The sequence below is a fragment of the Blastococcus capsensis genome (assembly GCF_030165005.1).
GTDB lineage: Bacteria > Actinomycetota > Actinomycetes > Mycobacteriales > Geodermatophilaceae > Blastococcus > Blastococcus capsensis.
Genome location: NZ_JASNNW010000015.1, coordinates 112,769 through 158,303, shown reverse-complemented (window position 1 = coordinate 158,303; position 45,535 = coordinate 112,769). Strand labels below are relative to the sequence as shown.

At 73.7% G+C, this 45,535-nt stretch carries 53 protein-coding genes (1 of these 53 only partly in view); 21 read left to right on the top strand and 32 right to left on the bottom strand.

Annotated elements, in window-relative coordinates; genetic code table 11:
* Positions 1-502: hypothetical protein (locus tag QOZ86_RS21035; RefSeq protein WP_348637977.1), on the bottom strand; the 502-nt coding region annotated here is incomplete at its 3' end.
* Between the two features lie 259 nt (positions 503-761).
* On the opposite strand from QOZ86_RS21035, the gene QOZ86_RS21030 reads away from it, so the two are divergent.
* Entirely contained in the window at positions 762-905 is a 144-nt protein-coding gene (locus QOZ86_RS21030) for a hypothetical protein (RefSeq protein ID WP_348637976.1), read from the top strand.
* 8 nt (positions 906-913) lie between these two features.
* On the opposite strand, the gene QOZ86_RS21025 is transcribed toward QOZ86_RS21030, so the two are convergent.
* The 5 genes from QOZ86_RS21025 to QOZ86_RS21235 all read right to left on the bottom strand — a co-directional run bounded on the left by QOZ86_RS21025 (position 914) and on the right by QOZ86_RS21235 (position 3,397).
* Positions 914-1,087, bottom strand: a complete 174-nt coding sequence (locus QOZ86_RS21025; protein WP_348637978.1) for a hypothetical protein — start codon at positions 1,085-1,087, stop codon at positions 914-916.
* Positions 1,088-1,175: 88 nt separating this feature from the next.
* Positions 1,176-1,835 (bottom strand): histidine phosphatase family protein, encoded by a 660-nt coding sequence (locus tag QOZ86_RS14295; RefSeq protein WP_284492647.1) that lies wholly within the window; start codon positions 1,833-1,835, stop codon positions 1,176-1,178.
* A complete protein-coding gene (locus QOZ86_RS14290) occupies positions 1,826-2,893 on the bottom strand; it encodes a phosphotransferase family protein (protein WP_284492646.1) in 1,068 nt (355 codons plus the stop codon). The genes QOZ86_RS14295 and QOZ86_RS14290 overlap by 10 nt, the downstream gene beginning before the upstream one ends.
* Before the next feature lie 13 nt (positions 2,894-2,906).
* Positions 2,907-3,170: an AMP-binding protein gene (locus QOZ86_RS14285; RefSeq protein ID WP_284492645.1), complete on the bottom strand. Its 264-nt coding sequence runs from the start codon at positions 3,168-3,170 to the stop codon at positions 2,907-2,909.
* Positions 3,167-3,397, bottom strand: a complete 231-nt coding sequence (locus QOZ86_RS21235) for an AMP-binding protein (RefSeq protein WP_431521224.1) — start codon at positions 3,395-3,397, stop codon at positions 3,167-3,169. The genes QOZ86_RS14285 and QOZ86_RS21235 overlap by 4 nt, the downstream gene beginning before the upstream one ends.
* 280 nt (positions 3,398-3,677) lie before the next feature.
* Between QOZ86_RS21235 and QOZ86_RS14275 the strand changes: the two genes are divergently transcribed.
* The gene (locus QOZ86_RS14275) at positions 3,678-4,172 is read left to right on the top strand and encodes an STAS domain-containing protein (protein ID WP_284492643.1); all 495 of its coding nucleotides are present in this window, start codon (positions 3,678-3,680) and stop codon (positions 4,170-4,172) included.
* Between the two features lie 12 nt (positions 4,173-4,184).
* On the opposite strand, the gene QOZ86_RS14270 is transcribed toward QOZ86_RS14275, so the two are convergent.
* From QOZ86_RS14270 to QOZ86_RS14255, 4 genes are all read right to left on the bottom strand, one after another.
* A complete protein-coding gene (locus tag QOZ86_RS14270; protein ID WP_284492642.1) occupies positions 4,185-4,418 on the bottom strand; it encodes a hypothetical protein in 234 nt (77 codons plus the stop codon).
* A gap of 41 nt (positions 4,419-4,459) precedes the next feature.
* A complete protein-coding gene (locus QOZ86_RS14265) occupies positions 4,460-5,755 on the bottom strand; it encodes a S8 family serine peptidase (RefSeq protein ID WP_284492641.1) in 1,296 nt (431 codons plus the stop codon).
* 116 nt (positions 5,756-5,871) lie between these two features.
* Positions 5,872-6,267, bottom strand: coding sequence for a VOC family protein (locus QOZ86_RS14260; protein WP_284492640.1), 396 nt, complete (start codon positions 6,265-6,267; stop codon positions 5,872-5,874).
* 236 nt (positions 6,268-6,503) lie between these two features.
* A complete protein-coding gene (locus tag QOZ86_RS14255) occupies positions 6,504-7,001 on the bottom strand; it encodes a hypothetical protein (RefSeq protein ID WP_284492639.1) in 498 nt (165 codons plus the stop codon).
* Positions 7,002-7,366: 365 nt separating this feature from the next.
* Between QOZ86_RS14255 and QOZ86_RS14250 the strand changes: the two genes are divergently transcribed.
* Positions 7,367-8,083, top strand: coding sequence for a hypothetical protein (locus tag QOZ86_RS14250; protein ID WP_284492638.1), 717 nt, complete (start codon positions 7,367-7,369; stop codon positions 8,081-8,083).
* Between the two features lie 288 nt (positions 8,084-8,371).
* Positions 8,372-9,250, top strand: a complete 879-nt coding sequence (locus QOZ86_RS14245) for a metallophosphoesterase (protein WP_284492637.1) — start codon at positions 8,372-8,374, stop codon at positions 9,248-9,250.
* Positions 9,251-9,268: 18 nt separating this feature from the next.
* Here the strand turns inward: QOZ86_RS14245 and QOZ86_RS14240 are convergent, their stop codons facing one another.
* On the bottom strand, positions 9,269-10,255 hold the full coding sequence (locus tag QOZ86_RS14240; protein ID WP_284492636.1) for a mechanosensitive ion channel family protein: 987 nt from the start codon (positions 10,253-10,255) through the stop codon (positions 9,269-9,271).
* Complete coding sequence (locus QOZ86_RS14235) at positions 10,237-11,250, bottom strand: potassium channel family protein (protein ID WP_284492635.1); 1,014 nt, start codon at positions 11,248-11,250, stop codon at positions 10,237-10,239. Before QOZ86_RS14235 ends, QOZ86_RS14240 begins: the two co-directional genes overlap by 19 nt.
* A gap of 312 nt (positions 11,251-11,562) precedes the next feature.
* Between QOZ86_RS14235 and QOZ86_RS14230 the strand changes: the two genes are divergently transcribed.
* From QOZ86_RS14230 to QOZ86_RS14210, 5 genes are read left to right on the top strand one after another with little or no spacing between them, the layout of a single operon-like run.
* On the top strand, positions 11,563-12,240 hold the full coding sequence (locus QOZ86_RS14230) for a response regulator transcription factor (RefSeq protein WP_284492634.1): 678 nt from the start codon (positions 11,563-11,565) through the stop codon (positions 12,238-12,240).
* Positions 12,237-13,748 carry a HAMP domain-containing sensor histidine kinase gene (locus QOZ86_RS14225; protein WP_284492633.1) on the top strand — a complete coding sequence of 504 codons (1,512 nt, stop codon included), beginning with the start codon at positions 12,237-12,239 and terminating at the stop codon, positions 13,746-13,748. Before QOZ86_RS14230 ends, QOZ86_RS14225 begins: the two co-directional genes overlap by 4 nt.
* Positions 13,745-14,311, top strand: a complete 567-nt coding sequence (locus tag QOZ86_RS14220; protein ID WP_284492632.1) for a GerMN domain-containing protein — start codon at positions 13,745-13,747, stop codon at positions 14,309-14,311. The genes QOZ86_RS14225 and QOZ86_RS14220 overlap by 4 nt, the downstream gene beginning before the upstream one ends.
* Positions 14,308-15,498: an AI-2E family transporter gene (locus tag QOZ86_RS14215; protein ID WP_284492631.1), complete on the top strand. Its 1,191-nt coding sequence runs from the start codon at positions 14,308-14,310 to the stop codon at positions 15,496-15,498. The genes QOZ86_RS14220 and QOZ86_RS14215 overlap by 4 nt, the downstream gene beginning before the upstream one ends.
* Positions 15,495-16,865: a DUF2254 domain-containing protein gene (locus tag QOZ86_RS14210; protein WP_284492630.1), complete on the top strand. Its 1,371-nt coding sequence runs from the start codon at positions 15,495-15,497 to the stop codon at positions 16,863-16,865. The genes QOZ86_RS14215 and QOZ86_RS14210 overlap by 4 nt, the downstream gene beginning before the upstream one ends.
* 27 nt (positions 16,866-16,892) lie before the next feature.
* On the opposite strand, the gene QOZ86_RS14205 is transcribed toward QOZ86_RS14210, so the two are convergent.
* The 3 genes from QOZ86_RS14205 to QOZ86_RS14195 form a co-directional block, all read right to left on the bottom strand.
* Positions 16,893-17,501 carry an acetate uptake transporter family protein gene (locus QOZ86_RS14205; RefSeq protein ID WP_348637975.1) on the bottom strand — a complete coding sequence of 203 codons (609 nt, stop codon included), beginning with the start codon at positions 17,499-17,501 and terminating at the stop codon, positions 16,893-16,895.
* A gap of 65 nt (positions 17,502-17,566) precedes the next feature.
* Complete coding sequence (locus tag QOZ86_RS14200; protein ID WP_284492628.1) at positions 17,567-18,049, bottom strand: hypothetical protein; 483 nt, start codon at positions 18,047-18,049, stop codon at positions 17,567-17,569.
* Positions 18,046-20,427: a molybdopterin oxidoreductase family protein gene (locus QOZ86_RS14195; protein ID WP_284492627.1), complete on the bottom strand. Its 2,382-nt coding sequence runs from the start codon at positions 20,425-20,427 to the stop codon at positions 18,046-18,048. Before QOZ86_RS14195 ends, QOZ86_RS14200 begins: the two co-directional genes overlap by 4 nt.
* Before the next feature lie 383 nt (positions 20,428-20,810).
* On the opposite strand from QOZ86_RS14195, the gene QOZ86_RS14190 reads away from it, so the two are divergent.
* Positions 20,811-21,164, top strand: a complete 354-nt coding sequence (locus QOZ86_RS14190) for an STAS domain-containing protein (protein ID WP_284492626.1) — start codon at positions 20,811-20,813, stop codon at positions 21,162-21,164.
* A gap of 9 nt (positions 21,165-21,173) precedes the next feature.
* On the opposite strand, the gene QOZ86_RS14185 is transcribed toward QOZ86_RS14190, so the two are convergent.
* The 8 genes from QOZ86_RS14185 to QOZ86_RS14150 all read right to left on the bottom strand — a co-directional run bounded on the left by QOZ86_RS14185 (position 21,174) and on the right by QOZ86_RS14150 (position 28,443).
* A complete protein-coding gene (locus QOZ86_RS14185) occupies positions 21,174-21,689 on the bottom strand; it encodes a DUF421 domain-containing protein (protein WP_284492625.1) in 516 nt (171 codons plus the stop codon).
* A gap of 9 nt (positions 21,690-21,698) precedes the next feature.
* On the bottom strand, positions 21,699-22,952 hold the full coding sequence (locus QOZ86_RS14180; RefSeq protein ID WP_284492624.1) for a cation:proton antiporter: 1,254 nt from the start codon (positions 22,950-22,952) through the stop codon (positions 21,699-21,701).
* Positions 22,953-23,004: 52 nt separating this feature from the next.
* Positions 23,005-23,412, bottom strand: a complete 408-nt coding sequence (locus QOZ86_RS14175; RefSeq protein WP_284492623.1) for a four-helix bundle copper-binding protein — start codon at positions 23,410-23,412, stop codon at positions 23,005-23,007.
* Positions 23,413-23,540: 128 nt separating this feature from the next.
* Entirely contained in the window at positions 23,541-24,392 is an 852-nt protein-coding gene (locus tag QOZ86_RS14170) for a formate/nitrite transporter family protein (protein WP_284492622.1), read from the bottom strand.
* A gap of 94 nt (positions 24,393-24,486) precedes the next feature.
* Positions 24,487-25,350 carry a dioxygenase family protein gene (locus QOZ86_RS14165; RefSeq protein WP_284492621.1) on the bottom strand — a complete coding sequence of 288 codons (864 nt, stop codon included), beginning with the start codon at positions 25,348-25,350 and terminating at the stop codon, positions 24,487-24,489.
* Between the two features lie 80 nt (positions 25,351-25,430).
* Positions 25,431-26,402 (bottom strand): zinc-binding dehydrogenase, encoded by a 972-nt coding sequence (locus QOZ86_RS14160; protein WP_284492620.1) that lies wholly within the window; start codon positions 26,400-26,402, stop codon positions 25,431-25,433.
* Between the two features lie 11 nt (positions 26,403-26,413).
* The gene (locus QOZ86_RS14155; protein ID WP_284492619.1) at positions 26,414-27,244 is read right to left on the bottom strand and encodes a citryl-CoA lyase; all 831 of its coding nucleotides are present in this window, start codon (positions 27,242-27,244) and stop codon (positions 26,414-26,416) included.
* Positions 27,241-28,443: a CaiB/BaiF CoA transferase family protein gene (locus QOZ86_RS14150; RefSeq protein WP_284492618.1), complete on the bottom strand. Its 1,203-nt coding sequence runs from the start codon at positions 28,441-28,443 to the stop codon at positions 27,241-27,243. The genes QOZ86_RS14155 and QOZ86_RS14150 overlap by 4 nt, the downstream gene beginning before the upstream one ends.
* Before the next feature lie 228 nt (positions 28,444-28,671).
* On the opposite strand from QOZ86_RS14150, the gene QOZ86_RS14145 reads away from it, so the two are divergent.
* The 3 genes from QOZ86_RS14145 (at position 28,672) to pdxY (ending at position 31,994) form a co-directional block, all read left to right on the top strand.
* A complete protein-coding gene (locus tag QOZ86_RS14145; protein ID WP_284492617.1) occupies positions 28,672-30,192 on the top strand; it encodes an amidohydrolase family protein in 1,521 nt (506 codons plus the stop codon).
* A gap of 89 nt (positions 30,193-30,281) precedes the next feature.
* Complete coding sequence (locus QOZ86_RS14140) at positions 30,282-31,112, top strand: IclR family transcriptional regulator domain-containing protein (protein ID WP_284492616.1); 831 nt, start codon at positions 30,282-30,284, stop codon at positions 31,110-31,112.
* Between the two features lie 30 nt (positions 31,113-31,142).
* On the top strand, positions 31,143-31,994 hold the full coding sequence (gene pdxY / locus QOZ86_RS14135; RefSeq protein ID WP_284492615.1) for a pyridoxal kinase PdxY: 852 nt from the start codon (positions 31,143-31,145) through the stop codon (positions 31,992-31,994).
* Between the two features lie 20 nt (positions 31,995-32,014).
* Here pdxY and QOZ86_RS14130 read toward each other — a convergent pair whose 3' ends face one another.
* Positions 32,015-32,170, bottom strand: coding sequence for a hypothetical protein (locus tag QOZ86_RS14130; RefSeq protein WP_284492614.1), 156 nt, complete (start codon positions 32,168-32,170; stop codon positions 32,015-32,017).
* On the bottom strand, positions 32,167-33,027 hold the full coding sequence (locus QOZ86_RS14125; protein WP_284492613.1) for a hypothetical protein: 861 nt from the start codon (positions 33,025-33,027) through the stop codon (positions 32,167-32,169). Before QOZ86_RS14125 ends, QOZ86_RS14130 begins: the two co-directional genes overlap by 4 nt.
* A gap of 147 nt (positions 33,028-33,174) precedes the next feature.
* Between QOZ86_RS14125 and QOZ86_RS14120 the strand changes: the two genes are divergently transcribed.
* Positions 33,175-34,164: a sensor histidine kinase gene (locus QOZ86_RS14120; protein ID WP_284492612.1), complete on the top strand. Its 990-nt coding sequence runs from the start codon at positions 33,175-33,177 to the stop codon at positions 34,162-34,164.
* A gap of 15 nt (positions 34,165-34,179) precedes the next feature.
* On the opposite strand, the gene QOZ86_RS14115 is transcribed toward QOZ86_RS14120, so the two are convergent.
* Positions 34,180-34,338: a TFIIB-type zinc ribbon-containing protein gene (locus QOZ86_RS14115; RefSeq protein ID WP_284492611.1), complete on the bottom strand. Its 159-nt coding sequence runs from the start codon at positions 34,336-34,338 to the stop codon at positions 34,180-34,182.
* A 174-nt stretch (positions 34,339-34,512) separates the two neighbouring features.
* On the opposite strand from QOZ86_RS14115, the gene QOZ86_RS14110 reads away from it, so the two are divergent.
* Positions 34,513-35,331 (top strand): CoA transferase subunit A, encoded by an 819-nt coding sequence (locus tag QOZ86_RS14110; RefSeq protein ID WP_284492610.1) that lies wholly within the window; start codon positions 34,513-34,515, stop codon positions 35,329-35,331.
* Positions 35,331-35,999, top strand: a complete 669-nt coding sequence (locus tag QOZ86_RS14105) for a CoA transferase subunit B (protein WP_284492609.1) — start codon at positions 35,331-35,333, stop codon at positions 35,997-35,999. Before QOZ86_RS14110 ends, QOZ86_RS14105 begins: the two co-directional genes overlap by 1 nt.
* A gap of 62 nt (positions 36,000-36,061) precedes the next feature.
* Here the strand turns inward: QOZ86_RS14105 and QOZ86_RS14100 are convergent, their stop codons facing one another.
* The 6 genes from QOZ86_RS14100 to pcaH all read right to left on the bottom strand — a co-directional run bounded on the left by QOZ86_RS14100 (position 36,062) and on the right by pcaH (position 40,976).
* Positions 36,062-36,940 (bottom strand): hypothetical protein, encoded by an 879-nt coding sequence (locus QOZ86_RS14100; RefSeq protein ID WP_284492608.1) that lies wholly within the window; start codon positions 36,938-36,940, stop codon positions 36,062-36,064.
* A gap of 120 nt (positions 36,941-37,060) precedes the next feature.
* Positions 37,061-37,456 (bottom strand): 4-carboxymuconolactone decarboxylase, encoded by a 396-nt coding sequence (gene pcaC, locus QOZ86_RS14095; RefSeq protein WP_284492607.1) that lies wholly within the window; start codon positions 37,454-37,456, stop codon positions 37,061-37,063.
* Positions 37,453-38,232 carry an alpha/beta fold hydrolase gene (locus tag QOZ86_RS14090; protein WP_284492606.1) on the bottom strand — a complete coding sequence of 260 codons (780 nt, stop codon included), beginning with the start codon at positions 38,230-38,232 and terminating at the stop codon, positions 37,453-37,455. The genes pcaC and QOZ86_RS14090 overlap by 4 nt, the downstream gene beginning before the upstream one ends.
* Complete coding sequence (gene pcaB / locus QOZ86_RS14085) at positions 38,229-39,551, bottom strand: 3-carboxy-cis,cis-muconate cycloisomerase (RefSeq protein ID WP_284492605.1); 1,323 nt, start codon at positions 39,549-39,551, stop codon at positions 38,229-38,231. The genes QOZ86_RS14090 and pcaB overlap by 4 nt, the downstream gene beginning before the upstream one ends.
* Positions 39,552-39,588: 37 nt before the next feature.
* A complete protein-coding gene (gene pcaG, locus QOZ86_RS14080) occupies positions 39,589-40,233 on the bottom strand; it encodes a protocatechuate 3,4-dioxygenase subunit alpha (protein ID WP_284492604.1) in 645 nt (214 codons plus the stop codon).
* Complete coding sequence (pcaH, locus tag QOZ86_RS14075) at positions 40,230-40,976, bottom strand: protocatechuate 3,4-dioxygenase subunit beta (protein ID WP_284492603.1); 747 nt, start codon at positions 40,974-40,976, stop codon at positions 40,230-40,232. Before pcaH ends, pcaG begins: the two co-directional genes overlap by 4 nt.
* Positions 40,977-41,046: 70 nt before the next feature.
* On the opposite strand from pcaH, the gene QOZ86_RS14070 reads away from it, so the two are divergent.
* The 5 genes from QOZ86_RS14070 to QOZ86_RS14050 form a co-directional block, all read left to right on the top strand.
* Positions 41,047-41,823 (top strand): IclR family transcriptional regulator, encoded by a 777-nt coding sequence (locus QOZ86_RS14070; RefSeq protein WP_284492602.1) that lies wholly within the window; start codon positions 41,047-41,049, stop codon positions 41,821-41,823.
* Positions 41,824-41,872: 49 nt separating this feature from the next.
* Complete coding sequence (locus QOZ86_RS14065) at positions 41,873-43,042, top strand: 4-hydroxybenzoate 3-monooxygenase (protein ID WP_284492601.1); 1,170 nt, start codon at positions 41,873-41,875, stop codon at positions 43,040-43,042.
* Between the two features lie 59 nt (positions 43,043-43,101).
* Positions 43,102-43,377, top strand: a complete 276-nt coding sequence (locus QOZ86_RS14060; RefSeq protein WP_284492600.1) for a hypothetical protein — start codon at positions 43,102-43,104, stop codon at positions 43,375-43,377.
* 211 nt (positions 43,378-43,588) lie between these two features.
* Entirely contained in the window at positions 43,589-44,764 is a 1,176-nt protein-coding gene (locus tag QOZ86_RS14055) for an acyl-CoA dehydrogenase family protein (RefSeq protein WP_284492599.1), read from the top strand.
* A 6-nt stretch (positions 44,765-44,770) separates the two neighbouring features.
* Positions 44,771-45,535, top strand: the 5' portion of a protein-coding gene (locus tag QOZ86_RS14050; protein ID WP_284492598.1) for an acyl-CoA dehydrogenase family protein. It continues 393 nt past the right edge of the window; 765 of the gene's 1,158 nt are visible here — the first part of the coding sequence; its start codon is at positions 44,771-44,773; its stop codon lies off the right edge, out of view.

The following is a 45,535-nucleotide window of genomic DNA, read 5'->3' as shown; positions in this document are numbered from 1 at the left end:
GATGAGCGAGCTGCGCGCCTTGATGCCTCACCCTGAGGCGCGGGCCTGCCGGGACGCGGTCGACGCCCACGCCCGCGCCGCCAAGGCCCCCGGTGACGACCGGCCGATCGGGATGCTGCGGGCCGGCGCCGCCGCAGACCTGATCCTGCGCCCCTGGCAGGACCGGCCGGCGGTGACCGCGCACCTGACCGTGCTCACCCCGCTCGACGCGCTCACCCCCGCCCGGTTCCTGGCCTCCGGCGCCCCGAGACCGGCCGCCTTCACCCCACCTGGCACCCCGCCCGGAACGCCCGCGCCGGTCGGCGAGGTCGACGGAGAGCCGATCACCGCCGCCCACCTGCGCGAACTGCTCACCCAGCTCGACGCATCCTGCCCCGGCGGCCTGCAGGCACCGGCCGGCGGCAGCCTGGACATCGCCATCACCGATGCCACCGGGGCGCTGCTGGCCGTCACCGGCCGCACCGAGCTGGCGCGCCTCGTCCGACGGGGCTGCCCCGACCACCCCGACACCGCATGCGGCTGCCCGCTGCTCGGCCCACCCGCGGCGGTGGACCGCTACCGCCCCTCGGCCGCCCAGTACCGCTTCCTGGAGGTCCGCGACCGCACCTGCCGCCACCCCGGCTGCAGCGTGCGCGCCGGCTGGGCCGACCTGGACCACGTCATCGCCCACGCCGCCGGCGGCGCCACCGCCTGCCAGAACCTGCTGCCTGTGCCGCCGGCACCACCGGCTCAAGACCTTCGCCCGGGGCTGGCAGCACACCATGACCCCCGACGGCGTGCTCACCGTCATCACACCCTCCGGCGTGACCCGGATCAGCCGTCCGCCCGGCTTCCGCGTGCTCACCGGACCACCGGAACCACCGCCGCCGCCACCGGACCCGGCGGACGACCCGCCACCCTTCTGACCCGGCCGTCAGGCCGGGAGCACCTCGGCCAGCCAGGACGCGGCGGCCGCGCCGACGACATCGGGGTTCTTCTTGAGCGAGTGGTCACCGGGCACCGCGTACACCGACGCGCTCGGGCGGCCGGTGAGCACGGCGGCGACGTCGGCGGGTGCCCCGAATGCGTCCCGCTCGCCCTGGACCACCACCACCGGCAGCCCGACGCCGGTCAGCTCGCCGGCGCGGCTCTTCTCCGGCCTGCCCGGGTGGAGGTCGGTGGCATCGTGGCGACGCCTAGCGGTAGCTGAGCAGGTGCCGCCGGTCGCCCGTGACGTGCGCGTGGTCGTTGAAGGCGAGCAGGGACAGCCCGCCTGCGCCGGCCAGCACGGAGGTGATCCCGGCGTTCACCGCGGCCCGGTTGAGCGCGACGACACCCTCGGCCGGCGCGGCGAGCAGCGCAGCCGTCACTGCCGCGATGACCCCGGCGGAGGTGGCGACGACGGCGTCCCGGCCGCGCGGCAGCCCGGCCACCAGGTCGGCGACGGCGGCGACGGCGCCGGAGGAGAACGCCGGCCAGCCGTCTGGCTCACCGGCGGCGATCCACGAGCGCAGCGCTGCGTCGAGCAGCCGCTGCACCTGGCGCGACCCGGACTCGCCGACCGGCTGGTTCCCGGGATCGGTGGGATACCGCTTCAGCAGGTCGAGGTGGTCGTACTCGTCGAGCCGCGGATCGATCTCCGCGGACACCGGCCAGCCGGCTGCCTCGGCCAGCAGTGCCGCGGTGTCGCGCTGGCGGCGCAGGGTGCCGGAGACGATCAGCGGGTCGCGGAGGTCGCGCCGTCGCAGCTCCTCCCCCAGGCAGGTCGCCTGCCGCCGGCCGAGCTCGCTGAGGACGTCGTAGTCGTCGGCGCCGAAGGATGCCTGGCCGTGCCGGACGAGGCAGATCAGCGGCATCCGGCCAGCTTCTCGGCGCGCTGGAGCAGGACGGCGGTCGCGAACCCGAAGTTCGCGAACCTCGGGTTCGTGCTGTGCCCGGAGCGGTACCGGGCCCAGATCTGCTGCAGGATGACGGCGAGCCGGAACAGGCCGAAGACCTCGTAGAACATCCAGTTCGGCGTCTGCAGCCCGGTCCGGGCCAGGTAGCGCTCGACGAGCTGCTCGCGGGTCGGCATCCCCGGCAGGATGCTCGGCTGGTTCGAGACCATCCCGAACTCCTCGTCGTCGTCGGCGGTCACCCAGTAGGCCAGCGAGGCGCCGAGGTCCATGAGCGGGTCGCCCACGGTGGCCATCTCCCAGTCGAGGACGCCGGTGATCCGCGGCGTGCCCGACAGGTCGAGGACCAGGTTGTCCAGCTTCCAGTCCCCGTGCAGCAGGCTCGCGCGCACGTCCTGCGGCTGGTGCTCGGCCAGCCAGCTCATGAGCTCCTCGGCCGGCGGCACGTCGTCGGTGAGCGCGTCGCGGAAGCGCCGCGACCAACCCTCCACCTGGCGGCGGACGTAGCCGGGGCCCCTGCCCAGGTCGGCGAGGCCGGCCGCGTCGACGTCGATGGAGTGCAGGTCGGCCAGCGTGTCATAGGTCGTCTCGCCCAGCGCCCGCGCCTGCTCCGGCGAGAGCTCCACGCCCTCGGGCAGCGTCCGGGTGAGGATGGTGCCGCGCAGCCGCTCCATCACGTAGAAGTCGCTGCCGATGACCGAGGAGTCCTCGCAGAAGCCGTGGATCTGCGCGACGACGTCCAGGTGCGGTCGCAGCCGCTGCTGCACCCGCACCTCCCGGCCCATGTCGTGCGCCGAGGCCGCCTTGTGCCCGTGCGGCGGCCGGCGCAGCACCAGCTCGAGGTGGTCGTAGTCCAGCAGATAGGTGAGGTTGCTGGCCCCGCCGGAGAACTGCCGCACCTGGGGGGCGGGCCTCCCCTCGAGCGCCGGCACGCGCGGCGCCAGCCACGCGTGCACGGCCTCCACGTCGAAGGCGTCCCCGGGTCGGACCTCGCGCAGTCGGCTCACGTCGTCGCTCATCAGCCCCATCCCATCACGGCTCCGCCCGGAGCTCAGTGCGGCGCCTGGCGCGCAGCTCCTTCTCGAGAATCTTCCCGGTGGGGCCCTTGGGCAGTTCGGCCACCAGCCGCACCTCCCGCGGGTAGACGTTGTAGCCGCCGCGGATGACCAGGTCCTTCTTCCGGTCGACGACGAGCAGGTAGCCGTCCTCGTCCCGGTGGACGAGGTCGACGGGGTGGAACCAGCCGCCGCGCATCGCCTCCGCCGTCGCCTCCGGGTTCTCGTAGCAGCCCTTCATCGCGTCGTGCCCGCGGACGAACTCGCCGACGTGCTCCTCACCCGGGAAAGGTCCTCGCCCTCGTCGTCGACGACACGGACCTCCGCACCGCAGATCGGCCTGCCGATCGAGCGGACCTTCCGCTCCTTCGCGCTGGCGTCGAACGTCGTCGTGCTCGCCGTCTCCGGCACCCCGTAGCCCTCGAGGACGACGACGCCGGGGAACCTCTCCTCGAAGGCGCGGATCACCTCCCCCGGGATCGCGGCACCGCCGGACACCCCCACCCGCAGCGAGGACAGGCGCGTGTCGGTCGGCGTCGGTGTGGCGGGCCGTGCCGTCGTCGGCTGCCGCGCGGAACCCGGCTTCGGAGGACGCGGTCCGGGGCGGCGACAGGACGCCGGGACACGCGCGTCCGGCAGTGCTAGCGTCGCCAGCGGGTCGAAGCTCCGGCCCGAGCCGCGTCAGGGGCAACGCGTGCTACCGGAGCCCCCGCTCCGGGCAGTCCGTGCCCCAGGTGGGAGATCCGCCATGGATCTGCACGAGTACGCCCGTCACTCCGCCGACTCCGCGGTCGCTCCGTTCCTCGTCTCGGTCGACCTGCGCTCGGCGCAGGTGCGTGTGGCCGGGGAGCTCGACCAGGAACACGCCCACCACGTGCTCGACGCGCTCGCCGCGTTGTCCGGCACCGACCACGCGGTCTGGACGCTGGAGGCACGGCAGGTCACCTTCTGCGACGCCGCGGGTCTGCGATCGCTGGTGACCGCGCACCGCCTGGCCCGCGGCCACGGCCGGGATCTCTCGGTGCTGCCCAGCCCGTGCATGCACCGGCTGGTGCTGCTGGTCGGGCTCGACGAGCTGCTCCACACCCCACCGGCGCCGCCGGGGGTGGTGACCGACGTCGCGGAGAGCCGGCGCGTCCACAGGTCCCTGGCGGCCGTCCGCGAGATCCGCCATCCGGCCGCGACGCCGGCGCCGGCGCCGACGCCGGCGGACTCCGCCCCGGTGGAGTCCGCGGCCGGCTGACGCCCGGGCGGCCTACTGGACGGGCGCGTCCGGCGGCGCGAGCCGGTGGCGCAGCTGCTCGTCGACCGACAGCACGCCGGCGACCCCGGACAGCGCGCCCAGGGTGCCGGGCGGGACCGATCCGGTGATGATGCCCAGCCCGTCCAGCACCTGTTCCACCTGCATGCCACGGGCCCGCAATCCCTGCACCACGCCGTCGAGGGCGGACAGGTGCCCGTCGTCGACGGTGACGCTGATGTGGGTCATGCCCGGCGACGCTACGCGGACCCGCGCGCCCGGGGAACCGCTCACCGCGGGGCCATCACCAGCCCGCTGCCGGCGTCGAGCGACGGCTGGAGCAGCCGCTCGCTCTCCTGGCAGAGCGTCGCCCACAGCTCCAGCCCGCGTCGGCCGGTGGCCTCCGCCCACAGCGCGGCCAGGCCGGCCACGTGCGGAGTGGCCATGCTGGTGCCGCTGATCGTCCGGTAGCGGTCCGGCATCGGCCAGGCCGAGAGCACCTCCCAGCCCGGTGCGGCGACGTCGACCTGCCCACCGCGCTCCGGCAGGCTCCGGGCCGAGAAGTACGCCATCTCCAGCCCCTGGTCCAGGGCACCGACGGCCATGATCTCCACGCTGTTGGCCGGAGCACCGACGAGGCCGTCGTCGCCCGTACGCCGATCGGCATTGTTGCCGGCGGCAGCGATGATCAGCGAGCCGCGCTGCAGTGCCCGGCGCCCGGCGGCCGAGTACGGCGGGTGCGCCTCCACCACGTCGGCGCCGAGGGACATGGAGATGACCGGGCAGCCGCTGGTCACCGCCCAGTTGATCCCGGCCAGGATGCCGGCGTCGGTGCCGCTGCCCTCGTTGCCGAGCACCTTGCCGGCGAAGATCTCCGCGTCGGAGGCGACGCCGTACCGCGGCCCGGCAGGAGGGACCGCGGGTCCGCAGGCGGTGCCGATGCAGTGGGTGCCGTGGCCGTGACCGTCCTGGGCGTCCTCCCCGGCGACGAAGGAGCGGGCCGTCACGGCCCGGGCCACGAAGTCGGCATGGGCCAGGTCGAAGCCGGTGTCCAGCACGGCGACCCTGATGCCACGGCCGGAGAAGCCGGAGGCATCGGCGCGGACGGCCTGCACCCCCCAGGTCGCCTCCTCGGTGTCCCGGAACCGCGCCGGACGTGCCGCCCCGGGGGCGGGCCACTCCGCGGACGTCAGCCGCCCGGCCAGATCGGCGACGCCGTCCCGGTACCCGCGCGCGTAGGTGCCGATGTCGGCCGGGAGGACGTGGTGCACGAGTTCCGGCGAGACCGACAGCACCGGCCGGGCCGATCCCGCCCGCAGTTCGCGCAGCTGCCCCTCGTCGGCCGCGACGACGGCGATCCCCAGGGCCGCGAACACCGTGGCGCCTGCTCCCCGGAGCGTCTCCGGCGGGACGTCGCCGTCGGCGAAGTCCCGCGAGTCCGCGACGTCGCGCACCCCGGCGCGGGCCCAGTCGACCGGCTCCTCGCTGTCGGCGTCGGCGAAGACGACCACCCGGCGGCCGGTGGTCCGCGGCCGGAGACCCGAGGTCTCCCTCTCCGGGACGGCTGGACGGCGCGGATCCTTCATCGTTCCCCCTCGGGCGGTGCTGGGCGGCCGGGCGGCGCCACCTACAGCTGGTCGTGGCGCCGTCCCGCTCCGTCAGCGTCGCGGTGTGGCCGCGGAGGGGCAAGCCGGGACCACGGTCAGCCCTGCAGCGCCGCCGGGTCCATCCACATGACCTCCCAGACGTTGCCGTCGGGGTCGGCGAAGCTGCTGCCGTACATGGAACCGTGGTCCTGCGCCGGCATCCACGGCTTCCCGCCGGCGGTGACGGCGGTGCTCACCAGCCGGTCCACCTCCTCCCGGCTGTCCGCCGACAGGCAATTCAGGACCGAAGTGGCCTGCGCGGGGTCTCCCACCGCACCGCTGACGAAGTCGGCGAACCGCTCGCGGGTCAGCAGCATCACGTGGATGTTCTCCTCGACGACGTAGGAGACGCCCCTCTCGTCGGAGAACTGGTCGTTGCGCCGGAAACCCAGCGCGCCGTAGAAGGCGTCGGCCCGGTCGCGGTCGGTGACGGGCAGATTGACGAAGATCATGCGCACGGGAACTCCTCGGGTCGGTCCGACCGCCACCCGCGGGTACGGGAGGCACGGTCGGAGAGGAGACCGGCCGACCGCGCGGAACTCATCGGTGCCCACCGACGATCGCCGGGAGCGACCGCGGCCAGGGCCCCTCTGCCGGGGATACCGGCCGCTCCCCGCGCCCTGGCGTCGGCCGCGACGCTGGAGTCGGCGCGCGAGCACGCCGCTTCCGGCGCGCGCCGCCGGCGGGCTCAGTCCCTCGGCTCCACGATCGAGGCGTCGAGGAAGGGCTCCCCCTCCCAGTCCGCGTAGGCCTCGTCGGGGAGGTCGCTGCCGATGGCCCGCTCGACCTCCGCCAGCTCGAACTCCTCCCCCGGCACGGCGGCCACGGCGACGGCCTGACCCGGAGCCAGCTCGCCGAGCTCCTCGTACATGACCACGAGGATCGGCTCGACGTCGTCCTCACCGCCGAGGGTGAAGGCGATCGGCGAGACGATGCGCTGCACCTCTCCGAGCAGCGAGACCTCCAGACCCTGGTAGCCCTCGATGTCGTCGCGGAAAGCCTCGGTGTAGAGCCCGTCGTAGGGGTCCTCGAGGTCCTCCACCGGCCGGACGTCGACGTCCACCGGGGTGGTCGGCGTGCTGTCGTCCTCCCCGCACCCGGCGAGGACGGTGACGCCGAGGGCCGCCGCCAGGAGGACGCCGGCCTCGGCTGGGCGCCGGCGCCGCGTGGCGCGGGGTGACGCCATCGGGCTCACCCGTTCCGCCGCACGCGGTCGCTGGCGGCGGGCGGGGAAATCGGTCGCCGGCTGGTCGTCATGGCCGTCGTTCCTTCCGTGCTGAGGATTCCGTCCGCGGAGTCCCCGGAGCGGTTGGTGGCGTGGTCCTCGCCCGTGCCCGGGAAGAGGCCCCGGCAAGGCCCGCCCGGTCGTTTCGTCATCGCTTCGCAACAGGAGGGTGGCACCGCCAGTCGGCGCGCGTTGCGAAGCCGTGACAGCGCCTGCGCACCCGTATCCCCCGCCACCCGCCGGGCATCCCCGAGCAGCGGACGGCCGCGCCTCCGCACCCGGTGTGCGTCATCCGACCGCCGGCCGCCGAGTCGAGGAGGACCGACATGTCCAGCGCCGTGCCACCCGTCCAACCCCTGGAGCAGCAGGCCCGCACCGTCGACCTGGTGCGCTGGGGACCCGTGATCGCCGGCGCGGTCATCGGCCTGGCGGTCTACGCCCTCTTCAACGCGCTCTGGCTCGCTCTCGCCTCGAGCACCGGCAACGGCTGGGTGAGCGACAACCTGGGCTGGTTCGTCGGCGGCACGGCCGCCGGCGCCCTGCTGCTCGCCGGCTTCCTCGCCGGGCTGCTGGCCGGCGCGCGTGGGGCCATGGCGGGGCTGGTCAACGGGCTCACCGCCTGGGGGCTGCTCTTCCTGCTCACCCTCACCGCGGTCGTGCCCGGCGCCCTGGACCTCAGCGGCAACCTCGCGGCCGGACTCGAAGGCGGCACCCAGGAGATCGGCAGTGGCCTCGGCTCGGCCGGTGGCGGCTTCACCGTCGAGACCGCGCTCTGGACCGGCTTCTGGTCGCTGCTGGCGGGCCTGGTGCTGGCCGTCCTGGGCGGGATCCTCGGCGGCAAGGTCCGCCGGCCCGTGAAGGTCGCGGCCGCCCGTACGCGGAACGACGCGCCGGTGGCCGCGCCCACCGAGCCGACGTCGACCGGCCCGGCGACCGCGCCGACGGCCGTGGTCACGGGGAACCACGTGGTGGACCGTGCGCCCGGCCGTGAGGAGACCCTGGTGGGCCGATCGGTCACCCGCGAGGAGCACATCGACCGGTGAGCCCGGCGCCACGCGTGCCGGAGGGCGCCAGCGGCGCCCGTCACCGTGGTCGACGCCCGGGTCGGTGCCCGCGGTCCGACGGACCGCGGGCCGGCCCGGGGCGCCCGCGTGCCGGCTTCCTCCGCCCGGACGCCGGAGCACGCGTGGGCACCGGAAACCGGCCGTACCGGGTGACCCCCGCGCCCCCTCGACGACACGCCGCCCGTTCCATCAGCCCCTGCGGGGGTAGCACCCGTCCGGCGCTTCCGGATCGGCGCACACCCACTCCCCACCCGGAGGCCCTTCCCCATGAGGCACTGGATCCGCCGCACCGCCGCCGTCCTCGGCGGCCTGCTCGTGCTGCTGCTCCTCTACGGCGTCCTGATCGAGCCACGGCTGATCCTGGACGTGGAGCGCGAGGACGTCACGCTGCCCCAGCTGCCGGAGACGGCCGCCGGCACGGAGGTCGCGCTCATCGCCGACATGCAGATCGGCATGTGGTGGGCCAACGAGGGCATGGTGGAACGCGCCGTCGAGGAGATCGTCGAGGACGAGCCCGACGTCGCGCTGCTCGGCGGTGACTTCGTCTACAGCAGCAGCCCGAGCATCGACGAGCAGGTCGACAAGGTGCTCGAACTGCTGGACCCCCTGCTGCAGTCGGGCATCCCCACGTTCGCCGTCCTGGGCAACCACGACTACGCCGTGGGAGCGGCCGAGGAGGTCACCACCGCCCTGGAGGCCGCGGGCGTCACCGTCCTGCGCAACGAGGCGGCGCCGGTGCCCGGCACCGGCACCGGCACCGAGGCCCTGCACGTGGTCGGTGTCGGGCCGGTGGTGCCCGGCGAGCTCGACGTCGACGCCGCACTGGCCGACGTGCCGGACGGCGCCCCGCGCATCGTGCTGTCGCACAACCCCACGGCGTTCGACGAGTTCCCCGCCGGCACCGCCCCGCTCGCCCTGGCCGGGCACACCCACTGCGGCCAGATCACGCTGCCGGGCACGCCGGACTGGGCCTACCTCGCGCTGACCGAGGAGGAGAAGATCGTCGCCGAAGGCTGGGCGCCGGAGAGCTACGGCGCGGAAGGCAACCGGCTGTTCGTCACCTGCGGCACCGGCTTCAGCGTCGTGCCGGTGCGGATCAACGCCGCGCCGGAGATCGCCTTCTTCACGCTGCGGGCCGAGGGCTGAGCCGCCGACCTGCGCCGGTCACCCGGCCGGTGCCGGTCCCTCCCGCCCGGCGATCCGGAGCGGGGGGAACCCGACGATGTCGAACGTCGCCGAGGCCAGCCCGATGCCGGCGGCGTCCAGCTCGGCCAGCACCTCGCGGGCCATCCGGTCCTTGACGTCGCGGACGCCGTACACACCGGTCAGGAACCGCACGGTCAGGTCGAGCCAGTTGTCGGTCAGCCGCCAGTACACCTGCGGCTCCAGGTCGGCGCCGCGGACGAAGTACTTCTCGCGCATCTGCCGCAGCGACTCGGCCGGCAGCTGCTCACCGGCGACCGAGTTCCGGTGCGCCGCGGCCAGCAGGATCTGCTCCACCCGACCCCGGTCGTCCTGGTAGCGGATCGGCACGGTGAACTCCTCCCACAGGTAGGGGAAGTCGCGGGTGTAGTTGTAGACCGCCTCGTCGAACACCTTGTCGTTGGTCACCGTGACGACGCGGCCGGTGTACTGACGGCTGCGCACCCACTGCGCCGGATCCGCGCCCTGCACCGCGGGCGGCTGCCCCATCTCCATGATCGTGGTGCGGACGAAGCCGAGCGCGATCACGTCGCCCCGCACCCCGCCCATCGTGATCCGGTCGCCGACATCGAAGGTGCCGCCCCGCAGGATCACCAGGTAGCCGGCGAGTGCGGTGATGACCTTCTGGAGGGCGAACGCCAGCCCCGCCGTCACCAGGCCGATCCCCGTGGCGAGCCGCGACGGGTCGTCGAACCAGACCGACAGCACGCCGAGGAACAGCAGGATCGTGACGGTCAGGTTGATGATCTGCCGCGCCCAGAAGCGGGGGCCGTCCCGGTCGATGCCGCGCATCAGCATCCGGACGGCTGCGCGGGCCGCCCAGCGCAGCAGCAGCAGGCCGACCACCAGGACGGCGGTGAGAAGCAGCTTGATGCCGTTCTCCTCGCTGACGAACAGCAGCCGGATCTCCTGGCCGAACAGCTCGATGATCACCCGTCCCACTCCCATCCGGCGTCCTCGACCAGCTGCCGCAATCCTGCCCGGCGCCCGGCGACCGCCCCGACCGCTCCCTGCCGCTCGGTCTCCGGCGCCAGCGGCAGGCCTGCGGCGACCAGCCGATCCACGGCCGGCGCCGGCGGCGGGTCGGCCTCGTGCACCTTCGCCCGGTCGACGCCGGCCGTCCCCACGTACCGCTCCACCACCCGTCGGACCGGTTGCACGGCCGAGGCCGGTGGCCGCACCGGCTGCGCGACCCCCGCCTCCAGCAGGTGCAGCGCGTCGTAGAGCCGGGCCATGGCCAGCGGGGCCGCCGCGCTCGCCGTCCGGCTGCGGAAGTAGTGCAGCACCGGGTAGGCCTCGTGCTGCTCGGCCACCGTGGCCAGCTGACCGGGCAGCTGCACCAGCTGCTGGACGAAGGCTGGTTCGAACCCCTTCCCGTCCCATCCACCGAGCACGATGCCCTGCGCGCTGTCCCCCAGCGCGTGCAGCTGCGTGGCCACCGCCCGGCGGCTCACCACCGCGGACGTCACCGACAGCAGATAGGTGATGGCCAACGTCATCAACGCCAGGCCGCTGAAGCCGGCCACCGCCGAGGCGATCCGCCACCCGGCCGTGCTGGCGACGAAGTCCCCCACCCCGAGGGTGGACAGGGTCATCCCGGCGAAGTAGACGACGTCCGTCAGTGACGCCGGCACGGCGGTGTCCGCGTCGGCCACCGCACCGCTGCCCAGGAAGATCAGCGACCACCCAGCCCAGAACAGCACGATCCAGATGACGGCGGTGAGCCCCAGCAGCAGCGCCCCGGCGGTGCCGAGCAGTCGCGGCCACCCCGCCCGTCGCCGGTGGAGCCGCAACAGCGCCCGCCAGGTGGCCGCGAGCGACCGGTTGGTGAGCGGTCCGGCCGTACCGCCCACCGTGAGCGTCGTCGCGACGACGTCCCACACCACCAGGCCGACGATGAAGGCGCCGGTGACGACGCAGAGTACGGAGACGACCGCGCTCACCTCGTGCCACCGGTCACGGCGCGCGGGGCACGACGGATGCCCCGTCGCCCCATGACGGGTGGGACGGGCGGAACTCTCCGGCTCACGAGCGGGGCTTCCTTCCTCTCGGCCGGGCGGACGCCGGCCAGGTCTCCCGGCCCCGTAGCCACCAGCGGCCGGCGGGATCCGCCGGTCACGAACTTGTCACACAGCGCCCCGGCATGCTGTGACGTGCCGACGCGGCGAGGGCTCGCGCAGCGGCCCCCCGGCGCCGGTGCGCCCCATCGGGTACCTGGCCTGCGCGTCCCGCCGGAGGTCGGCAGACTGAGGGGCATGTCGCGGTCTGTGCTGATCATCGAGGACGACCCGCGGATCCGGCGCATGCTCCAGATGACCCTGCAGCGCGAGGGACTGGAGGTCACCGAGGCGGGGAGCGGCGAGGAGGCCCTCGAGCACCTGGCCGAGCACACCTTCGACGTGATCCTGCTCGACCTCATGCTGCCGGGCAAGGACGGTTTCGAGGTGTGCCGGGAGATCCGCAAGACGTCCAGCACCCCGGTGATCATGGTGACCGCGCGCTCGGACAGCCACGACGTCGTCGCCGGGCTGGAGGCCGGCGCAGACGACTACGTGTCCAAGCCGTTCGTGGTCAAGGAGCTCTCCGCCCGCATCCGTGCGCTGGCGCGGCGCACCCGCGCACCGGAACCCCGCGTCCGGCTCACCGTGGGCGACCTGGAGGTCTCACCGACCGAGGGCACCGTCACCCGGGGCGGCGAGATGCTGAACCTGACCCGCACCGAGTTCCGGCTGCTCACCGAGCTGGCCGCCGAGCCCGGGCGCGTGCTCAGCCGCGAGGAGCTGCTGGAACGGGTGTGGGGCTACGACTACTTCGGTGACTCCCGGCTGGTCGACGTCCACGTGCGCAGGCTGCGCAAGAAGATCGAACCGGACCCGGCGAATCCCACGCTCGTGACCACCGTCCGGGGCATGGGCTACCGGGTCCCGGGGTGACCGCCCCGGCTCCGCCCGCCGGCGGCACCCCGCCCGCCGCCGCCGGCAACGCTCCCCGGGGTAGCGCGGCGGCCCCGGATCCCGCCACGCCGTCCGAGACGCGGCGGGATCCGCGGCCGGCGCCGTTCCGCCTGCGGACGTTGCGCGCCCGGGCGACCGTGGCCTTCACCGCGGTCACGTTGCTCCTGTCCACCGTCCTCGCCATCGCCGTGTGGGTGGCGGTGTCGCAGTACCTGTTGCTGCAGCGCGAGCGGGTCACCCTCGCTCAGGCGTCGACCAACGCCGCCCAGGTGCAGCGGTCACTGGTCACCGAGGGGCTGAGCGTGCCGCAGCTGCTGGCCCAGCTGCCCCGCGAGACGGGCTCCACCTCGCTGCTGGTCGACGACGGCGCCTGGACGACGACCTCGCTGCTCATCGGCCGGGACGATCTGCCCGAGGAGCTGCGCGCTGCCGCCGTCGACGGGTCACCGGTCCGCCAGCGGATCGAGGTGGACGGCGAGATGGTGCTGGCCATCGCCATCCCGCTCGCCGAGCTCGGCCAGGCCTACGTCGAGGTCTTCCCGCTCCAGGAGCTGGACAAGACCTACCGGGTGCTCGCCGCCGTGCTCGCCGTCTCGGTCCTCGGCTCCGTGCCGCTGGCCCTGGTGGTCGGCTGGTGGGTCACCGGACCCACGCTGCGCCCGCTCGACCGGATCTCCGCCGCCGCGGCGGCCGTGGCGGCCGGGGCGCTGGACACCCGCATCGACCCGCGCGGTGACCCGTCGCTCATCCCGATCGCCAACTCGTTCAACCAGACGGCGGAGGCGCTGGAGGACCGGGTCCTCAGCGATGCCCGCTTCGCGGCCGACGTCAGCCACGAGCTGCGCAGCCCGCTGACCACCATGCTGGGCGCGCTGGACCTGGTCGAGGCCACGGCCGACCCCGGTGATGCCCACCAGGCGGAGGCGCTCGGGTTGCTCCGTTCGGAGGTGATCCGGTTCGAACGGCTCGTCGCCGACCTGCTGGAGATCTCCCGGGCCGACGCCGGCAGCACCGACGTCGCGGTGGAGCCGGTGCAGCTCTCGGCGCTGATCCGGGAGGTGCTGTCCCGGCGGCGCCTGGACGGCAGCGCAGAGCAGCTGCTCTCGACCGGAGCCGGCGCCGAGGACGTCGTCGTGTGCGTGGACAAGCGGCGCCTGGAGCGGGTGCTGAGCAACCTGATGGACAACGCGGACCGGCACGCCGGGGGTGTCGTCGCCGTCACCGTCACCGTCACCCGGGACGGTGACCAGGCGCGCGTCCTGGTGGACGACGCCGGCCCCGGTGTCCCCGAGGTCGACCGGACGCGGATCTTCGAGCGCTTCGCCCGGGGCGCGGGCAGCATCCGGACCGAGACCGAGGGATCCGGACTGGGACTCGCCCTCGTGGCCCGGCACGTGCGCGCGATGGACGGCCGGGTGTACATCGAGGACAGCCCCGCCGGTGGCGCACGGTTCGTGGTCGAGCTGCCCGTGGAGGCGGCTCCGTGAGAGCGTTCCTCGCGCTGCTGTGCGGGCTGGTCGTGCTCACCGGGTGCGGGGTCGAGCCGCAGACCGCCCCCCAGCCGTTGACCATCCCTGCCCCGCAGCCGTCCCAGCCGGGGCAGCGGACCGACGACGTCGGACTGGAGCTGACCGTCTTCTTCGTGCGGGGCACCGATCTGATGCCGGCCCGGCGCTCGGTCGACGCCCCGACTGCGGCGGAGGCACTCGAGGCTCTGACCGCCGGCCCCACCCGGGCCGACGTGATCGTCGGCCTGCGCACCGCCCTGGCCCCGCAGCCGCTGTCGGTGGACGTCGGCCTGCCCGGCGGGATCACCTCGGTGACGGTGACCCCGGAGTTCGCCGGCATCTCCGGTGGCAACCAGCTGCTCGCCGTCGCCCAGGTGGTCTGGACGCTGACCGGCCTGGAGGACACCCAGCAGGTGCGGTTCCTCGTCGACGGCGTTCCCGTGGAGGTGCCCACCGACACCGGGCTCACCGAGGCCCCGGTGGGCCGGGACAACTTCAGCTCCGTGGCCCCTCCCCAGAGCCCCGAGCCGGCCCCCCGGTGACCGACGCCGGTCGCACCACCGTCCCGGGCGCCCCCGCCGCTGCTCCGGGCCAGTTACCCGCCGCGTCGCCGTGGCGCGGTGCGGCAGGCCGGCTGGCCGTCCGCTCCGTCGCCGTGCTGGGGGTGGCCGCCGTCGGCTGGCTGGTGATGGGACTGCTCGTCCGCCTGTCGCTGGTCACCCTGTCGCTGATCGCCGCGCTGCTGCTCACCGCGCTTGCCGTGCCCCTCACCAGCCGCCTTCGCCGCATCGGCGCCCCGCCGGCACTCGCCGCGGCCGCGGCCGTGCTGTCCCTCGTCGCCGTGCTCGGCGGCGTCGGCACCCTGGTCTGGTTCCGGACCAGCAGCAGGCTGACCGACCTCACCCCCGCGCTCGCCGCCGGCATCGACCGGGTCCGCGGCTGGCTGGTGACCGGACCGCTCGGGCTCGACCCGGAGCGGGTGGCGGGCCTCCGGGACCGGCTGGTCGCCAGGCTGGCCGAGACCACTCCCTCCCCCGTGGCCGGCGCCGAGATGGCGCTCACCGCGCTCGGCGCCATGGTGCTGGTGCTCTTCGTCGTCTTCTTCCTGGTCAAGGACGGCGGCGGCATGTGGGCGTGGGTGGTCGAGCGGGTGCCGGGCAGGCAGCGGGAGCGCACCGACGGCGCGGGCCGCCAGGCCTGGTCGACGTTGAGCAGCTACGTGCTGGGCGTCGTGACCGTGGCGGCCATCGACGCGCTGCTCATCGGGCTCGGGCTGTTCGTGCTCGGGGTGCCGCTGTGGCTCTCGCTGACCCTGCTCACCTTCTTCGGCGCCTTCGTCCCCTACTTCGGTGCGCTGCTCAGCGGTGCGGCGGCCGTGCTGGTCACCCTGGTCACCGACGGCCCGCGCGATGCGGTCATCATCCTGGTCGTGGTCCTCGTGGTGCAGCAGCTGGAGGGCAACGTGCTGCAGCCGCTGATCATGCGCCGGGCCGTGCACCTGCACCCGGTGGTCACGCTGCTGGTGATCACGGCCGGCACCCTGCTGTTCGGCATCGCCGGCGCAGTGGTCGCCGTGCCGATCACCGCCGTCGCCCATCACGTGCTCGAGTACCTCCGGACGCATCCGCCGGCGTCGCCCGGCGACCCGCCCGCCGACCCCCCGGACACCGCCACGCCGCCATCGGAGCCGGGGACCGCCCGGCCGATCGCGACGGGAGTCCACGAGTGAGCCGTTCCCATCCGGTCGGCCGCCTGTGGCGCCTGATGCGCGGTTCCCTGTGGCCGCTCCCGCTGGTCGCCGTCACCCTCGCCGTCACCCTCGGCCTGCTGATGCCGGTGCTGGACGGGTTCATGGGCACCCCGAACGAGGGCTCACCGTTGAGCTTCGTGTTCGGCGGCGGCCCGGCCGCGGCGCGTGACCTGCTGGCCGCCATCGCCGGCTCGTTGATCTCGGTGACCGGCGTGATCTTCTCCCTCACCGTCGTCGCGCTGCAGCTGGGCAGCAGCCAGTACTCCCCCCGCCTGCTGCAGACCTTCGCCACCGACCCGGTGGTGCAGGCGACCCTGGGCCAGCTGACGGCCACCTTCGTCTACGCGCTCACCGTCCTCAGGACGGTCCGCACCGAGGACGCCGACGGCCCGGCCTTCGTGCCACGCCTGTCGATCACCCTGGCGTTCCTCTTCGCCCTGGGCAGCGTGGCGGCGCTGGTCTTCTTCCTCGGGCACCTCGCCCGCTCGTTGCGGGTGGAGGTGATGCTGCGCGACGTCCACGACGAGGCGATGGAGTCACTGCAGCGGGCCGGCGACGAGCCGGACGAGCCACCGGTCGGGCTGCCCCCGGGCCCGGGCACTCCGGTCGAGGCGGTCACCAGCGGCTTCGTCGTCGCCGTGGACGAGGACCGGGTGATCGAGCAGGCGCGCGCTCAGGACGCCGTGGTGGCCCTCTCCCCGCGCATGGGCGACTCCGTGGTGGCCGGTACCCCGCTGGCGCACGTGTGGTCCCGCTCGGGTGCCCCGGTGCAGGACCGGGAGAAGCTGGCCGACGCGATCACCGGCGCAGTGGCGGTCTCCCACGAGCGGACGCCGGAGGAGGACCCCGCCTACAGCCTCCGCAAGATCGTCGACATCGCCGGACGCGCGCTCTCGCCGGGGATCAACGACCCGACGACCGCAGTGCACGCGCTGTCGCACGTCTCCGCGTTGCTGGGCGACCTGCTGCCGCGGCACACCGACGTCACCGCACGCCGCGACGAGGAAGGCGTGGTGCGGCTGGTCCTTCCCCGGTGGACCGCCCAGGCGCTGCTGCGGCTGGGGCTGGAGGAACCGCTGGAGTACGCGTCCGGCCAGCCGGCCGTGCTGCGGCGGATCGCGGGGCTGCTGCGCGAACTCGGCTGGCGGGTGCGCGGCCAGGGCCTCGACGCCGATCTGCACGCCCTGACCGATCGCACGGCTCAGCTGGCGGTGGAGACCACCTCGGTGGACGATCGCGAGGCGGCGCTGTGGCGCTCGGCCGTGGCGGACGCGCTGGCCGGGCGGTGGTCGGTCGCCGCGGGGCTGATCCCCCCGCCCGCCGCCTCGGATCCGCAGCCCCGCTGACCGCCGACCGTGCACCCCGGACGGAGTTCACAGCTGCGGGCGGACCCCGGCCTCCTCGACCAGCTCCGCGGGCTCGAGCGGCCCTTTCCCCGCCATCGCGGCCCGGCCCTTGCCGCGGCGACCGACCGGCAGGACCGTGCGCTCGCGCGTGCCCTCCAGCTCGAAGGCCGCCGCCGCGTAGAGGGCGATGACCGCCGCCAGGAGCCCCACCCATCCGGCCGTCACCTTCCAGGCAGGGGATCCGGACATCTCGTAGATCCCCGTGCTGACGAACCGCCCGGCCGTCGACGCCATCACGGCCGCCGCCACCACCTTGCTGCTCAGCGCGACCCCCACCGGGATGAGCAGGGCGATGCCCGCGGTGACCAGGAGGACGCCGAGACCGGCGCTCGTCGCACCCGGGCGCGTGGTCAGCGTCGCCAACCCGGTCACCGCCCACGCCCCGGCCAGCACGCCCATGCCGGTCGCGGCGATCGGATCGCGGGTCAGGAAGCCGATCACCGAGGCGATGAGCTGCAGGGGCACCGTGGCGGCGATCGCGGTGATCGCCGCCACACGGCCCTGGTCGGGCGGTATCCAACCCAACTGCACCGCGCTGAAGACCGTGGTCGCCAGCACGAGCCCGAGGAACCCCAACGGGAGTGGTGTGGCCAACGGCCGCAGGACGACCCTCGTCCCGGGCTCGCCGGCCCCCCCGGGCATCAGCTGGCGAGGACCTGCGGCGAGGCAACCTTGAGGTGCGCGTTGGCCCACCGGGCCTGGCGCAGCGACTCCGGGTGGCACTTCTCGGCGATGTCCAGCAGCTCCTGCTCCTTGGCTCCCTGCGCGCCCTGGGCCAGCAGCTCCCAGTCGACCGAGGTGCCGGCCGCCTCCCGGTACAGGTGGCGCAGATCGGCCAGGAGCAGCAGCCCCGGAACCGACCGGCGTCCCGTGAGGTCCGACGCCCGCTGCTTCATCGTGGCCAGGATGCCCGGGTCCTCGGACGCCTCCGGGTCCAGGTCCAGCCCGAAGTCCCGCCCGATCCGGGCGAGGTCTGCCACGTGCTGGCGCGACCACTTCGCCATGTCGCGGGTGACGTAGAAGACCTCGTGGTCGGCCTTGTGCTTGTCCGACATGGACGTCAGCACGGTGACCAGGTGGTTCTCCGAGCGGTGCAGCTCCTCGATCGCCATGTCCAGTTTCATGCCGTGCCTCCCACCAGCTCCTGTGCGCGGGCGCTGTCGCCGCCGACGGTCGGGCGCACCGTGCCGGTCACCGGCGCCGACCCCGTGGTCGTCGGAGCAGGGGCAGGCGTGCCCTTCCCCGATGCCACGCGCTGGACCTGTGCCGCCGCGGTCTTGAAGATCGGTTGCTTGGACACCGGGTCCCAGTCGGTGAGGGTCAGCTCGTTGGCCGCCCGGCCGGCCTCCTTCTTCTTCGGCCGAGAGCCCTCCTTGGTGTCCCAGTAGCCGTAGTGGAAAGGCAGGAAGAGGGCCCCGGGGCGGATGCCGCTGATCCGCAGCCGGGCCTGCACCCGGCCGCGCGGGGTGGTCACCTCCAGGACGTCGCCCTCGGTCCAGCCGCGGTCGGTGGCGTCGCTCGCCGACATCTCCACCCAGACCTCCGGGGCGGCGGCGTCCAGCTGCGGCGCCCGACCGGTCTTCGTCCGGGTGTGGAAGTGGTACAGCGTGCGGCCGGTGATCAGCTGGAAGGGGAACTCCTGGCTGGGCATCTCGTGCGGGCCGATGTACTCGGCGGCCTTGAGCACCGCTTTTCCCGTGGGGTTGAGCGCCTTGTACTCGGTCGCCTCCACCGGTGCGCCGGTGATCATGTCGCGGCCGTAGCTCTCGCAGTAGTCGGGCTGCGCCCAGAACTGCCCGTCGACGTAGATCCGTTCGGTGCCGTCGGGATGCTCCTCGTTGCACGGCCACTGGATGCCGCTGCCACCCCGGAGCTTGTCGTAGGACATGCCGGAGTAGTCGCACGGCCGGCCGCGGCTGCACTCCTTCCAGCCCTCGAACGCGCCCTCGGCGTCCGACCACTTCACCAGCGGCTGGCCGTCCTTGTCCTTCAGCTCCAGCCGGTGCGCGAAGTCGATGAGGATGTCCAGGTCGGACTTCGCCTCACCCGGCGGCTCCACCGCCTTCTCCGACAGGTGCACGGTGCGGTCGACGTTGGTGAAGGTGCCGGTCTTCTCGCCCCAGGTCGCGGCGGGCAGGACGACGTCGGCCAGCTGCGCGGTCTCGGTCAGGAAGATGTCCTGGACGACGAGGAACAGCCGGTCCTGGGCCAGGATCTCCCGGATTCGCGCCAGCTCCGGCAGCGAGACCGCCGGGTTGGTCGCTGTGACGTACAGGAAGCGGATCGAGCCCTCTTCCATGTACCGCAGCTGCTGCATGATGTGCGTCGGCGGCGAGTAGTGCGGGATCTGCATCGGGTCGATGTTCCAGACCCGCGCGAGGTCCTTGATGTGCTCGTCGTTCTCCCAGTTGCGGAACGCGGGCAGGTCGCCGTCGGCGCCGCATTCACGGGTGTTCTCCGCGGTGGGCTGGCCGTTCATCTGGAGGATTCCGCAGCCCGGCTTGCCGAGCATGCCGCGGATGACGTTGATGTTGTTCACCGAGACGGCGGCGGCCGAGGCCTGGTGGGACTGGTAGAAGCCCTGCAGGACCGTGGACAGCAGCCGCTCGGCCTGCCCGAGGATCCGGGCGGCCTCTCGGATCTGCTCCGCCGGCACGTCGCAGACCTCGGCGGCGACCTCGGGGGTGTAGCCCGTCATCTGCTTCTCGAGCTCGGCGAAGCCGACGGTGTGCGCCTCGATGTACTCCCGGTCGATCCAGCCGTTGGCGATGATCTCGCGGATCAGCGCGTTCATCAGCATCACGTTGGTGCCCGGGCGGGGGGCCAGGTGGACGGTGGCCGCCCGGGCGACCGGCGTCGCGCGGGGGTCGACGCAGATGACCTTCGGCGGGTTGGGGCCGGCGAGGCGGTCGAGCACGCGCGTCCAGAGCACCGTCTGGGTCTCGGCCATGTTGTGCCCGTAGAGCGCGATGACGTCGGCGGAGTCGATGTCGGTGTAGGAGCCCGGCTGCCCGTCGCAGGCGAAGGTCTCCTTGAGCGCCGCTGCCGCGGTGGCGGTGCAGAGGCGGGTGTTGCCGTCGACGTGGTTGGTGCCGATACCACCGTGGGCGATCAGGCCGAGCGTGTAGTACTCCTCCAGGAACAGCTGCCCGGTCGTGTAGAAGCTGATCGCGCTGGGCCCCTGCTCCTGGAGCAGTTCCTTCGCCCGGCCGGCCACCGCGTTCATCGCGGTGTCCCAGTCGGTCTCGACCAACTTGCCGCGCTTGCGGATCAGCGGCTTGGTGAGCCGCTCGGGCGAGTTGTTCGCCTGCCAGCCGAACAGGTCCTTCGGGCCGAGCCGGCCGTGGTTGACCCGGTCGACCTCCCGGCCGCGGACACCGACGATCCGCTCGTCCTTCACGGCGATGTCCAGGGCGTCACCGTTGGAGTGCAGGATCGACGCCGACTGCACCCAGCGGTCGACATCGGCCTCGGTCAGGCCGCCGGCGAGGTGGGTGTCCACCCTCGTGGGCCAGCTCTCGCCTGGTCCGTACGGGGTCCGGGTGCCCCAAGGTTCCGCGATCCGGTCGATGCGCGCCACGTGCGTCCTCCGGTAGTTCGATGTCGTGCCGGTTCCCCGCCCCTGCCCGCCCCGGGGCACGGCCGAACCTGGGCGGCGGGCACCCAGGCTGCGTGACACGAGTTCGTCACATTTCGGCGCAGTCCGTCACCCACCGATGACGTTGAGCAAGCGGTGATCTTCCGACGGCCCGGCAGGCGACATCTGCGTGAAGGTTGCGTTGAGAACCTTCCCGTCCGGGCCGGTCACTGGCAGCCTGTGCCAGGACGCCGCCGGGTCCGGGCCCTGCCGGCGTCGGCCGCGTCCCGACCGAGCCAGGAGGCACGATGAGCGCACACGCTGCTTTCAGCGACCCGCGGCACCTGGCACCCCGGCATCCCGAAGCGGCGCCCGGCGGGCTCCCGCCCGTGGACGACCAGGCTGCGTTCACCGAACGGATCGACGGCCGGCTCGGAGCCATCCACGCGCAGGGGCATCTGACCGTGCGCGCAGCCGACATGGTCTGCGGCACGGTGGAGGCGCTGCGCCGGAGCGGTCACGACGCCGTCGTCGTGGACCTGCGCGAGGTGTCGGAAGCCGACGAGGACGGACTGCACGCCCTGCACTCGCTGGCGGTCAGCGTCCGGGACGACGGCGGACGCCTCACCCTGGTCAACGCGCCTCGGTCGCCCGGGATGTGACCGCAAGGGTCACCGGCTCACCCCGGCCACACCCTCCAGGGCTGAACCGTCCCCGTACTGCTGCGCGGACAGGATGCTGAGCGACCCGTCGCTCTCCAGCACCACGGCCGTGACCGAGGAGAGGTCGCCGGTACCCGAGGCCCGGACCGCCTGCCGGATCTCGTCGAGGCTGATCCGCTCGGCCCGCATGGCATCGGGCAGCGGCGAGCCGTCCCGGAGCACCAGCCTCGGCCGGGCGGTCACCACCTTGCGCAGGCCCGGCCGGCGCGTGGTGGCCCAGGCGACGACGGTCTGCAGGACCGCCAGCAATGCCAGCGCGAGCGCGCCCTCGGTCCAGGAGACGTCCGAGCTGAGCAGGATCGTGGCCAGGGTCGAGCCCAGCGCGACGGTGACGACCAGGTCGAAGGCGTTCAGCTTGGCCAGGGTGCGCTTGCCCGTCGTCCGGAGCAGGACGACCACCGTGATGTAGGCGGCCCCGCCGACGAGCAGGACGCGGACCAGGTCGGAGACGCTGTCGAACCACATGCCCGCCCCCTACCCGTCGCCGCTCGACGACGACACCGGGCGGTCCGGGTGCGCGTCCTCGTCCCCGCCCTTCGGGCCGGCCACCTTCCGGTACAGCACCCGCCCCGGCGTGGCGGTCAGCCCGTGCACGAGCGTGCTGACGGCGACCACCAGCGAGCCGGCCACCAGCACCACCGGGTCGATCGACAGCCGCTCCGACTCCAGGGTGAGGTAGAACAGCGCCGAGATCCCGATCGGGCCGAACCACCCGAGGTGGACGGCGTCGGGCCGGGGCAGGCCGAGCGGGCGGCGGAGCAGGTAGACGACCGGCGGCCGGCGCAGGAGCAGCACCGCCACCGCGAACAGCAGGCCGGCCCAGCCGAGCGAGCGCCACTCCGCCCACGGCAGGATCGCGCCGAACGCCAGGAACAGCGGCAGCACGACGAACCGGTTGACCGCCTCGTCGATCCGCACGTCGGCCTCGCGCTCCCGTCCGGTGCTCACCGCGTTGAAGACGAGCCCACAGACGAAGACGGCGAAGATCCCGTCGACGTGGATCAGCCCGCCCACACCCAGGACGGCGAAGGCCAGCACGATCGTGAACACCAGTTCGGGCCCGGGGTCGGTCGCACCGTGGTCGGCCCCGGCCTTGAGTGCTTGGCCACCCAGCCAGCCCAGGAACGCCCCCAGCAGCAGCGCACCGATCACGTCCCAGACCGTCTCGAGCAGCGCGTCGCCCATGGGCAGTGGACCGGCCAGCGCCAGCGCGATCAGCACGAGCGCGAGCGCCAGCCCGTCGTTGGCCCCGGACTCCAGGGAGAGCACCTGCCGGTCGCGGCCGGGGAGGTCCTGCTCGGCGGGTTCCCCGGTGGTGACGGTCGAGGCCAGGACCGGGTCGGTGGGGGTCAGCGCGGCGCCGATCAGCGCGGCGACCCCCAGGCCGACGCCCAGGGTCCATGCGGCGAGCCCGGCGGTGACCACGGCCATCACCGGCATCACCACCGCCAGCAGCAGCAGGACCGGCCGCCGGCGGGCGCGTACGGCGTGGAAGGGATACCGGAGCGCCACCGACATGACCGAGATCGCCAGCAGCAGCCGCGCGGCGGTGTGCAGCCAGGCGTGGTCCTCCAGCAGGGCCGGCAGCGGCAGCACACCGAGCACCGCCGGTCCGAGGAGCACGCCGATGGCCAGCGCCAGCAGGGGTTCGCTCACCGGCAGGCGGCGGAACCAGTCGGACCAGGCGGCGGCGAGGAGTGCGAGCGCGCCCGCCGCCGCCAGCAGCACGTCGACGGTTACCGCACCCCGCCAGGGTCAGAGGCCAGCGACGGCATGCCGATCAGCCCAGGCTGCTGATCAGGTCCCGGCAGGCCGCCTCGCAGCGGCGGCACGCCTCGGCGCACACCCGGCAGTGCTCGTGCATCTCGGCATGGCCGGCGCACTCGTCACCGCAGGACTTGCACGCGGCGGCGCAGGCCTCGAGGACGGCGCGGGTCAGGTTGGCGTCGTAGCCGGTGTGCCGGGACAGCACCCGGCCGGTGGTGTCGCAGATGTCGGCGCAGTCGGTGTTGGTGCGGATGCACTTCGTCAGCTCGGCGACCATGTCCTCGCTGAGGCAGGCGTCGGCACAGGCGGTACAGGCCTGCGCGCACGCGAAGCAGGCCTCGATGCACTCGAGGAGCTTCTGCTTGTCCACCCCGCCGAGGTCCTTGGGATACGTGTCCAGCATCTGAGCGGCGACGGTCACGGCTTCTCCTCGGGGGTGTCGTCCCGGGCCACGGTTGCGCCAGGGCTCTCGCCGCAGGCCGCTACCCCGGCCTCCGGTTTCCGCAAACTCCCGGATCATGCCGATCGGGATCTCACCCGGACGTCCGGTCAGCCGCGCTCCGCCGGCTCGGCCGCCTCGGCCTCCGGTGAGATCCCGGGCCGGTCGCGGAGGAACAGGTACCAGTAGGACGTCGCCACGAAGACGACCGCGCCGATCAGGTTGCCCGCACCGGCGAGCAGCCAGTTGAGCAGGACGTCACCCCAGCCGAGGTCCTCGACGCCGGCGAAGATGGCGGCCGGCAGGAAGAACATGTTGGCCACGACGTGGTCGAAGCCCATGGCGACGAACGCCATGATCGGGAAGAAGATCGCGAGGATCTTGCCCGAGACCGTCGTCGCGGCGAGCGACATCCACACGGCCAGGCACACCAGCCAGTTGGCACCCACCGCACGGAGGAAGGTCTCCCAGGCGGTGTGCCCGGTCGCCTTGCCCTGGGCGATGTCGGCCAGCCGCTCGTAGGTGAGCGCCGCGCTTCCCGACGCGTCGGCGTCACCGATCACCCCGCTCTGCACGGCGAGGAAGTAGGCCACGAAGAGCGCCCCGATCAGGTTGCCGAGCAGGACGACGGTGAGGTTGCGGGCGACGTCGCCCACCCCGATCTTGCCGCCCATGGCACTGAACGGGACGAGCAGCATGTTCCCCGTCGCCAGGTCCGAGCCGGCGATGAGGACCAGGACCAGGCCGAGGGTGAAGGCGATACCGGTGATGAGCGTCGGCAGGGTGCCCCAGATGGCCGGATCCAGGCCGGAGGACACGGTGATGGCGACCAGGCCGCCGAAGGAGATGTACGCGCCGGCCAGGAAGGCGCTGACCAGCACCCGGTCCCAGGTGCGGTGCACCTTCTTCGCGCCGGTCGCGGTCGCGACCTCCGCGATCTCCCCCGGTTTACGTGCCGCCATCGTCGCCTCCTCGTCCGCCGATCCACCGGGAGCCTTCCGCCGGGAGGACCCGGCGGCAAGCCGGGACCGCGCCGACCCGTCCGGCCGACACGGGTCAGGCCTGCCGCTGCAGCACGAAGTCGTACCGCGACTCCAGCCAGGGCACATCGATCGAGCCGCCGTCGGGCGTCGTCCCCGGCTCCCGGGCCTCGAACGCCGTCACGAGCTCCTGCTTGGTGCCGAACACCACGTCGCTGTCCAGGTACTGCGCCCCCTCCTGGAACAGGTGGGTGATCAGCGGCTCGAACCCGGGGACGTTGATCAGGAAGTGGATGTGCGCCGGCCGGAAGTGGCTGATCGCGGTGCGCTCGACCAGGGCGCCGACCGGCCCGTCCATGGGGATCGAGTAACCCAGCGGCGCGATGGTGCGCACGCAGAAGCGGCCGGCGTCGTCGGTGGCGTACTTCGCCCGCAGCCGGGCCTCGTCCACCTCGGCCAGCTGGGACTCGTAGAGCCCCTCGGAGTCCGACTGCCAGACGTCGAGGACCGCGCCGGCCACCGGCGCGCCGTCGAGGTCGGTCACCCGCCCGTGCAGGAACAGCGGGACGCCCGGCAGCCCGTCGGACATGTCCTCGGCGTAGGCCAGCTCCGGCGATCCCTCGATGTGGAAGGGCCCCAGCACCGTGGCCGGGGTGGCCGACGGCTGCAGCCGGTGGTTCATCTGGACGACGAGCATGGACAGGCCCAGCACGTCGGAGGCGAGGATGAACTCCTCCCGCTTCTCGGTGCTGATCTTGCCCGTGGCGGTGAGCCACTGCACCGCGGCCATCCACTCGTCCTCGGTCAGCCGTACCTCGCGGGCGAAGTCGTGCAGGTGCCGCACGAGTGCGGTCATGACCTCGGCCAGGCGGGGGTCGCGGGCGGTGGCCCAGCGCTCGACCGCGAGGTCGGTGATGTTCTCCTCCGTGACCAGCTGCACGGCGTCCTCCTGCCGTCCGGCGCGGTCGGCTCCCGGCCGCGCGACTCCTCCCCACGGCTTCCGCGGGGGTCGTGCTCGTGCTATGGCGTCAGCACCAGCCGGACGCCGGGGTCGCCGGTCGCCTGGCGGCGCCACGCCATGGCGACCTCGGCGAGCGGTACCTGCTCGTGGGCGACCGCCAGGCCGCCGGCTGCGGCGTGCCGGGCGATCTCGGTGAGCGCCTCCCGGCGCTGCCCGGGGGTGAGGGCGTTGTTCGTGTAGCCGAACACCGCGGCGGACTTCGCGCGCAGCACGGCGGAGGAGAGGACGGCGGTGTCCCCCGAGGCGCCGCCGAGGTTCACCAGCCGGCCGCCGGCCGACAGCACCCGCGACGCCGCGGTGGCCGCGACACCGAACACCGGGTCCACGACCACGTCCAGGCGACCGCCCAGCGCCTCGCGGAACCGGGCCTCCAGCGCATCGGCGTCCCCCTCGAGGGCGACGACCTCGTCGGCGCCCGCTGCCCGCGCGCGCTCACGCGCCTGCTCCGACCGGGCGACCGCCACGACCCGTCCGGCACCGAGCAGCCGGGCCGCGCCGACGGCCGCCTGGCCGACGGCGCCCCCGGCGCCGAGCACCAGCGCGTGCTCGCCGGCCCGCAGCCCGCCGCGCCAGGTCAGCGACATCCAGGCAGCGACGGCCGACAGGCCCAGCGCGGCGAGCGCGGCGTCGGGCACCTCTGCCGACACCGGCACCAGGTCGTCGGCCGGGACGGCGCAGCGCTCGGCGAGGCTGCCGTCGCCCGGCGCCATGCCGGCGGCGGTCGCGAACCAGACGCGACTGCCCGGCGGCAGGTGCCCGCCGCTCTCCACCACCCCGACGCCCTGGACGCCCGGCACGTAGGGCGTCGCCGGACGACCGAAGTAGGAGGCGCCCGAGGCGCAGAGCAGGTCCAGCGGCACCAGCGGCGCGGCCGTCACGCGGACGACGGTCGCGCCCGGCTCCGGCCGCGGATCGGGGTGCTCGGTGAACTCCGGGGTCTCCCCCGGCACGTGCAGGACGGCGGCGCGCACGACCGGTGCCCTCAGTCGTCCGCGCCGGCGCCGGGCAACGCCGCCGGCACGAACGGGTCGGGTGCCACCGGGCGGTTGTTCAGGTCGACGGACAGGAACACGTCGTTCGCCACCGGGGAGCGCAGCTCCTCGGCGAGCTGGCCGATCAGCCCGGCCGTGCGGGCCAGCAGTGCGAAGCCGCGCAGCAGCTCCAGCGGGAGGCCGAGGTCGGCCAGGGCCGCCCCGCAGACGCCGGCGCCGTTGAGCGGCAGCTGCTTGCCGAGCACCTGCGGGTGCACCCGGCCGATCGCGGCGAACAGCGACAGGTGCGGGCCGTAGCGGCCCTCCTCGGTGGCGATCTGGAACAGCCGGGGCGTCCGCGGATCACCCTGCTTGTGCACGTGGTGGCCCAGCCCGGGCACGAAGCGGCCGGCCGCGCGCTGCGCGGTCACCGTCTCCAGCGCGAGGGCGTCCCAGCCGGCGTCGTCGGTGGGGAGGGCGCCGTCCACGCGTGCGAGCACGCCGTGCAGGAAGCGGCCGCAGTCCTCGGTCACGCCCAGGAACCGGGAACCGCCGCCGAGCAGGCCGGCGGCCAGCGCCCCCTGGATGGAGTCGGGGGCCGACAGGTAGGTCAGCCGCGCGACGATCGCGGTGGGGGTGAAGCCGTGGTCGGCGAGCGCGGCCAGCACCGCCTCGAACACCCGGGTCTCCCCCGGGCTCGGCCGGCGCTGGGTCGCCAGCCAGAACGCCAGCTCACCGAAGCCGACCTCGCCCATGACGTCGTTCGCCAGGTCGCTGCCGAGCAGGGTGATCGACTCCAGGCTGGAGGCGCCCAGCGCCGTCGGGTACTCCGGCGTGCTCATCGCGTCCCCTCCTCGGGCTCGGCCAGCCAGCGGCGGACCTCGGCACCGTGCTCGTCCAGGTCCGGCGGCGGCAGCCGGTAGGCCGGCGGCGTCGCGGAGAAGGTGATCGGGTTGCGGACCGACGGGACGGCGTCGCCACCCTGGCCCACCTGCACCACCGGGTCCAAGCCCACCTCCTCGGCGAAGGCGATCCCCTGGTCGATGGTGTTGATCGGCCCGCACGGCACGCCCGCCGCGATGATGTCGCGGAACCACTCCTGCTTGCTCCGGGTGCGCAGCCGCTCGACCAGCAGCGGCCGCAGCTCGTCCCGGTTGGCCGTGCGGTCCTCGTTGCGGCCGAACCGCGGGTCGTCGGCGAGCTCCGGCACCCCGAGCACCTCGACCAGCCGGCGGAACTGGCCGTTGTTGCCCGCGGCGATGATCAGGTCGCCGTCGGCGCAGGGCAGCGGCTCGTACGGGAACAGGCTCGGGTGGCTGTTGCCCATGCGGAAGGGGACGACGTCACCCGCGACGTAGGCGCTGGTCTGGTTGACCAGCCCCGACAGCGCCGACGACAGCAGGTTGACCTCGACGTGCTGGCCCTGGCCGGTGGCGTGCCGGTGGTTGAGCGCGGACAGCACGCCGATCGTGGCGTGCAGGCCGGCCATGACGTCGAACAGCGCGACGCCGGCCCGGTAGGGCGAGCCGTCGGGGTCGCCGGTCAGGCTCATGAACCCGGAGATGGCCTGCACGATGAGGTCGTAGCCGGGCAGCGCAGCGCCACCGGGGCCGCTGCCGAAGCCGCTGATGGAGGCGTACAGCACGCCGGGGTTGGTCGCGGCCACCGAGTCGTAGTCCAGGCCGAACCGGGCCAGGCCACCGGGCTTGAAGTTCTCCACGAGCACGTCGGCCCGCCGCGCCAGCTCCCGGGCGGCCTCGGCGTCCGCCGGGTCCCTGAGGTCGAGGGCGATGGAGCGCTTGTTGCGGTTGGCGCCCATGTAGTACGTGGACACGCCCTCGCGGACGGGCGGCTGCCAGGTGCGCGTGTCGTCACCGTGCGGGCCCTCGACCTTGATCACCTCGGCTCCGAGGTCGGCCAGGAGCATGGTCGCGTAGGGACCGGCGAGGATGCGGGAGAAGTCGGCCACGAGCAGCCCGGACAGGGGGCCGTGAGCCGTCGTCGTCCCCGGGTCGTCCGGCTCGGTCACCTCGGCGCTCATCGGCGGTCGGCTCCTCGTCACGTCGATCGCGGACGGTCGTCCGCAGCTGGCCAGGAAGTCTCGTGCGTCGCCTGGAGGGCTGTCAACACGAGGCCGGCACGCCGCGCGGTGTCCGCCGGAGCGGTTGACACCACAGCTCCCCGCGCGCCATCGTGACCGAGGCCGCAGCGGAGGTCCGTTGAGCGGACATCTGTCCGGAGCAGCGGCCACGACGTCCAGGAGGAGACGATGACCCAGTCCGAGCCCACTCCGGTGGCCGGTCGTCCGGTGGTGCTGCGCGGCGGGACCGTGCTGACGATGGACGACAGCTGCACGGTGCTCGAGGGCGCCGACGTGCTGGTCGTCGACGACCGCATCGCCGCCGTCGGGCCCGCCCTGGAGGTACCCGAGGGCACCCAGGAGATCGATGCCCGCGGCGGCATCGTGATGCCCGGGATGATCGACACCCACCGGCACATGTGGCAGACGGCCATGCGCGGTTACGGGGCGGACTGGACGCTCACCCAGTACTTCGTCTGGTACTACCTCGAGCACGGCAAGAAGTTCCGGCCGCAGGACGTCGCCGCCGGCAACCGTCTCTCGGCGCTGGAGTCCCTCGAGGCCGGGGTCACCACGACCGTCGACTGGTCGCACGGCCTGCAGAGCGTCGACCACGCCGAGTCCGCCGTCGACGCGCTGCGCTCCGTGCCGGGCCGGTTCGTGCTGGCCTACGGCAACATCCAGGCCGCCCCGTGGGAGTGGACCGCCGACGCGGGCGTCCAGTCCTTCCTGCGGCGGCTGCGCGACGCGGGCGACGACCGGATGGGCGTGCAGCTGGCCTTCGACGTCACCGGGGACCCGGCCTTTCCGGAGAAGGCGGCCTTCGAGGTGGCCCGGGAGCTGGGCCTGCCGGTCACCACGCACGCCGGCGTCTGGGGCGCGACCAACGACGACGGCGTCCGCCTCATGCACGAGCACGGCTTCATGACACCGGAGACCGTCTACGTGCACGCGGCCAGCCTCACCCCGGACTCCTACCACCGCATCGCCGCCACCGGAGGCTCCATCTCGGTGTCCACGGAGTCGGAGCAGAGCGCCGGCCAGGGCTACCCGCCCACCTGGCAGGTGCGCTCGCACGGCATCCCGGTGTCGCTGTCGATGGACACCAGCGTGTGGTGGAGCGGTGACCTGTTCTCGGCGATGCGCACCACCCTGGGCGCCGACCGGTCACGCGAGCACTTCGAGGCCCACCTCGAGGGCGACACCGTCACCCACCTCCAGCTGCGGGCGCAGGACGTGGTCCAGTGGGCCACCCGCGGCGGGGCGCTGGCTCTCGGCCGCGACGACCTGGGCACCCTGCAGCCGGGCATGAAGGCCGACGTGGTGCTGATCAGGAACGACGATTCCCCGGTGTCGTTCCCGCTGCTCAACCCGTTCGGGCACGTCGCCTTCCAGGCCCAGCGGGGCGACGTGCACACGGTCCTGGTCGACGGCCGGGTCGTGAAGCACGCGCACCGGCTGGTCGACGTCGACCTGGCCGCGGTGCGGCGGGAGGCCGACGCGACCGTCGAGCACCTGCGCGCCGCCCTGGGCGAGGAGGCGTGGGCCGCGGGCATGTACCCCGACCTGCCCGGCACCGAGATGCTCGACAACCCCTACCAGTACACCGAGTACAGGTCCCACGGCACCCACACCGCCCGGGAGCCCGTCTTCGAGGAGCACATGGAGACGGAGCGACCGGCGGGCTCGCAGTCGACCAGGCACCACTGACGAAGGACCGGCGGTCTCGCACCGCTTCCCCGACGGGGACGTGCGAGGTCGCCGGTCTCGCCACCAGTCAGCGACCGGAGGGATCTGCCGTGGCAGGACGTGGCACCGGCCCCGACTTCGTCGAGGCCCTGGCGCGGGGGCTGGACGTCCTGGTGGCCTTCGACCGGGCGCACCCCACCATGTCGCTGACGGAGGTGGCCGCCGCGGCGGGGCTCGCCCGCCCGACGGCCCGCCGGCTGCTGCTCACCCTGGAGGAGCTCGGCTTCGTCCGGTCGGCGAACGGGACGTTCTCCCTCACCCCCAAGGTGCTGTCCCTGGGGATGGCCTACGTCGGGGCACTGGGACTCTGGGACATCGCCCGGCCGCACCTGGAGACGCTGGTGACGCGTACCGGGGAGTCCTCGTCGATGGCCCAGCTCGACGGCTCCGACATCGTGTACGTGGCCCGCGTGGCGGTGCCCAAGCTGATCGCCCTGCGGGTCGACATCGGCACCCGCTTCCCCGCGACACAGACCTCCCAGGGCAAGGTGCTGCTCGCCGCCCTCTCCCCCGACGAGCTGGCCGCCACCCTCGCCGAGCGGAGCCGGGCCGGGCTGCCGCCGGGAACCGGCCGGTCCGCCGAGCAGCTGCAGGCCGAGCTCACCTCGGTCCGGGCGCGCGGCTGGGCGCTGGCCGACGAAGAACTCGCACCGGGCGTCCGTTCGGTGGCGGTGCCCGTCCGGGACCGCCACGGCGTGGTGCGCGCCGCCATGAACGTGACGGTGCACGCGGCCGAGACCTCCGCCGAGCGTCTGCTGGGCGAGCACCTGCCGCACCTGCTGCGCACGGCCGGCGACATCAGCGCCGACTGGGCGCTGTGGCAGTCCCGCCCGCACGTCGAGCTCTCGCTGCCGCGGGCCGCAGGTGACACCACCGGCTGAACCGGCCCGGGATGTGCCAGGGTTCCTCGCGTGACCGCCGTCCTCAGCATCCAGTCGCACGTCGCCTACGGCCACGTCGGCAACTCCTCGGCCGTGTTCCCCCTGCAGCGCCTCGGCATCGAGGTGTGGCCGATCCACACCGTGCAGTTCTCCAACCACACCGGCTACGGGGAGTGGACCGGCCGGGTCTACGACGGCCAGTCGATCGACGAGCTGGTGCAGGGCATCTCCGCCCGGGGCGTGCTGGGCGGCTGCGACGCCGTGCTGTCGGGGTATCTGGGATCGGCCGACATCGGGCACGCCGTGGTCGGCACGGTGGCGCGGGTCCGGGCGGCCAACCCGCAGGCGGTCTACTGCTGCGACCCGGTCATCGGTGACGTCGGCCGCGGGGTCTTCGTCCGGCCGGGCATCGAGGAGTTCATGCGCGAGGTCGCGGTGCCGGCCGCCGACGTGGTCACGCCGAACCACTACGAGCTGGATCTGCTCTCCGGCACGACCACCCGTTCGCTGGCCTCGGTGAAGGACGCCGCCGCCGCGGTGCAGGCCCTGGGCCCTCGCGTGGTGCTCACCACCTCGCTGGTGGCCGAGGACACCCCCGCTGACGCCGTGGACCTGCTGGCGTCGGAGGGCGGGCGGCACTGGCGGGTGCGCACTCCGCGGCTGGACGTGGCGGTCAACGGCGCCGGTGACGCCATCGCGGCGCTGTTCCTCGCGCACTGGCTGCGCACCCGGTCCGCGGCCGACGCGCTGGGGCGCGCGGCGGCGTCGGTGTTCGGCCTGCTGCAGCGCACCGAGGACGCGCGGTCACGGGAGATCCTGCTCGTGTCCGCGCAGGAGGAGTTCGTGACGCCGTCGCGCACGTTCGCCGTCGACGAGGTCTGACCGACCCGGTGGCGCTGGGTTCAGGAGGGGTCGCCCGGCTCCTGCCCCATCGCCTCGTCGACCGAGGTCTCGCCGCCGGTCCGGCCGCCACCTGGGCTGGCCGGGTCCTTCCCCACGCTCGCGTGCGAACCCTCGTCGGCGTCCTCGGGCTGTGCCTGGATGTTCGGGTCGGTCATCCTGCGCTCCTCGGTCGGTCCCCGTCCGTGTGCCCATCCTGGCCGCTGGGCAGCGTCGCCGCGATCCGGGTGATCGTCGACTCCTCCACCGGCAGGTGCGGCACCACGCTCGTCACCTCGTCGGGCTCCAGGCCGGCCTCCCCGAGTGCGGCCAGCAGCAGGTCGGCCTCTTCGGACGGCACCGGCACGGTGCACCCGGAGTCCTCCAGGGCCGCCCGGGCGAGGAACAGCGCGCCCGCCAGGCTGTCGTCCGGCCCCCGAGCGGGCGGGGGCACGGCCGCGCGGGCCGCCGCCTCGGCCGCCCGCACCAGCGACAGCGGCAGCCCCTCGGCCTCCACCTCGATCAGCGGCACGTCCCCCAGCGCGGCCAGCACCAGGTGCTCGGCGTCGATGCGCAGCGGCGCCTCCCAGCCGCCGGCCCGGACCACGTCGGCCACGTCCGCGGGGTCCTCGCCCAGGTCGTCGGCGAGCTCCGCCCAGTCCGCCCGCCGGGCGGTCCGGGCCCGGTCCCCGGCGAGCCGGCAGGTCTCTGCCACGAACGGCACCAGCACCTCGTCGTCGAACCGCTCGGCCTCCAGCCGGCCGTCCGGGCCGGCCATGCCCAGCGCGTCCCGGAAACTGCCGGGCCGGGCGTCCCCGAGGTCCACCCGGCCGTCCTCCTCATCACCCAGCGGCTGCCCGTTCGCCGCCCGCTCCCCGACGGTCAGGCCACTGGGCGCGAGCCGGCCGGAGTGCCGGCGGTAGTACGGCCGGTCGGAGAGGCCCACGGCCCAGGCACAGCTCTCGGCGATCAGTGCGGCCCCGCGCTCGCGGAGCACCTCGCGGGTGAGCAGTTCCATCCAGTCGACGTCGAACACGTCCTCCACTGTGCCGCGCCGGTCGGCGTCCGCGCCGCCGACGACCGGCGTCCGGCCCTCCGGGCCGAGCGGTCCCCCGCACTGCCCTACCGTGGACCAGGAGACCGGCGCAGCCGGGCGGGGACAGCGGGGACAGCGGGAGCACGGGTGGACTGGACGGCGACGGGCGGGGCGGGCCACCCCGCCCCCGGAGGATTCCCCCACGACGCCCTGCTGTACGACTCGACCGAGCAGCTGGTCGCCCTGGCGGCGCCCTTCCTCCGGGCGGGGCTGGCCGAGGGCGATGCCGCCGTGGTCGCCACCCGGCCCGACACGGCCGCGGCCCTGAGCGAGGCCCTGGACGACGATCCGCGGCTGCAGGTGGTGGAGCGCCACGCGGTCTACCGCCCGCGCACGCCCGAGGCCATCACGACCTTCCGCCGGCTGGCCGAGCAGTGCACGGCCGCGGGCGCCCGGCGGGTGGGGGTCGTGGGTGAAGCGGACTACGGCCGCACCGAGCGCGACTGGCTGGAGTGGGAGCGCTACGAGTCGGTCGTCAACCGCGCGCTCTCCGGCTGGGACCTCTGGGGGCTGTGCGCCTTCGACACGCAGCAGCTCCCCGACTCGGTCCTCGAGTCCGCCGGCCGTACCCACGGCGGGCTGGTGACGGCGGACGGCCGCGTCCCCAGTCCCTCCTACACCGAGCCCGCGACCTACCTCCGGACGCTGCCGATCCCCGACGAGCCGCTCGAGCGCACGCCCCCGCGGCTCGCGGCGGCCGACGTCAGCGACTTCGTCGGGCTGCGGCACGCCGTCGCCGCGGAGCTGGCCGGGGTGCCGGCCGGCGCTGAACCCGTCGACGACTTCCTGCTGGCCGTCGACGAGATGGCCTCCAACGCGGTACGGCACGGGCTGCCGCCGGTGAGCCTCCGGCTGTGGACCGGCGCAGACCGGATCGTCTGCACGATCAGCGACGGCGGCCCCGGCTGGGACGACCCGTTCGCCGGCTACGGGCCGGCCCACGGCAGCGACCTGTCCCGCGGCGGGATGGGCCTGTGGCTGGCGCGCCAGCTGTGCGACCACGTCGACATCGCCGGCGGGGACCACCACCCCGGCGGGAGCACGGTGAGCGTCCGCCTCACCACGATCCTGCGCTGAGGCGCAGCGGGCCGCTCAGCCGAAGAGCTCGCCCAGGTCGAGCAAGATCCCCCGGCAGTCGGAGCACTGGTCGACGTGCACGCCGTTGCGCTCGTGGTTCCGCATGGTGCCGTGGCACTTCGGCAGGTCGGTTCCATGCCCGCGCAACGGCGCTCGCCGCGGCCGGGTTCCCACCGGATGGGTGCGGCGACCATTCCACCCAGTGGTGCGCGCACGTCGGGCACGGCCCGGTCGGGATGGATACTGGGGCCCCGCAGCCCGACCGATGGGAGCAGTTGGTGGATCGGACGCACACGGACCACGCGCGGCAGGCCGCGCCTCCCACCCCCGTCGAACGGGAGGGCTGACGTGGACAAGCTCGTGGGTTCGCCCACCGAGGCGGTCACCGACATCACCTCGGGTTCCGTGCTCGCCGTCGGCGGATTCGGGCTGTGCGGGGTGCCGTTCGCGCTCATCGACGCGCTCCTGTCGCAGGGCGCCGACGGGCTGACGACGATCTCCAACAACTGCGGTGTCGACGACCAGGCGCTGGGCGTGCTGCTGTACGCCGGACGGATCACCCGGACCATCAGCTCCTTCGTCGGCGGCAACAAGGAACTGGCCCGCCTGTACCTCTCCGGGGCGCTGGAGGTCGAGCTGACCCCGCAGGGGACGCTGGCCGAGCGGCTGCGCGCCGGAGGGACCGGCATCCCGGCCTTCTACACGCCCACCGGCGTGGGGACGATGGTCGCCGAGGGCGGCATCCCGGTGCGCTACGACGCCGACGGCAACGTGGTGAAGACCAGCGAGCCCAAGGAGGTGCGGGTCTTCGACGGTCAGCAGTACGTGCTGGAGACGGCGCTCACCGCCGACTTCGGCCTCGTGCGCGCCGCGGTGGGCGACCGCCACGGCAACCTGGTGTTCCACGAGTCGGCGCGGAACTTCAACCCGCTGGCCGGGATGGCCGGCCGGATCACCATCGCCGAGGTCGAGGAGCTCGTCGAGCCCGGCGAGATCCGGCCCGAGGACGTGCACCTCCCGGGGGTCTTCGTCGACCGCGTCGTCGTCGTGGGTAGCGAGGGCAAGCAGATCGAGAACCGGACCACCCGGCCCCGCCCGGCGGCCGGCACCGACGACTTCGCCGCCCCGGCCGCCGCCGGCGAGGAAGCGACCGAGGGAGCAGCCTGATGGCCCTGAACCGCGAGCAGCTCGCCGCCCGGGTGGCCCTCGAGCTGGAGGACGGCCAGTACGTCAACCTCGGTATCGGGATGCCGACGCTGGTGCCGAACTACGTCCCCGAGGGGATCCACGTCGTCCTGCACTCGGAGAACGGGGTCCTGGGCGTGGGGCCCTACCCGTTCGAGGGCGAGGAGGACCCCGACCTGATCAACGCCGGCAAGGAGACGGTCACCGTCCTGCCCGGGGCGAGCTTCTTCGACTCGGGGCTGTCCTTCGGGATGATCCGGGGCAAGCACCTCGACGTCGCCGTCCTCGGCGCCATGCAGGTCAACCCCCGCGGCGACCTCGCCAACTGGCTGATCCCCGGCAAGATGGTCAACGGCATGGGCGGCGCGATGGATCTCGTCCACGGCGCCCGGCGGGTGATCATCATGATGGAGCACGTCGCCCGCGACGGCTCCCCGAAGATCGTCGAGGAGTGCACCCTGCCGCTCACCGGCAAGGCCTGTGTCGACCGCGTGATCACCGATCTCGCCGTCATCGACGTCACCCCCGGCGGCCTGGTGCTCCGGGAGACCGCGCCCGGCGTGACCGCCGACGAGGTGGTGGCCGCGACCGGTGCCCAGCTCACGGTCGCCGACGACGTCCGGGAGATGCCGCTCCCCGCCACCGTCTGAGCTCGGGTGTCGGCCTGCTGTCGTCTCCCCCACCGGGAAAGCACAGCAGGCCGACACTCAGTTCATCGGCGCAGCGCCGTCGCGATGCGGCCGACGATCTCCGCAGGCCGGCGCAGGTCGGCCGCGGTCACGAACATCACCGTCCAACCAGCCTCTGTCAGTCGGTTGAGCCGACGCCGATCAGCGATCACCTGCTGCGGCGCCTCGCCGTGCCACAACCCCTCGTACTCGACGGCCACCTTCGCCTCGGGCCAGGCGAAGTCGACCCGCGCCACGAAACCGGCCTCGTCCCGGACTTCGTACTGAGCGACCGGCCGCGGCAGCTCCGACCGGTGCAGCAGGAGTCGGAGCCGGGTCTCCTGCGGTGACCCGGCCAGCCCGTCGGCGAGCCGAGCCGCCGTACGGGCCTGCCGGCAGCCGCGCCCCGTCGTGGTCTCGGCGACGTCGCGGACCCACGCCAAGCTCGTCGTGCCGAGGTCCACGGCGCGGTCGATCAGTACCACCGCGTCCTCGAGCGTCCCGGCGCGGGCCAGGTCGACGACGGTTGCATCGGCCGTCATCACCGCGGTGCCGTTCCGGACCGTGACGTGCGCGGGGTCGAGATGGCGCCGGCGGACGCGGATGCCAGGCACCCGGCAGACCGTCGAGCCGGGTGGGACGGTGAGCTCGACGGCGTCGTCCCGCTCAGCGACGGGCAGCCCCCACAACACGGCCGCGCTCGCTCCGCTGACGACCGCCCCCGGAACGAGGAGGCGCGCCGCGGCCCGCACCCGCAGCTCGTGCGTGAGGGGGAGGTCAGCACAGGCGTAGACGTCCCGGAAGAGCCGGCGCCAGGCGGGACCGCGGAGCTCACCCGGCGAGAGCGTCCCGGCGGCGAGCACGGCGGAACCGCGGAACACCCGTCCGCGGAGCGCGGCGGGGCGGCGCGGGGCCACAGGCATCCCCGCAGCCTGCCGAATCCGGGCGAGATCCCCGGCTCGTCGTCCACAGGGCTGCGCCGACTGTCGGCCTGCTGTCGTCTCCTCCACCGGGAAGAGACAGCAGGCCGACACTCGACGGGCTCAGCCGCGGAGTTCCGCGAGGATCGGGCCGGCCACCTTGAACGCGTGGTTGGCCGCGGGCACACCGGCGTAGACCGCGGCGTGCTGGATCGCCTCGCCGATCTCCTCGTCGCTCAGCCCGTTGTTCACCGCGGCCCGCACGTGCAGGGCGAACTCGTCCCAGTGCCGCAGCGCGATGGTGATGCCGAGGGTCAGCAGGCTGCGGTCGCGGCGGGACAGCCCTGGTCGCTGCCACACGTCACCCCAGGCGATCCGGGTGATGAAGTCCTGGAAGCCGGCGGTGAACGGGGTGGTGCCGGCGACCGCGCGGTCGACGTGCGCGTCGCCGAGCACCTCGCGGCGGGTGCGCATCCCTGCCTCGCGGCGGGCCTGGTCGGTGTCGGGCAGCTCGCTCACCGGGTGCTGCCGTCGGCGTCGAAGTGACCCAGCAGCGCGCCGGTGACCTCGAGCGTGCGCTCCAGGTTCGCCAGGTGCGCGCCCGGGCTCACGGTGCGCAGCTCGGCGCCGGGGATGCCCGCGACGATGAGCTCCTGGTGCGGCGGCGGGAGGGCGGGGTCCTCGGCGCCGGACACGACGAGCGTCGGCGCGGAGATCCGGCCCAGGTCCTCGCGCAGGTCGATGCCGGCGACCACCTCGCAGCACGCGGCGTAGCCCTCGTCGTCGGCCCCGGCGACCATCCCTTCCAGCCGGGCCACCAGCTCCGGGTGCTCCGCAGCGTGCCCGGGGGTCAGCCACCGCGACACGACCGCCGGGGCGAACTGCGCGGTGCCCCCCTCGCGGGCCAGCACGGCCCGGTCGAGGAAGCCCTGCGGGTCCACCTTGGCCGAGCTGAACAGCACCGCCAGCCGGTGGACCCGGGAGGGCTCGCGGGCGGCCATCCGCAGACCGACCATCCCGCCGAGGGAGACCCCGGCGACGTGCGCGCGCTCGGCGCCGAGCCGGTCCAGCAGCGCGACGACGTCGTCCACCAGGTCGTCGATCGTGTACGGCCCCCCAGGCGCGGGCGACTCCCCGTGCCCTCGCCCGTCGTAGGTGACCACGCGGAACCGCTCCGCCAGCGCGGGCGCCTGGAAGTGCCACATGGCCCGGGTGGCGCCCAGCGAGTTGGAGAGGACGACGACCGGCGCGTCGGCCGGCCCGCTCTCGGTGTAGGAGACGTCGACAGCGGTCATGGGAAGCCTCCGGTGCGTGCGTCGTGGTCGGCCAGGACGGCGTCGACCTGGGTGCCGGCCTCGCCGACGTCGGGGCCGGCCCGCAGGTCGGCGGGGTCGAGGTCCCCCCGCTCGGCGAGCAGGTCGGCGAACGGTCGGCCGGTTTCCCGGGCCGTGCGGGCGGCGGCGGCGACGGCCTCGTGCGCGGCGCCGCGGCCCAGCCGGGCGGCGAGCGCCTCGGTGGCCGCCGCGGCCAGCGCGGGTGCGTCCGCCGCGGCGACGGTCGCGGCCATGCGGGCGACGTCGGGCTGCAGCGACGCCAGGCTCTCGGCCAGCCAGGCGGTGGCGGAGCCGACGGTCGCGAGCAGGTCGGTGAGGGTCGGCCACTCGCTGTGCCACGCGCCCGCGGCACGCTCGTGCTCCTGCTCCATCGCCGCGAACAGGGTGGCGACCAGGCCGGGTGCCCGGCGGGCGCAGGCGCGCGCGGAGATGGCGGCCACCGGGTTGTTCTTGTGCGGCATGGCCGACGACCCGCCGCGGTGCTCGCTGATCTCGGCGACCTCGGCGATTTCGGTCTGGGCGAGCAGGACGAGGTCGAGGGCGACGGAAGCCACGACGCCGGCGGCCGCGCCCAGCGCACCGGCCAGGTCGGCGATCGGCAGCCGCATGGTGTGCCAGGCGACCGGCGTGGGTGCCAGCCCCAGCTCCGCGGCGAGCGCCGTGCGCAGGGCCACGCCGGCCCCGTCGAGCCCGCTGAGGGTGCCGACCGCGCCGCCGTACTGCACCGGCAGCGACCCGTCGACGGCACGCAGCCGGGCGCGGGCGCCGTCGAGCCCGCTGAGCCAGCCGGCGGCCTTGAGCCCGAACGTGGTGGGCAGCGCCTGCTGCATCAGCGTGCGACCCATGACGACGTCGTCCCGGTGCGCGCGGGCGAGTCCGGCGGCCACCTCGGCGGCACCGGCGAGGTCGCGGACGATCGCGGCCAGCGCCCGGCGTGCCAGGAGGACCAGCGCCGTGTCCAGCACGTCCTGGCTGGTCGCGCCCACGTGCACCGCCACCGCGTCCCGCTCCCCCACCGCCGACCTGAGCACCCGCACGAGCGGCGGCACCGGGTTGCCGGCGTCGGCGGCGGCGGCGACCACCGAGGCCAGGTCCAGCCCGGCCGGCTCGGCGCAGGCACGGGTCACCGCGTCGGCCGCGGTGGTCGGCACGAGCCCGAGCCCGGCCGCGGCGCGGGCGAGCGCGGCCTCCACATCGAGCAGCGCGTCGATCCAGCCGGCGTCGGACACGGCTGCGGCCGCGTCGCCGCGGGCGAAGGTCCCGTCGAAGAGGCCGGTCACGGCTCGTTCCTACCGGACCGGCAGGCGGCGCAGCGGCTCATACCGCGAAGAACACGGTCTCGCCGTCGCCCTGCAGGCGGATGTCCAGCCGGTAACCGTCGTCTGCGGGGATGGCCAGCAGCGTGTTGCGCCGGTCCTCGGGCAACCCGCGCAGGACGGCGTCCTCGGCGTTGGCCTGCACCTCGTCGGCGAAGCAGATCCGCGTGACGACCCGGTCGAGGATGCCGCGGGCGAAGACCGAGACGTCGATGTGCGGGGCCTGCAGCCCGCCCTCGCCGTCGGGCACGCGGCCGGGCTTGAGCGTGTAGATGCCGAACTCGCCGCTGAGCGTCTGGGCCCGGGCGTGACCGCGGAAGCCGGGGTACGACGCGGCACCGCGCGGGTCCTCGGGCGACGGGAAGCCGCCGTCGGGGTCGGCCTGCCAGGTCTCCACCATCGCGTCGAGGACGATGACACCGTTGCCGTCGAGCACCCGACCGCGGATCCAGATGCCGCCCTCGGTGCCCTCCTCCGCGGCCCAGATGCCGTCCGGCCAGGTCAGCCCGATGGCGAGGTAGGGGCCCACCGTGGCGCTCGGGGTGGTACCCAGCCGGAACGGCCCGGTCAGGAAGCCGCTGCCGCGCCGGCCGGAGCGGGGCTGGAAGGGGACGGCGGGATCCGGCGGGACGTCCAGCGGGTTCACGCCACATCTCCGTCGTCGTCGGTCTCGAACGGCGTCTGGTCCGTGCCGCGCAGCACGACGTCCCACTCGAAGGCCAGCGCCCAGTTGTCCTGGGTGCGCTCGAGGGAGTACCGGCTGATCGCCCGGTGCCGCGCCGCCGCGGGGATGGCGTTGTAGATCGGGTCCTGGCCGAACAGCGGATCGTCCGGGAAGTACATCTGGGTGACCAGCCGCTGGGAGAAGGCGCGGCCGAACAGGCTGAAGTGGATGTGCGCCGGGCGCCACGCGTTGTGGTGGTTGCCCCACGGATAGGCGCCGGGCTTGATCGTCATGAACTCGTAGCGGCCCAAGCTGTCGGTGACCACCCGGCCCAGCCCGTCGAAGTGCGGGTCCAGCGGCGCCGGCCAGTTGTCGACGACGTGCCGGTAGCGGCCGGCGGCGTTGGCCTGCCACACCTCGACGAGCGCGTCGGGCACCGGGCGGCCGTCGCTGTCGAGCACCCGCCCGTACACCAGGATCCGCTGTCCCACGGCCTCACCGCCGTTGCGCAGCGTGAGGTCGGCGTCCTGCGACGTCACCCGGTCCTCGCCCAGCACCGGGCCGGTGATCTCCGTCAGGCGGTGCGGCAGGTCCACCGGCGTCCGCAGCGGCGCGCGGAGCCCGGTGCTCTTGTAGTCGGGGAAACCGACGGGCGTCCGCGTCGCGTCCGGCTCGTGCAGGTACCGCGGTAGGTGCAGGCCACCGGTCGATGTGGTCCCGGTCATGCCCGGACGGTACGACCCGGTGACTAGGCTGCCCAAGCCCAGAGTTCCACTGGACGGGAGGAGGAGCCGCGTGGCCGGTCGCAGCGCCGTTCCGGGGCGGTCGGTGACCTCGCGCGCGCTCGGCATCCTGGACGCCTTCGGCGGCGACGCCCCACGGCTGTCGCTCTCGGAGATCGCCGAGCGCTCGGGCACCCCGCTCACCACGGCGCACCGGCTCCTCGGCGATCTGACCGACTGGGGCGCGCTCGTCCGCCGGCCCGACGGGCGCTACGAGATCGGCCGCAAGCTGTGGGACCTGGGCCTGCTCGCACCCGTGCAGCTGGAGCTGCGGCAGGTGGCGGCCCCCTTCCTGCTCGACCTGCACACCACCGTCCGCGACACCGTGCACCTGGCCGTCCGCGAGGGTCACCACGCGCTGTACGTCGAGCGGGTGTCCGGCCGGGTGTCCGTGCCGATCGTCAGCCAGGTGGGCAGCCGGCTGCCGCTGCACGCGACCGGAGTGGGCAAGGTCCTGCTGGCGGCGGCCCCCGACGACGTGGTGGAGGAGGTCCTCCGCGACCTGCGGCCGGTCACCCGGCACACCGTCGTCGACCGGGAACGGCTCTCCCTGGAGCTGGCCGAGATCCGCCGGCGCCGCTATGCCCGCACGTGCGAGGAGATGTCGGCGGGCGCCGCATCGATCGCCGTCCCGGTGCAGGTCGAGCGGCGCGGCGGACCCCTGGCGGTCGCCGCTCTGGGCATCGTGGTGCCGCCGCAGCGCCGCGACCTGGCCCGCATGGTGCCCGCGCTGGAGATGGCGGCACGGGGCATCGGCCGGGAGCTGGCGCGCTCGCTGGAGTTCCACTGAGCGAGCAGAACCGTTCCGCGGACGGTGCCCCGGCGCTCATGCTCGTCGGGTGCGCACCCAGGTAGGCATCATCGGCGCCGGCCCCGCCGGTCTCCTCCTGTCCCGGCTGCTGGCGCTGCGCGGGATCGACTCGGTGGTCCTGGAGAACCGCTCCCGGGAGCACATCGAGGCCCGCATCCGCGCCGGGATCCTCGAGCAGCACACCGTCGACACCCTGACCGACGCCGGGCTGGGCGACCGGCTGCGCCGCCAGGGCCTGGAGCACCGCGGCATCCACCTGCAGTACCCCGGCACCCGGCACACCCTCGACTTCCCGGCGCTGTGCGGCCGCACGGTGTGGGTGTACGGCCAGACCGAGGTGGTCAAGGACCTCGTCGCCGCGCAGCTCGACGGTGGCCCGCCGCTGCTGTTCGACGTCTCCGACGTGAGACCCGAGGACGTCGACGGCGATTCACCGCGCATCCGTTTCACCGCCGCGGACGGCACCCCGCAGGCGCTCGAGTGCGACGTCATCGCCGGGACCGATGGCTTCCACGGCGTCTCCCGGCCCGTCGTGACGGCGGGAACGGACGGCCGACGGTGGGAGCGCACCTACCCCTACGCGTGGCTGGGCATCCTCGCCGACGCGGCACCGGCCACCGACGAGCTCGTCTACGCCTGGCACCCCGAGGGCTTCGCGCTCTACTCGATGCGCTCGCCGTCGGTCTCCCGGCTGTACCTGCAGGTGGACCCGTCGGACTCGATCGACAGCTGGTCCGACGACCGGATCTGGGAGAACCTCTCCCGCCGGCTCCGCCTGGACGGGTGGGACGTCTCCACGGGCCCGGTCACCGAGAAGTCGATCCTGCCGATGCGCTCGTTCGTCAGCGCGCCGATGCGCCGCGGCCGGCTCTTCCTGGCCGGGGACGCCGCGCACATCGTGCCGCCGACCGGCGCCAAGGGGCTGAACCTGGCCGTGGCCGACGTGACCCTGCTGGCCACTGCCCTGACCCGCCTCCTGCGGGAGAAGCGGACCGACCTCGTCGATGCCTACTCCGACACCGCGCTGCGGCGGGTGTGGCGGTGCACGCACTTCTCCTGGTGGATGACCTCGATGCTGCACCGCTCCGGCGACGACTTCGACGCACAGCTGCAGCTCTCGCAGCTGCAGCGGGTCTGCTCGTCGGAGGCCGCGGCCCGCGAGCTCGCCGAGAACTACACGGGGCTGCCGGTCGAGTGACCGCGGGGGCCGCCCGGTGAGGGTGCATCCGCATCGCCGGCAGCGGACGAAGGTCTTCCGTGGAGCCCTTCGCCCCTGAGCAGGAGACCTACTGGTTGGTCCAGCCCCTGCTGGAGGCCGGGCTGCCGCTCGACGAGATCCGGCATCTGCTGTGCCGGCTGGGATTCGAGGCCGTCGTCTGCGACGGCCGCAGCATCGACGCCCGGGTGAGCAGCCTCGTCGGCGACCGTCCGGCCGACGTCCGGGCGGCCTGGGTGGAGACGGTCAGCCGGATGATCGCCTGGCCGCAGGCCGCCGCCGGTGCGCGGCCGGACCGGCCAGCGCCTCCGGAGTGATCCGCACGCCGTCGCGGCGCATCGACTTCCGGGCCGTCCCTGGACCGACAGTCGCGTACGTCCATCCGGGCCTCGGGCTACGTCGGCTGCCCGGGCGCGTGCGTGCACCCCGGCAGCCGGTCGGTGAGCCGGATCTACCCACCGGTAGCTCGTGTGGGATCGTCGGGGCACTACGTCGAGACGGCGCTGCCGCCGTCAGGAAAGAGGACCGATGCGGTTGCAGCTGTCCCCGGAGCTCCAGGCCTTCCGGGAGGAGATGCGGAGCTTCTTCACCACCCAGGTGCCCCAGGAGATCCGCGCCAAGGTCGCGGCCCACCGGCACGTGGCCAAGGAGGAGTACGTCGAGGCCCAGCGCGCGCTGAACGCCGCCGGCCTGGCGGTGCCGCACTGGCCGGTCGAGTGGGGCGGCCGGGACTGGACGCCCCTGCAGCGCCACATCTGGCGCGAGGAGATGCAGCTGGCCAGCGTTCCCGAGCCGCTGGCCTTCAACACCAGCATGATCGGCCCGGTCATCGCGGCCTTCGGCAACCAGGAGCAGAAGGAGCGCTTCCTGGCCAAGACGGCGAACCTCGACATCTGGTGGTGCCAGGGCTTCTCGGAACCCGACGCCGGCTCCGACCTCGCCTCGCTGCGCACCACCGCGGTGCGTGACGGAGACGACTGGGTGGTCAACGGCCAGAAGACCTGGACGACCCTGGGCCAGCACGCCGACTGGATCTTCTGCCTGGTCCGCACGGACCCGACCGCGGAGAAGAAGCAGCGCGGCATCTCGATGCTGGTCTTCCCGATGGACACCCCCGGCGTCACGCTCCGCCCCATCGAGCTCATCGACGGCGGCTTCGAGGTCAACGAGGTGTTCTTCGAGGACGTCCGCGTGCCGGGCGAGAACCTGATCGGCGAGGAGAACCGCGGCTGGGACTACGCCAAATTCCTGCTCGGCAACGAGCGCGTCGGCATCGCCCGCGTCGGCGCCAGCAAGAAGATGCTCGCGCAGGCCAAGGCGTACGCCCGCGAGATCACCGTCGACGGCCGCCCGCTGCTGGAGGACCCGTTCATGGCGACGCGGATCGCCGAGGTGGAGAACGAGCTGGTCGCCCTGGAGCTGACCGCGCTGCGCGTGGTCGCCAACTCCGCCGACGGCAAGCCCCATCCGGCGTCCTCGGTGCTCAAGCTGAAGGGCTCGGAGCTGCAGCAGGCGGCCACCGAGCTGCTGGTGGACATCGCCGGCCCGCTCTCGGTGGCGTCGTTCGCGGAGGAGGGCTCCGACGTGCCCGACTGGGCGCGGGTGGCGACGCCGCACTACCTGAACTACCGGAAGGTCTCCATCTACGGAGGCTCCAACGAAGTTCAGCGCACCATCATCGCCGGCACGATCCTGGGGCTGTGATCTGACGTGGACTTCACCTTCGACAGCGAGCAGAACGACCTCCGGGAGGCCGTGCGCGGTCTCCTGGAGCGCGCCTACGGCGACAGCGAGACGCGCCGCAAGGTGGTCGGCAACGACCCGGGCTTCGACGAGAAGACCTGGTCCCGGCTGGCCGAGATGGGCCTGCTGGGGCTTCCCTTCGCCGAGGAGCACGGCGGCATGGGTGCCGGGCCGATCGAGGTGGCGATCGTCGCCGAGGAGATCGGCCGGGTCATCGCCCCCGAGCCGTTCATCGAGGCAGTGGTGCTCGCCGGTGGCCTGATCGCCGCCGTCGGCACCGACGAGCAGAAGAGCGAGCTGCTCGCCGCCATCGCCGAGGGCGCATGCGTGCCCGCCTTCGCGCACGCGGAGATCGGCACGCGGTGGAGCACGTCGGCGTCGGCGGTCACCGCCGCACAGGCCGGCGAGGGCTGGACGCTCTCCGGCGTCAAGGAGCCGGTGCCGAACGGTGCCCGGGCCGACCTCCTCGTCGTCTCCGCGGTGGTCGACGGCGGAACGGGGTTGTTCCTCGTCCAGGGCGACGCTCCGGGCCTGACCCGCACCGGCTACCGCACGCACGACGGCAGCCGTGCGGCGAACGTCCGCTTCGACGGCACCCCGGCCACCCGGCTGGGCGATGGCTCGCCCGCCCACCCGGACCGGACGGCGGCCATCGAGCGGGCCCTGTCCGAGGCGCGGATCGCCTACAGCCACGAGGCGATCGGGGCGATGGACACCGCGCTGCGGATCACC

Excerpts from the sequence above, each read along its gene's own strand:
- QOZ86_RS14105 (WP_284492609.1), top strand. The coding sequence starts at position 35,331 with ATGGCCCTGAACCGCGAGCAGCTCGCCGCCCGGGTGGCCCTCGAGCTG.
- QOZ86_RS14190 (WP_284492626.1), top strand. The coding sequence starts at position 20,811 with ATGAGCGCACACGCTGCTTTCAGCGACCCGCGGCACCTGGCACCCCGG.
- QOZ86_RS14260 (WP_284492640.1), bottom strand. The coding sequence starts at position 6,267 with ATGATCTTCGTCAATCTGCCCGTCACCGACCGCGACCGGGCCGACGCC.
- QOZ86_RS14200 (WP_284492628.1), bottom strand. The coding sequence starts at position 18,049 with ATGAAACTGGACATGGCGATCGAGGAGCTGCACCGCTCGGAGAACCAC.
- QOZ86_RS14255 (WP_284492639.1), bottom strand. The coding sequence starts at position 7,001 with ATGGCGTCACCCCGCGCCACGCGGCGCCGGCGCCCAGCCGAGGCCGGC.
- QOZ86_RS14100 (WP_284492608.1), bottom strand. The coding sequence starts at position 36,940 with ATGCCTGTGGCCCCGCGCCGCCCCGCCGCGCTCCGCGGACGGGTGTTC.
- QOZ86_RS14150 (WP_284492618.1), bottom strand. The coding sequence starts at position 28,443 with ATGAGCGCCGAGGTGACCGAGCCGGACGACCCGGGGACGACGACGGCT.
- QOZ86_RS14185 (WP_284492625.1), bottom strand. The coding sequence starts at position 21,689 with ATGTGGTTCGACAGCGTCTCCGACCTGGTCCGCGTCCTGCTCGTCGGC.
- QOZ86_RS14270 (WP_284492642.1), bottom strand. The coding sequence starts at position 4,418 with ATGACCCACATCAGCGTCACCGTCGACGACGGGCACCTGTCCGCCCTC.
- QOZ86_RS14055 (WP_284492599.1), top strand. The coding sequence starts at position 43,589 with ATGCGGTTGCAGCTGTCCCCGGAGCTCCAGGCCTTCCGGGAGGAGATG.
- QOZ86_RS14090 (WP_284492606.1), bottom strand. The coding sequence starts at position 38,232 with ATGACCGCTGTCGACGTCTCCTACACCGAGAGCGGGCCGGCCGACGCG.
- QOZ86_RS14275 (WP_284492643.1), top strand. The coding sequence starts at position 3,678 with ATGGATCTGCACGAGTACGCCCGTCACTCCGCCGACTCCGCGGTCGCT.
- pcaH (WP_284492603.1), bottom strand. The coding sequence starts at position 40,976 with ATGACCGGGACCACATCGACCGGTGGCCTGCACCTACCGCGGTACCTG.
- QOZ86_RS14285 (WP_284492645.1), bottom strand. The coding sequence starts at position 3,170 with ATGAAGGGCTGCTACGAGAACCCGGAGGCGACGGCGGAGGCGATGCGC.
- QOZ86_RS14145 (WP_284492617.1), top strand. The coding sequence starts at position 28,672 with ATGACCCAGTCCGAGCCCACTCCGGTGGCCGGTCGTCCGGTGGTGCTG.
- QOZ86_RS21030 (WP_348637976.1), top strand. The coding sequence starts at position 762 with ATGACCCCCGACGGCGTGCTCACCGTCATCACACCCTCCGGCGTGACC.
- QOZ86_RS14250 (WP_284492638.1), top strand. The coding sequence starts at position 7,367 with ATGTCCAGCGCCGTGCCACCCGTCCAACCCCTGGAGCAGCAGGCCCGC.
- QOZ86_RS14245 (WP_284492637.1), top strand. The coding sequence starts at position 8,372 with ATGAGGCACTGGATCCGCCGCACCGCCGCCGTCCTCGGCGGCCTGCTC.
- QOZ86_RS14290 (WP_284492646.1), bottom strand. The coding sequence starts at position 2,893 with ATGAGCGACGACGTGAGCCGACTGCGCGAGGTCCGACCCGGGGACGCC.
- QOZ86_RS14130 (WP_284492614.1), bottom strand. The coding sequence starts at position 32,170 with ATGACCGACCCGAACATCCAGGCACAGCCCGAGGACGCCGACGAGGGT.
- QOZ86_RS14240 (WP_284492636.1), bottom strand. The coding sequence starts at position 10,255 with ATGGGAGTGGGACGGGTGATCATCGAGCTGTTCGGCCAGGAGATCCGG.
- QOZ86_RS14295 (WP_284492647.1), bottom strand. The coding sequence starts at position 1,835 with ATGCCGCTGATCTGCCTCGTCCGGCACGGCCAGGCATCCTTCGGCGCC.
- QOZ86_RS14170 (WP_284492622.1), bottom strand. The coding sequence starts at position 24,392 with ATGGCGGCACGTAAACCGGGGGAGATCGCGGAGGTCGCGACCGCGACC.
- QOZ86_RS14265 (WP_284492641.1), bottom strand. The coding sequence starts at position 5,755 with ATGAAGGATCCGCGCCGTCCAGCCGTCCCGGAGAGGGAGACCTCGGGT.
- QOZ86_RS14155 (WP_284492619.1), bottom strand. The coding sequence starts at position 27,244 with ATGAGCACGCCGGAGTACCCGACGGCGCTGGGCGCCTCCAGCCTGGAG.
- QOZ86_RS14230 (WP_284492634.1), top strand. The coding sequence starts at position 11,563 with ATGTCGCGGTCTGTGCTGATCATCGAGGACGACCCGCGGATCCGGCGC.